This is a genomic window from Micromonospora sp. NPDC049175 (assembly GCF_043197345.1).
Taxonomy (GTDB): Bacteria; Actinomycetota; Actinomycetes; order Mycobacteriales; family Micromonosporaceae; genus Micromonospora.
In genome coordinates, this window is the sequence record NZ_JBICSY010000002.1 from 755,101 (window position 1) to 811,630 (window position 56,530).

The 56,530-nt window shown below is 72.7% G+C and carries 53 protein-coding genes and 1 riboswitch (1 of these 54 cut by a window edge); of the genes, 27 read left to right on the forward strand and 26 right to left on the reverse strand.

Going from position 1 to position 56,530, the window contains the following annotated elements; all coding sequences use genetic code 11:
* Positions 1-685: 685 nt before the first annotated feature.
* Positions 686-895 carry a PspC domain-containing protein gene (locus tag ACGFH8_RS10465; protein ID WP_088951236.1) on the reverse strand — a complete coding sequence of 70 codons (210 nt, stop codon included), beginning with the start codon at positions 893-895 and terminating at the stop codon, positions 686-688.
* A 753-nt stretch (positions 896-1,648) separates the two neighbouring features.
* Here ACGFH8_RS10465 and ACGFH8_RS10470 point away from each other — a divergent pair.
* From ACGFH8_RS10470 to ACGFH8_RS10515, 10 genes are all read left to right on the forward strand, one after another.
* Entirely contained in the window at positions 1,649-3,019 is a 1,371-nt protein-coding gene (locus ACGFH8_RS10470) for an L-serine ammonia-lyase (RefSeq protein ID WP_393365853.1), read from the forward strand.
* Positions 3,020-3,091: 72 nt separating this feature from the next.
* Complete coding sequence (locus ACGFH8_RS10475) at positions 3,092-3,919, forward strand: ABC transporter permease (protein WP_393365854.1); 828 nt, start codon at positions 3,092-3,094, stop codon at positions 3,917-3,919.
* 1 nt (position 3,920) lies between these two features.
* Positions 3,921-4,667, forward strand: coding sequence for an ABC transporter ATP-binding protein (locus ACGFH8_RS10480; RefSeq protein ID WP_357072614.1), 747 nt, complete (start codon positions 3,921-3,923; stop codon positions 4,665-4,667).
* Positions 4,664-6,721, forward strand: a complete 2,058-nt coding sequence (locus tag ACGFH8_RS10485) for a DUF5941 domain-containing protein (RefSeq protein WP_393365856.1) — start codon at positions 4,664-4,666, stop codon at positions 6,719-6,721. Before ACGFH8_RS10480 ends, ACGFH8_RS10485 begins: the two co-directional genes overlap by 4 nt.
* Before the next feature lie 15 nt (positions 6,722-6,736).
* Positions 6,737-8,947 carry a CDP-glycerol glycerophosphotransferase family protein gene (locus ACGFH8_RS10490; RefSeq protein WP_393365858.1) on the forward strand — a complete coding sequence of 737 codons (2,211 nt, stop codon included), beginning with the start codon at positions 6,737-6,739 and terminating at the stop codon, positions 8,945-8,947.
* A 123-nt stretch (positions 8,948-9,070) separates the two neighbouring features.
* The gene (locus ACGFH8_RS10495; RefSeq protein WP_393367064.1) at positions 9,071-10,369 is read left to right on the forward strand and encodes an ABC transporter ATP-binding protein; all 1,299 of its coding nucleotides are present in this window, start codon (positions 9,071-9,073) and stop codon (positions 10,367-10,369) included.
* A 93-nt stretch (positions 10,370-10,462) separates the two neighbouring features.
* Positions 10,463-11,443, forward strand: coding sequence for a hypothetical protein (locus ACGFH8_RS10500; RefSeq protein WP_393365860.1), 981 nt, complete (start codon positions 10,463-10,465; stop codon positions 11,441-11,443).
* A 63-nt stretch (positions 11,444-11,506) separates the two neighbouring features.
* Positions 11,507-11,971 (forward strand): DUF4442 domain-containing protein, encoded by a 465-nt coding sequence (locus tag ACGFH8_RS10505; RefSeq protein ID WP_393365862.1) that lies wholly within the window; start codon positions 11,507-11,509, stop codon positions 11,969-11,971.
* Positions 11,972-12,031: 60 nt separating this feature from the next.
* Complete coding sequence (locus tag ACGFH8_RS10510) at positions 12,032-12,838, forward strand: HAD family hydrolase (protein WP_393365864.1); 807 nt, start codon at positions 12,032-12,034, stop codon at positions 12,836-12,838.
* The gene (locus ACGFH8_RS10515) at positions 12,835-15,213 is read left to right on the forward strand and encodes a glycoside hydrolase family 65 protein (protein WP_393365866.1); all 2,379 of its coding nucleotides are present in this window, start codon (positions 12,835-12,837) and stop codon (positions 15,211-15,213) included. The genes ACGFH8_RS10510 and ACGFH8_RS10515 overlap by 4 nt, the downstream gene beginning before the upstream one ends.
* Before the next feature lie 48 nt (positions 15,214-15,261).
* Here ACGFH8_RS10515 and ACGFH8_RS10520 read toward each other — a convergent pair whose 3' ends face one another.
* Positions 15,262-15,456, reverse strand: a complete 195-nt coding sequence (locus ACGFH8_RS10520; protein WP_393365868.1) for a hypothetical protein — start codon at positions 15,454-15,456, stop codon at positions 15,262-15,264.
* A 193-nt stretch (positions 15,457-15,649) separates the two neighbouring features.
* Between ACGFH8_RS10520 and ACGFH8_RS10525 the strand changes: the two genes are divergently transcribed.
* Positions 15,650-16,300, forward strand: a complete 651-nt coding sequence (locus ACGFH8_RS10525) for a dienelactone hydrolase family protein (protein ID WP_393365870.1) — start codon at positions 15,650-15,652, stop codon at positions 16,298-16,300.
* A gap of 3 nt (positions 16,301-16,303) precedes the next feature.
* On the opposite strand, the gene ACGFH8_RS10530 is transcribed toward ACGFH8_RS10525, so the two are convergent.
* Together ACGFH8_RS10530 and ACGFH8_RS10535 are read right to left on the reverse strand one after the other, a co-directional pair.
* On the reverse strand, positions 16,304-17,407 hold the full coding sequence (locus tag ACGFH8_RS10530) for an AI-2E family transporter (RefSeq protein ID WP_393365872.1): 1,104 nt from the start codon (positions 17,405-17,407) through the stop codon (positions 16,304-16,306).
* Positions 17,408-17,545: 138 nt separating this feature from the next.
* Entirely contained in the window at positions 17,546-18,151 is a 606-nt protein-coding gene (locus tag ACGFH8_RS10535; RefSeq protein WP_393365873.1) for a hemerythrin domain-containing protein, read from the reverse strand.
* Between the two features lie 106 nt (positions 18,152-18,257).
* On the opposite strand from ACGFH8_RS10535, the gene ACGFH8_RS10540 reads away from it, so the two are divergent.
* A complete protein-coding gene (locus tag ACGFH8_RS10540; RefSeq protein WP_393365875.1) occupies positions 18,258-19,640 on the forward strand; it encodes an FUSC family protein in 1,383 nt (460 codons plus the stop codon).
* A 13-nt stretch (positions 19,641-19,653) separates the two neighbouring features.
* On the opposite strand, the gene ACGFH8_RS10545 is transcribed toward ACGFH8_RS10540, so the two are convergent.
* The 8 genes from ACGFH8_RS10545 to eccB form a co-directional block, all read right to left on the reverse strand.
* Positions 19,654-20,298 (reverse strand): C39 family peptidase, encoded by a 645-nt coding sequence (locus ACGFH8_RS10545; RefSeq protein WP_393365877.1) that lies wholly within the window; start codon positions 20,296-20,298, stop codon positions 19,654-19,656.
* 288 nt (positions 20,299-20,586) lie between these two features.
* Positions 20,587-20,994 carry a pyridoxamine 5'-phosphate oxidase family protein gene (locus tag ACGFH8_RS10550; protein WP_393365879.1) on the reverse strand — a complete coding sequence of 136 codons (408 nt, stop codon included), beginning with the start codon at positions 20,992-20,994 and terminating at the stop codon, positions 20,587-20,589.
* Positions 20,995-21,025: 31 nt separating this feature from the next.
* The gene (locus tag ACGFH8_RS10555) at positions 21,026-21,367 is read right to left on the reverse strand and encodes a hypothetical protein (protein ID WP_393365881.1); all 342 of its coding nucleotides are present in this window, start codon (positions 21,365-21,367) and stop codon (positions 21,026-21,028) included.
* 33 nt (positions 21,368-21,400) lie between these two features.
* Complete coding sequence (locus tag ACGFH8_RS10560; RefSeq protein ID WP_393365882.1) at positions 21,401-22,198, reverse strand: hypothetical protein; 798 nt, start codon at positions 22,196-22,198, stop codon at positions 21,401-21,403.
* Positions 22,199-22,352: 154 nt separating this feature from the next.
* Complete coding sequence (locus ACGFH8_RS10565) at positions 22,353-22,712, reverse strand: hypothetical protein (protein ID WP_393365884.1); 360 nt, start codon at positions 22,710-22,712, stop codon at positions 22,353-22,355.
* 176 nt (positions 22,713-22,888) lie between these two features.
* Positions 22,889-24,178, reverse strand: coding sequence for a WXG100 family type VII secretion target (locus tag ACGFH8_RS10570; RefSeq protein WP_393365886.1), 1,290 nt, complete (start codon positions 24,176-24,178; stop codon positions 22,889-22,891).
* Entirely contained in the window at positions 24,171-24,581 is a 411-nt protein-coding gene (locus ACGFH8_RS10575; RefSeq protein WP_393365887.1) for a hypothetical protein, read from the reverse strand. Before ACGFH8_RS10575 ends, ACGFH8_RS10570 begins: the two co-directional genes overlap by 8 nt.
* A 46-nt stretch (positions 24,582-24,627) precedes the next feature.
* Positions 24,628-26,166, reverse strand: a complete 1,539-nt coding sequence (eccB, locus tag ACGFH8_RS10580; RefSeq protein ID WP_393365889.1) for a type VII secretion protein EccB — start codon at positions 26,164-26,166, stop codon at positions 24,628-24,630.
* Positions 26,167-26,327: 161 nt separating this feature from the next.
* On the opposite strand from eccB, the gene ACGFH8_RS10585 reads away from it, so the two are divergent.
* Positions 26,328-27,512 (forward strand): type VII secretion protein EccE, encoded by a 1,185-nt coding sequence (locus tag ACGFH8_RS10585; protein ID WP_393365891.1) that lies wholly within the window; start codon positions 26,328-26,330, stop codon positions 27,510-27,512.
* A 22-nt stretch (positions 27,513-27,534) separates the two neighbouring features.
* Here ACGFH8_RS10585 and eccD read toward each other — a convergent pair whose 3' ends face one another.
* Complete coding sequence (gene eccD, locus ACGFH8_RS10590) at positions 27,535-29,001, reverse strand: type VII secretion integral membrane protein EccD (RefSeq protein ID WP_393365893.1); 1,467 nt, start codon at positions 28,999-29,001, stop codon at positions 27,535-27,537.
* A gap of 97 nt (positions 29,002-29,098) precedes the next feature.
* Here eccD and eccCa point away from each other — a divergent pair, with 97 nt between their 5' ends.
* The 4 genes from eccCa (at position 29,099) to ACGFH8_RS10610 (ending at position 34,143) form a co-directional block, all read left to right on the forward strand.
* The gene (eccCa, locus tag ACGFH8_RS10595) at positions 29,099-33,064 is read left to right on the forward strand and encodes a type VII secretion protein EccCa (protein WP_393365894.1); all 3,966 of its coding nucleotides are present in this window, start codon (positions 29,099-29,101) and stop codon (positions 33,062-33,064) included.
* Positions 33,065-33,089: 25 nt separating this feature from the next.
* The gene (locus ACGFH8_RS10600; RefSeq protein WP_393365896.1) at positions 33,090-33,365 is read left to right on the forward strand and encodes a hypothetical protein; all 276 of its coding nucleotides are present in this window, start codon (positions 33,090-33,092) and stop codon (positions 33,363-33,365) included.
* A gap of 165 nt (positions 33,366-33,530) precedes the next feature.
* Positions 33,531-33,839: a WXG100 family type VII secretion target gene (locus ACGFH8_RS10605; RefSeq protein WP_357758822.1), complete on the forward strand. Its 309-nt coding sequence runs from the start codon at positions 33,531-33,533 to the stop codon at positions 33,837-33,839.
* A 25-nt stretch (positions 33,840-33,864) separates the two neighbouring features.
* A complete protein-coding gene (locus ACGFH8_RS10610; RefSeq protein ID WP_393365898.1) occupies positions 33,865-34,143 on the forward strand; it encodes a WXG100 family type VII secretion target in 279 nt (92 codons plus the stop codon).
* 128 nt (positions 34,144-34,271) lie between these two features.
* Here ACGFH8_RS10610 and mycP read toward each other — a convergent pair whose 3' ends face one another.
* Both mycP and ACGFH8_RS10620 read right to left on the reverse strand, forming a co-directional pair.
* Complete coding sequence (gene mycP / locus ACGFH8_RS10615; RefSeq protein ID WP_393365900.1) at positions 34,272-35,513, reverse strand: type VII secretion-associated serine protease mycosin; 1,242 nt, start codon at positions 35,511-35,513, stop codon at positions 34,272-34,274.
* A 50-nt stretch (positions 35,514-35,563) separates the two neighbouring features.
* Positions 35,564-35,899, reverse strand: a complete 336-nt coding sequence (locus tag ACGFH8_RS10620; protein WP_393365901.1) for a helix-turn-helix transcriptional regulator — start codon at positions 35,897-35,899, stop codon at positions 35,564-35,566.
* 227 nt (positions 35,900-36,126) lie between these two features.
* On the opposite strand from ACGFH8_RS10620, the gene ACGFH8_RS10625 reads away from it, so the two are divergent.
* Positions 36,127-36,849, forward strand: coding sequence for a carbonic anhydrase (locus ACGFH8_RS10625; RefSeq protein WP_393365903.1), 723 nt, complete (start codon positions 36,127-36,129; stop codon positions 36,847-36,849).
* A 57-nt stretch (positions 36,850-36,906) separates the two neighbouring features.
* Here ACGFH8_RS10625 and ACGFH8_RS10630 read toward each other — a convergent pair whose 3' ends face one another.
* From ACGFH8_RS10630 to ACGFH8_RS10640, 3 genes are all read right to left on the reverse strand, one after another.
* Complete coding sequence (locus ACGFH8_RS10630) at positions 36,907-37,926, reverse strand: coiled-coil domain-containing protein (protein ID WP_393365904.1); 1,020 nt, start codon at positions 37,924-37,926, stop codon at positions 36,907-36,909.
* Positions 37,927-37,930: 4 nt separating this feature from the next.
* Positions 37,931-38,061: riboswitch (cyclic di-AMP (ydaO/yuaA leader) on the reverse strand.
* A 166-nt stretch (positions 38,062-38,227) separates the two neighbouring features.
* Positions 38,228-39,601, reverse strand: coding sequence for a YibE/F family protein (locus tag ACGFH8_RS10635; RefSeq protein ID WP_393365906.1), 1,374 nt, complete (start codon positions 39,599-39,601; stop codon positions 38,228-38,230).
* Between the two features lie 231 nt (positions 39,602-39,832).
* The gene (locus ACGFH8_RS10640) at positions 39,833-40,129 is read right to left on the reverse strand and encodes a metal-sensitive transcriptional regulator (protein WP_393365908.1); all 297 of its coding nucleotides are present in this window, start codon (positions 40,127-40,129) and stop codon (positions 39,833-39,835) included.
* A gap of 96 nt (positions 40,130-40,225) precedes the next feature.
* Between ACGFH8_RS10640 and ACGFH8_RS10645 the strand changes: the two genes are divergently transcribed.
* From ACGFH8_RS10645 to ACGFH8_RS10675, 7 genes are all read left to right on the forward strand, one after another.
* Positions 40,226-40,435 carry a heavy-metal-associated domain-containing protein gene (locus ACGFH8_RS10645; protein WP_393365910.1) on the forward strand — a complete coding sequence of 70 codons (210 nt, stop codon included), beginning with the start codon at positions 40,226-40,228 and terminating at the stop codon, positions 40,433-40,435.
* Between the two features lie 13 nt (positions 40,436-40,448).
* Positions 40,449-41,405 carry a hypothetical protein gene (locus ACGFH8_RS10650; protein ID WP_393365912.1) on the forward strand — a complete coding sequence of 319 codons (957 nt, stop codon included), beginning with the start codon at positions 40,449-40,451 and terminating at the stop codon, positions 41,403-41,405.
* A 14-nt stretch (positions 41,406-41,419) separates the two neighbouring features.
* Positions 41,420-43,672, forward strand: coding sequence for a heavy metal translocating P-type ATPase (locus tag ACGFH8_RS10655; RefSeq protein ID WP_393365914.1), 2,253 nt, complete (start codon positions 41,420-41,422; stop codon positions 43,670-43,672).
* Positions 43,673-43,746: 74 nt separating this feature from the next.
* Positions 43,747-43,920 (forward strand): CsbD family protein, encoded by a 174-nt coding sequence (locus tag ACGFH8_RS10660; protein ID WP_036410891.1) that lies wholly within the window; start codon positions 43,747-43,749, stop codon positions 43,918-43,920.
* Positions 43,921-44,085: 165 nt separating this feature from the next.
* Positions 44,086-44,418 (forward strand): ArsR/SmtB family transcription factor, encoded by a 333-nt coding sequence (locus tag ACGFH8_RS10665; RefSeq protein ID WP_393365915.1) that lies wholly within the window; start codon positions 44,086-44,088, stop codon positions 44,416-44,418.
* 11 nt (positions 44,419-44,429) lie between these two features.
* Positions 44,430-44,699, forward strand: a complete 270-nt coding sequence (locus ACGFH8_RS10670) for a hypothetical protein (protein ID WP_393365917.1) — start codon at positions 44,430-44,432, stop codon at positions 44,697-44,699.
* 120 nt (positions 44,700-44,819) lie between these two features.
* Positions 44,820-46,268 carry an alpha/beta hydrolase gene (locus tag ACGFH8_RS10675; protein WP_393365918.1) on the forward strand — a complete coding sequence of 483 codons (1,449 nt, stop codon included), beginning with the start codon at positions 44,820-44,822 and terminating at the stop codon, positions 46,266-46,268.
* A gap of 24 nt (positions 46,269-46,292) precedes the next feature.
* On the opposite strand, the gene ACGFH8_RS10680 is transcribed toward ACGFH8_RS10675, so the two are convergent.
* The 3 genes from ACGFH8_RS10680 to ACGFH8_RS10690 form a co-directional block, all read right to left on the reverse strand.
* The gene (locus ACGFH8_RS10680) at positions 46,293-47,570 is read right to left on the reverse strand and encodes an RNA polymerase sigma factor (RefSeq protein WP_393365919.1); all 1,278 of its coding nucleotides are present in this window, start codon (positions 47,568-47,570) and stop codon (positions 46,293-46,295) included.
* Entirely contained in the window at positions 47,567-47,923 is a 357-nt protein-coding gene (locus tag ACGFH8_RS10685) for a YciI family protein (RefSeq protein WP_393367066.1), read from the reverse strand. Before ACGFH8_RS10685 ends, ACGFH8_RS10680 begins: the two co-directional genes overlap by 4 nt.
* Before the next feature lie 147 nt (positions 47,924-48,070).
* Positions 48,071-49,333: a DUF2786 domain-containing protein gene (locus tag ACGFH8_RS10690; RefSeq protein WP_393365921.1), complete on the reverse strand. Its 1,263-nt coding sequence runs from the start codon at positions 49,331-49,333 to the stop codon at positions 48,071-48,073.
* A gap of 298 nt (positions 49,334-49,631) precedes the next feature.
* Between ACGFH8_RS10690 and ACGFH8_RS10695 the strand changes: the two genes are divergently transcribed.
* On the forward strand, positions 49,632-50,114 hold the full coding sequence (locus tag ACGFH8_RS10695; RefSeq protein WP_393365922.1) for a DUF2243 domain-containing protein: 483 nt from the start codon (positions 49,632-49,634) through the stop codon (positions 50,112-50,114).
* Positions 50,111-50,965 carry a cytochrome c oxidase assembly protein gene (locus tag ACGFH8_RS10700; RefSeq protein ID WP_393365923.1) on the forward strand — a complete coding sequence of 285 codons (855 nt, stop codon included), beginning with the start codon at positions 50,111-50,113 and terminating at the stop codon, positions 50,963-50,965. The genes ACGFH8_RS10695 and ACGFH8_RS10700 overlap by 4 nt, the downstream gene beginning before the upstream one ends.
* Here the strand turns inward: ACGFH8_RS10700 and ACGFH8_RS10705 are convergent, their stop codons facing one another.
* The 5 genes from ACGFH8_RS10705 to ACGFH8_RS10725 all read right to left on the reverse strand — a co-directional run.
* Positions 50,966-51,253, reverse strand: coding sequence for a hypothetical protein (locus ACGFH8_RS10705; protein ID WP_393365924.1), 288 nt, complete (start codon positions 51,251-51,253; stop codon positions 50,966-50,968). It lies immediately after the preceding gene.
* An 88-nt stretch (positions 51,254-51,341) separates the two neighbouring features.
* Positions 51,342-52,439, reverse strand: coding sequence for a CaiB/BaiF CoA transferase family protein (locus tag ACGFH8_RS10710; RefSeq protein WP_393365926.1), 1,098 nt, complete (start codon positions 52,437-52,439; stop codon positions 51,342-51,344).
* Between the two features lie 125 nt (positions 52,440-52,564).
* Entirely contained in the window at positions 52,565-54,721 is a 2,157-nt protein-coding gene (locus tag ACGFH8_RS10715; RefSeq protein ID WP_393365928.1) for a 3-hydroxyacyl-CoA dehydrogenase NAD-binding domain-containing protein, read from the reverse strand.
* A 14-nt stretch (positions 54,722-54,735) separates the two neighbouring features.
* Entirely contained in the window at positions 54,736-55,950 is a 1,215-nt protein-coding gene (locus ACGFH8_RS10720) for an acetyl-CoA C-acetyltransferase (RefSeq protein WP_393365930.1), read from the reverse strand.
* Positions 55,940-56,530, reverse strand: the 3' portion of a protein-coding gene (locus ACGFH8_RS10725; RefSeq protein ID WP_393365932.1) for an acyl-CoA dehydrogenase family protein. It continues 576 nt past the right edge of the window; the window shows 591 of its 1,167 coding nt (coding positions 577-1,167); its start codon lies beyond the right edge, outside the window — the gene reads right to left on this strand; its stop codon occupies positions 55,940-55,942. The genes ACGFH8_RS10720 and ACGFH8_RS10725 overlap by 11 nt, the downstream gene beginning before the upstream one ends.

Genomic DNA, 56,530 nt, shown 5'->3' on the forward strand with positions numbered 1-56,530 from the left:
TCCTCGCGCGCGGACCCTCGCGCGCTGCGCACTCCTCGCGCGACGCGGCCTTGGCGTGTGACGCGGCCTTGGCGTGTGACGCGGACCTTGCGTTCGTGGCGCGAGCGTGCGCGACGCGCGGCCCTTCGCGCGACGCGCACGCCATGATCCACTCGGCTTCATTGAAGTCGGGGTATCGCGACCCCCCGGACACCCCGGGTTCAGCAAACCCGAGTGGATCTAGAGGAACACGCCCCGCGCGGACGCCGCCCCGCTCGGGCCCGGCACTGCGCTGCCCCGCGCCGCTCGGACGTTGCGCCGCGCTGCCCTGCACTGCGCCGCGCTGCGCCGCCCTGCGCCGCCCTGCGCCGCCCTGCGCCGCGCTGCGCCGCGCTGCGCCGCCCTGCGCCGCGCTGCGCCACCCCGCGCTGCGCCGCGCTGCGCCACCCCGCGCTGCGCCGCGCTGCGCCACCCCGCGCTGCGCTGCCCCGCGCTGCCCCGCGCCGCGCCGTGCTGTCCCGCGCCGCGCCGCGCCGCTCGGTCGTTGCCCGTGTCGCCCGGTGCTCACCGGGCAAGATCTGCGCAACTTCGGGGATCGTGCTGCCTCTGACGCTGGTGAGGCAGCAACTTCGGTGAAGTTGCTGCCTCACGGTCAGGGGTTCTGGCCTCGACGGGGGCGCTGGTGGCGCGCGGCGAGAGGTGAGCGTCAGTGCTGGGTGGAGGCCAGGTAGCGGTCCTCATTCGGCATGAGAACCCAGAGGACCAGGTAGACGATCACCTGGGTGCCGGGCAGCAGCAGGGACAGTAGGAACAGCAGCCGGACCATCCCGGCGGACATGCCGAACCGCCGACCGAGGCCGGCGCAGACACCGGCGAGCATGCGCCCCTCGCGGGGCCGGACCAGTTTGCGACTCATCGTCGTACTCCCACTCTGCGGCGGTGCGCCGCGTCTGCAATCCACGGTAGAAGGGGGTGGCCACCTCGCCCTCCGTCCCGAGGATGAGCGGCGACCCGTGGACCCGTAGGTGCTTTACCCGGGCAGCCCCTCGCTGACGCCTCCCCGAGTCACCCGCCGCCTCCGCCGGCCACGGCGTCCGGAGAAGCAGACGGCGTCCGGAGAAGCAGACGAAGATCGCGCTCAATCCTGGTTGTAGTGGCATCCATACGGAGGGATACCACTAGATCCTGGATCGAGCACGATCTTGCGCGGCGGCGGCGCGGTGGGGGCGCGGGCGGCGGTGCGGGGCGGGGCGCGGGCGGCGGTGCAGTGCGGGGCGGGGCGGGGCGGGGCGCGGGCGGCGGTGCGGGGCGGGGTGCGGCGCGGCGACGTTCCGTGCGGGGTGCGGGGTACGGCGCGGCGACGTTCCGTGCGGGGTGCGGGGTGCGGGGTACGGCGCGGCGACGTTCCGTGCGGGGTGCGGGGTGCGGGGTACGGCGCGGCGACATTCCGTGCGGGGTGCGGGGTGCGGGTGGCGGGGAGATGGCGGTCAGGTGCACACTCCCGGCGGCCGGCTGGGCGTTGAGCTGGGCGGGTACGCTGGCAGATCGGCCCTCCACACCCCGGGCGGCCGGAACTCATACCCCGGTCGATCACGAGCAGGGCTGCCAGGTCGGCGGTGTTGGCGCGGCCGGGTCCCGTACGCCGGGACGACGGCGAGGAAGCGCAGCCATGATCAGTGTTTTCGACCTCTTCAGCGTCGGTATCGGGCCGTCCAGCTCGCACACGGTGGGGCCGATGCGGGCCGCGCGGACGTTCGTCGGCGGGCTCAAGGCCGACGGGCTGCTCTCCGACGTCGCACGGGTGCAGGCTGAGCTGTTCGGCTCGTTGGGTGCGACGGGGCACGGCCACGGCAGTGGTCCGGCGGTGTTGCTCGGGTTGGCGGGCGAGTCGCCGGAGACTGTCGACACGGACACCGTCGGTCCTCGGGTCGAGCGGATCCGGGCCGAGCGGCGGATCAGCATCCTGGCCACGCACGAGATCGACTTTGATCCGGATCGGGACCTGACGTTGCACAGGCGTCGTTCGCTGCCGTACCACCCGAACGGGATGACCTTCGCGGCGTACGACGGTGCCGGCGCCGAGGTGCGCAGCCGTACCTACTACTCCGTCGGTGGTGGGTTCGTGGTGGACGAGGCCGCGGCCGGCGCGGACCGGATCAAGCCGGACAGCACGCGGGTGCGGTACCCCTTCCTGACCGGGGCGCAGCTTCTCGACGTCACCAGTTCCACGGGCCTGTCGATCAGCGAGGTGATGCTTGCCAACGAGCGCTCCTGGCGCAGCGAGCCGGACATCCGGGCCGACCTGTTGGAGATCTGGCGGGTGATGCGGGAGTGCGTGCAGCGCGGCTGCGAGCGCGACGGCGTACTCCCGGGTGGGTTGAAGGTTCGGCGGCGGGCGGCGGAGCTGCGGCGTGGCCTGGAGGCGGACGCCGGGACGCCCGACCCGTTGCACGCGATGGACTGGGTGACGCTGTTCGCCCTCGCGGTGAACGAGGAGAACGCGGCCGGTGGCCGGGTGGTCACCGCGCCGACGAACGGTGCGGCCGGGATCATTCCGGCGGTCTTGCACTACTACACCCGGTTCGTCCCGGGCGCTGATGACGATGGCGTGGTGCGGTTCCTGTTGACGGCCGGCGCGATAGGCGTGCTGTTCAAGGAGAACGCGTCGATCTCCGGCGCGGAGGTCGGCTGCCAGGGTGAGGTGGGTTCGGCGTGCTCGATGGCGGCGGCCGGGCTGGCCGAGGCGCTCGGCGGCACCCCGGAGCAGGTGGAGAACGCGGCCGAGATCGGGATGGAGCACAACCTCGGGTTGACCTGTGACCCGGTGGGTGGCCTGGTGCAGATCCCCTGCATCGAGCGCAACGCGGTGGCTAGCATCAAGGCGATCACGGCCGCCCGGCTGGCGCTGCGCGGCGACGGTGTGCACAAGGTGTCGCTGGACAAGGTCATCAAGACCATGCGGGAGACGGGCGCCGACATGAAGGTCAAATACAAGGAGACGGCGCGTGGCGGACTGGCCGTCAACGTGATCGAGTGCTGAGTCCGGTCGATTCCGGGCATTCGTTCACCGACTGCTAACCTGTCGTCCGTTTCAGGAGGCGGGAGGCTCGCGGTGACCTCTGGCGTCGCGGCGTTGTGGTCGCACCGCAACTCGCTGCGCATCCTGGTCCGACGGGATCTGGCGGTCAAGTACCAGCAGTCGGTGCTTGGCTACTTCTGGTCGTTGATCGAGCCGCTCGGCATGGGTGCCATCTACTGGTTCGTGTTCGGGGTGCTCTACTCCCGGGACACCGGCCGGCATCTGGGCGAGGCGGCCGGGTCGTACCCGCTGTTCCTGATCACCGGGATCTTCGCCTGGATGTGGACCAGCTCGGCGCTGAGCGAGGCGACGAACGCGCTCACCGGCCAGTCCCGGTTGATCACCACGATGAACGTGCCGCGTCAGGTCTTCCCGATCGGGCGGGTCACCGGCCGGTTCGCCGAGTACGCCGCCGGCCTGCCGATCCTGATCGCCATCGCGGTGATCTACGCGGTGCACGGTCGGATCCACCCGGGCTGGTCGCTGCTCGCCCTGCCGCTCGCGGTCGTCGTCCAGGCCGTCCTGTTGACCGGGCTGGCCCTGCTGTTGTCCGCGTGGAACGTGCTGATGCGCGACGTGGAACGGTTCCTGCGGCTGATCATCCGGGTGCTTTTCTACGCCACGCCGATCATCTATCCGCTCAGCCTGGTCCGGGAGTCCGATCTGCCGGGCTGGCTGAAGGTGGTGTACGAGCTGAACCCGCTGGTCGGGATCTTCCAGCTGCACCACGCGATCTGGTACCCGGACGAGTTCCCGGACGCCCGGCTGCTCGCCACGACCGTCGTCGGCAGTGTGCTGGTGCTCGCCGCCGGCTGGTGGTCGTTCCGCCGGTTGGAACCCGCCGTGCTCAAGGAACTCTGACGTGGCCGCGCCGATCATCGAGGCCGACGGCCTGGGTATCCGCTTCGTCCGCAACCGGCGCCGGCAGTTGCGGCTGCGGGAGTTGTTCATCCACCGGGGCGGGCGCGGTGCCCTGCCCGGCCAGTTCTGGCCGCTGCGCGACGTGTCGTTCACCGTCGAGCCGGGCGAGACCGTCGGGGTGATCGGCCGCAACGGCACCGGCAAGAGCACCCTGCTGCGGCTGATCGCCGGGGTGCTCATCCCGGACGAGGGCAGCATCCGGGTGCACGGCGCGGTGGCGCCGTTGCTGGAGTTGTCGGCCGGTTTCTCCAACGACCTGACCGGGCGGGAGAACCTGCACCTGGTCGGTGGTCTGCACGGGCTGTCGGCGGGCTATCTGAGGCGGCACTTCGACGAGATCGTCGAGTTCGCCGGTGAGCAGGTGCAGGGTGCCATCGACACGTCGGTGCGGCACTACTCGTCGGGGATGAAGGTGCGGCTGGGCTTCGCGATCATCTCGCACCTGCCGCACCCGATCCTGCTGATGGACGAGGTGACCGCGGTCGGAGACGCGGAGTTCCGCAAGAAGTGCTACGCGACGATTGATCGTCTGCTCGGGGAGGGGCGCACGCTGGTGCTGGTGTCACACAACGAAAAGGACCTGACCCGGTTCTGCCGTCGGGGGTTGTACCTCGACGCGGGCCGGTTGACGCTCGACGGCACCATTGCCGAGGCGCTCGACGCGTACCACGCCGCGGTTCCGCGGTGACGCTCGCGATCGTGCTCGCCGCCGGGACACCCGCGGCGGGCCTGACCACGTCGACGGGCGAGCCGCTCACCGAGCGGCTGGCCGCCCAACTGCGCCGGGCCGGGGCGGACGAGGTGCGGTTCGCCGGTGACCTCGACGAGTTGGCCGCCCTGGCCGACGCCGCCAACGGCCCGCTGCTGATCACCGGCGCGGACCTGGTCGCCCACACGGCGGTGCTGCGGCACCTGGCCACCAGCCCGGTCGGGCCGACGGTGGCGCTGGTGCTGACCGACCCGCCGGTGCCCGGTCGGACCGCCGTGCGCGAGGAACGCGGTCAGGTGGTCGACGCCGGCCCGCTGGACGCCCTCGACGGCGACGCCACTGGCGTGTTCGGTGGCGCGCTGCGGGTCGGCGTGGACGACCTGCCGACGCTTGCCGCCGCCGCCCGGGCCGCCGCGGGCGGCACGCTCCCGGTCGCCGCCCCGATCGGTCCGGCCGGCGACGTCGCGCCGCTGCCGGCGACCGGGGGAGCCGGGTCCGGCGGGCCGGTAGCCGGCGGCCCCGGGTCCGCCGTGGACCGGCTCGTCGCGGGCCTCGCGGCGCTCGGCACCCTGATCTTCGCCCAGCGGGTACGCCTGCTCGTCGCGCACCGGGTCGCGGACGCGCCCGGCCTGGCGGCTGCCGAGGCGGCGGTGACCGCCGTCGACGAGGACCGGGCCGAGCTGCGGCTGTCGGTCAAGGAGAAGGACGACTTCTTCTCCACCTACTTCGTCAGCACCTGGTCGCCGTACCTGGTCCGGCTGTCGGCCCGGCTCCGGCTCACCCCGACCGGGGTCACGGCGATCTCGGTGCTGTTCGCGTTGGCCGCGGCGGTGCTGTTCGGGGTCGGTGGGCGACCCGCCCTGGTCGGCGGCGCGGTGCTGCTCTACCTCGGCTTCGTGCTGGACTGCGTGGACGGGCAGTTGGCCCGCTACACCAGGCACTTCAGCGCCTGGGGTGGCTGGCTGGACACGATGGCGGACCGGGCGAAGGAATACCTGGTCTACGCCGGCCTGGGCTTCGGGGTGAGCCACGCCGGGCTGGGCAACGGCTGGGCGCTCGCGATCGCGGCGATGACGTTGCAGACCGTCCGGCACATGACCGACACCTGGTACGGGGTGCTGCACGACGAGGCGGCCCGCCGGCCCCGGGCGGCAGCGAGTGCCAGCGGCGGGATCGGTGACCGGCTCAACGCGGCGTCGACCCGGGTGCAGGCGGACACCGGGTCGGTGTCGTACTGGCTGAAGCGGACCGTGGTCTTTCCGATCGGCGAGCGCTGGGCGTTGATCGCGCTGACCGTGGCGCTGTTCAATCCGCTTGTCAGCCTGATCGCGGTGCTGGTCTGGGGGGTGTTGGCGTTCGCGTACACCGGGGCTCTGCGGACCCTGCGCGCCCGCTGGATGTGGGTGCCGGTGCTGGACACGGTCGACGCCACCCTGCACCGCGACGACGGGCCGCTGGCCCGGCGGCTGCCGGTGGTCCGCCCGATGGGGCCGCTCACCCTGGCGGTGATCGCCGCGCTCGGCCCGGCGGTGCTGCTGGTCGTGGCGCTGCTGGGCGACGCGCCGGACGGGCTGCGCTGGGCGGTGCCGGTGGCGCTGCTGGTGCTGCTTGTCGGTGGGCTGGGTGCCGGGGCCGCGCACAACGGGCCGCTGGACTGGCTGGTGCCGGCGGCGCTGCGGGCGGCCGAGTACCTGTTCGCCATCGCGGTCGGCGTGGTCGGCGACGTGCCGGGTTGGCTGATCTTCGGGTACGTCTTCGTGCTCACCGTGCACCACTACGACCTGACGGCCCGGCTGGAGAAGCGGCAGGCGGCGCCACCGCTGCACGCGGCCACGCTGGGCTGGGACGGGCGGTCGGTGCTGCTGGCCCTCGCGGCGATTGCCGGCATCGCGGGTATCGGGCTGGCTACACTCGGTGCGTACCTTCTCGTGGTTTTCGTGGTGAGCGTCGTCCTGGCCTGGTTCGTCCGACCGGCCCGTAGCGCGCGGGCGCTTGTCGCGCCGGTGGGCGCCGGAGGTGCCGCGCCACGCTGACGGAGGGACGGCCGGATGACCCTGATCAGCTTCGTGGTGCCGGCCTTCCGGGTGCAGGGATACCTGCGCGAGTGCCTGGACTCCATCCTCGGTCAGCCGGAGACCGACATCGAGGTGATCGCCGTCGACGACTGTTCGCCGGATGCCAGCGGCGACATCATCGACGAGTACGCGGCCCGCGACCGGCGGGTCCGTGCGGTCCGGCTGCCGCAGAACGTCGGCCTCGGTCCGGCCCGCAACATCGGGCTGGACCGGGCCGTCGGCGAGTACGTGTGGTTCCTCGACGGCGACGACTGGCTGGCGCCGGAGTGCCTGCCGGAGGTCGCCGAGCGGTTGCGGGCGACCCGCCCGGACGTGCTGCTCGTCGACCACGTCCGCACCCACTGGAACGACACCGCCACCCGCAGCGCGATGGCCGAGGTGTTCCCCGAGTCGCCCGGCACGGACACCTTCCGGCTGCGAGAGCGGCCGGCGGCGATGCGCCTGCTGCACACCGCGTGGAACCGGTTGGTCCGCCGGGAGTTCCTGACCGACCTGGGGCTGCGCTTCGCGCCCGGCTGGTACGAGGACGTCTCGTTCAGCTACCCGGTGCTGATGGCGGCGGAGCGGATCGGCGTACTGGACCGGGTCTGCGTCAACTACCGGCAACGCCGCGCCGGCGCGATCACCCGGACCCGGGGGGACCGGCATTTCGAGGTCTTCCCCCAGTGGCACCGGGTCTTCCACCTGATGGACGCGTGGGGGTCGGCGACGGACGCCCTGCGACCGGCGGTCTTCGAGCGGATGATCTGGCACTACCTGACCGTGCTCGGCAACGGCCAGCGGATCGCCCCGGAGCTGCGGCCGGCGTTCTTCGCGCAGATCACCGCCGACTACGAACGCTGGTTGCCGCCCGGCGGCTATCCCGTGCCGGACGGGGTGGAGGGGATCAAGCACCGGCTCGTCGCGTCCGGCCGGTGGCACACCTTCAGCGCGTTGCGGGCCGCGAGCAGGGCCCGGGACGCCGCCCGCCGGCAGGTGCGCACCGCCCGGCGTCGGGTCGGGCCGGTCGCTCGGCGCGGCGCTCGGCTGACCCGCGACGGGTTGCTGCGCGAGTACTACCGGGCCGAGCTGCGGCGGCCGGTCGATCCGACACTGGCGGTGTACGCCGCCTACTGGTACCGGGGTTACTCCTGCAACCCGGCGGCGATCTACGAGGTGGCCCGCCGGTTGGCGCCGGGGGTGCGCGGAGTGTGGATCGTGCGTCGGGACCGGGTGGACGCCGTGCCGGCCGGGGTGGAGTACGTGGTCGCCGGCACCCCGGCGTACTACCGGGTGCTGGCCCGCGCCCGGTGGTTGGTCAACAACGTCAACTTCCCGGACTTCGTCCGGAAGCGAGCCGAGCAGGTGCACCTCCAGACCCACCACGGCACGCCGGTGAAGGTGATGGGGCTGGATCAGCAGCGCTACCCGATCGGCGCGGGACGGATGGACTTCGCCGGGCTGCTGCGCCGGGTGGACCGCTGGGACTACAGCGTCAGCGCGAACAGCTTCTCCACCCAGATGTGGGACCGGGCCTACCCGGCCTCGTACACGACGCTGGAGGTGGGCTACCCGCGCAACGACCGCCTGGTCACCGCAGGCCCGGACGAGGTGCGCCGACTGCGCGCGGAGTTCGGCCTGGGCCCCGACGAGCAGGTCGTGCTGTACGCCCCGACGCACCGCGAGCACCTGCCCGGCTACCGGCCGCCGTTCGACCCGGACCGGTTCGTGCGGGCGCTCGGTGACTCGGGCCGGCTGCTGATGCGCAGTCACTACTTCCACGACCGCGATCGGCGTCCCGGTCGGCCGGCGGACTGGGAGCGGGTCCGTGATGTCAGCGGCCACCAGCGGGTGGAGGATCTCTACCTGGTGGCGGACGTGCTGGTCACCGACTATTCGTCGGCGATGTTCGACTACGCGGTGCTGGACCGGCCGATCGTGCTGTACGCCCCGGACTGGGAGGCGTACCGGCTGGCCCGCGGTGTCTACTTCGACGTGACGGCCGAGCCGCCGGGCGCGGTGGCCGCCACCTTCGACGATCTGCTCGACCTGTTTCGGACCGGCGCGGTGCGGTCGGACGCGGCGGCCGAGGCCCGTGCGCGGTTTCGGGGCCGGTTCTGCACACTGGACGATGGGCACGCGGCGGAGCGGGTGGTGCGTCAGGTGTTCCTCGGTGAGCCGGGTGAGCGGTCCGCGCGTTGCTGATCGGACTTTTGTCGCTTAATAGCGGCGTCACCGTCTGAACATAGGACGTTTACCCGATGTCCTAAAGCAATGATCCTGGTCACAGTCTTCAGGGGTTCGGCCGACCAACTGGGGGGGACGACGGTGAGCACCGTCACGCTCAAGGATGTGACCAAGGTATTCAGGGATGGCACCATGGCCGTCGACAGCATCAATCTTGATGTTAACGACGGCGAGTTCATGGTGCTCCTCGGGCCGTCCGGTTGTGGAAAGTCCACCGTGCTGCGGATGATCGCCGGGTTGGAGGAGCCGACAAGCGGCGCGGTCCTGCTCGACGGAGAGCTGGCGAACGACCTGCCGCCCCGGGACCGCAAGATCGCCATGGTCTTCCAGGACTTCGCGCTCTACCCGCACATGACCGTCGGCGACAACATCGCCTTTCCCCTGCGGCTGGCCGGTGTGGAGCCGGAGCCGCGCGGCGAGCGGGTCGGTGACGTGGCCAGCGCGCTGGGCATCGGTGACGTGCTGGCCCGCAAGCCTGGCCAGCTCTCCGGCGGGCAGCGGCAGCGGGTCGCGATGGGCCGGGCGATCGTCCGTCGGCCCGGCCTGTTCCTCATGGACGAGCCCCTGTCGAACCTGGACAGCGGCCTGCGTGCCGAGCTGCGCGCGGAGATCTCCGGCCTGACCCGGGAGCTGGGCGTCACCACCGTCTACGTCACCCACGACCAGGCCGAGGCGCTCACCATGGCCGACCGGGTGGCCATCATGCGTAAGGGTGTCCTCCAGGACGTGGGCACACCCACCCAGGTGTACGGCCGGCCGGCGACGCTCTACGTGGCCGCCTTCCTGGGCAGCCCGCGGATGAACCTGCTGGAGGCGTCGGTCTACGTCCACCTCGACCGGTACGTCACGCTGAACCTCGGTGACCAGTCGCTCTACCTGCCCTGGAACGACATCCGCAGTCGGGCGGTGGCGCACTACCACGGTGAGCGGATCGTGGTCGGCATGCGGGCCGAGGCGCTCACCCCTGTCGCACCGGACAGCCCGGGCGACGTGCTGCGCGGGCGGATCCGCTACCTGGAGCACCACGGGCACGAGTCGCTGGCGTTCCTCGACATCGGCGCCACCGCGATCATGGTCGACGAGATGGGCGCTCCGCTCGACCCGCCGCCGGTGGGCCAGCGTGGCCTGCGGCGGTTCGGTTCGGTGATGCAGCGCCTCACCGGTAAGCCCGTGGAGCCGCAGGAGGCGCCGAGCAGCGGCGCCCAGACCAGCGTGCTTCCCGATCCGGGCCGGCACCACCGCCGCCCGGCGGAGCTGGCGGTGCGGCTGGCGCCGTACCCGGCGGTCAGCGCCGGTCACCCGCTCGCCGTCTCGGTGCGGATGGACGCGCTGCACTTCTTCGACGAGCGGGGCGCCCGGATCGACGTGGGTTGGCGCTGACGACTCGCCGGAGCAGGGTGGCGGCCGAGTCCCGGGTGCCCTACCGTCTGCCCACCCAGTCCACAGTGACAGACCATCGAAAGGGGTGCGCCCGTGTCGGGTGACCGTCCCAGCCCGCTCGTCATCGAGCGCATCCTGCGCGACCGCGAGGGCATCTGGCAGCAGATCGTGGCCGAGCGTGACCTGAACAAGCTGACCGGGCGGATGTTGGCCAGCTCCGCCATCGCGCTGGCCTGCTACGGGGCGGTGCTCGGCTTCTTCCACAGCCCGCTGATGGCGCTGACCTCGGCGCTGAAGCTGCCCCTGCTGTTCCTGGTCACGTTGACCATCTGCCTGCCCACGCTCTACCTGTTCAACCTGGTCTTCGGCGCGCGGCTCTCGGTGCGGCAGTCGTTGGCGCTGGTGATGGTGGCGATCACCGTCACCTCGATGCTCGCGGTGGCGTTCGCGCCGATCAGCCTCTTCTTCCTGATCACCGCGAACGACTACGGGTTCTTCAAGCTGCTCAACGTGGCGATCCTGGCCCTGTCGGCACTTGTCGGGTTGCGCTTCCTGACCAGCGGCATGCAGGTGCTCAACGACAACGGCCTGCTCGCGCCGTCGCCCGCCAACGCCCAGGTGAACGCGCCCGCCAACGCCCCGGCCCCGGCCGTGCCGGCCGCGGTGCCCGCCGCGTCGACGCCGGCAGCCGCTCCGGTCGCCGGCGCGAGTGCCGAGCCGGCGGCCGCACCGACCGCGGTCGCGGTGGCGGAACCCACCCCGAACGGCGCGACCGCCGCGCCGGCGCACGTGCCGGCCCAGTGGAGTGGCCAGCCCGCGGGTGCCGCGAGCACGTTGCCGCCCGGCTACCCGCCCTCGTGGAATGACCGCTCGCTCCGACGCGGCGAGCCGACGCAGCGGCCGGCGAGCATGACACTGCTCTACATCTGGATCCTGCTCTTCGGTTTCGTGGGCACCCAACTGGCGTGGACGCTGCGTCCGTTCTTCGGCGACCCGGGTCAGGACTTCGCGTTCTTCCGCAGCATCGACGGCAACTTCTACGCGGAGATCCTGCGGACGATCGCGAATCTCTGACGGCCTGGCGAAAGCGGAAAAGTCCTGGTTGCCGGCCACGTTACCGGCTAGTAACGTCAGCTCATGACAATCGACTCCCGCCAGGTGGCGGCCGGCATGCTCGAAGCGGTGCCCTTCGCCCGTACCCTCGGCTTCGAATTTGTCGAGGTGGCGCCCGAGGCGGCGGGCGGGGTCCGGGCAGTCGTCCGGATGCCCGACTCGCCGGCCACCCACAACCACGTCGGCGGCCCGCACGCCGGCGCCATCTTCACCCTCGGCGAGACGGCCTCCGGCGCGGTCGTGCTGGCGGCCTTCGGGCACCTGCTCGACCGGGCCGTGCCGCTCGCCGTCCGCGCCGAGATCGCCTACCGCAAGCTCGCCATGGGCCCGGTGCGGGCCACCGCCCGGCTCGGCCGGCCGGCCCTCGACGTGATCGAGGAGTTCGAGTCCGGCCGGCGGCCGGAGTTCGGCGTCGACGTGGAGATCACGACCGAGGACGGCACGCCGACCTCGGCCCTGACGGTGATCTGGACGCTGCGACCCAACTGAAACCGTGTCGAGGAGGCCGAAACGGGTTTGCCGGCCCAGCGGGGTGGATAGATTCGTACCGTGCTGGGCCTACCCGCTCACGTGACCGCCTGTCTCTTCGATCTGGACGGTGTGCTGACGCAGACCGCCCGTGTGCACAACGCCGCCTGGACGCAGACGTTCGACGAGTTCCTCCGGCAGCGTGCCACCGCCTCCGGCGAACCGTTCCAACCCTTCGATCCCGGGCCGGACTACAACCGCTACGTCGACGGCCGACCCCGCGCCGACGGCGTCCGGTCGTTCCTCGCCTCCCGCGGCATCGTGCTGCCCGAGGGCACCCCGGACGACCCACCGGACGCCGACACCGTCAACGGCGTCGGCAACCGCAAGAACGTGCTGCTGCTCAAACACCTGCACGACGTCGGCGTCGAGGTCTACCCCGGATCGGTGCACTACCTGCAAGCGGCAGCCGCCGCCGGGCTGCGCCGGGCGGTGGTGACCGCGAGCGCCAACGGAGGCGAGGTGGTCGCCGCGGCAGGGCTCGCGCCGCTGCTGGAGGCCCGCGTCGACGGGCTGGTGGCGCGTGCCGAAGGGCTGCGCGGAAAGCCGGAACCGGACACGTTCCTCGCCGGGGCCAGGCTGCTCGGCGTGGACCCGACGCGGGCCGCCGTCTTCGAGGACGCGCTCTCCGGCGTGGCCGCCGGCCGTGCTGGCGGCTTCGGTTACGTGGTCGGCGTCGACCGGGTCGGGCAGGCCGACGAGTTGCTCGCGCGCGGCGCCGACATCGTGGTACGTGACCTGGCCGAGCTGCTCGACGCCGCCGAGTCGGCGGGGCCACCCCGCACCGCCGCCGCGCACCAACCGAGCACCCAACGGGACCGCGCGTGATCCGGGAGCGGGCCTATCCGGTCGAGCCGTGGCACGTCCGCGAGACCCGGCTCGACATGGACGTGCTGGCCCAGTCGGAGTCGGTCTTCGCGCTCTCCAACGGGCACGTCGGGCTTCGCGGCAACCTCGACGAGGGCGAGCCGCACGGGCTGCCCGGCACCTACCTCAACTCGTTCTACGAGCTGCGCCCGCTGCCGTACGCCGAGGCCGGCTACGGCTTCCCCGAGTCCGGGCAGACGATCGTCAACGTCACGAACGGCAAGCTGATGCGGCTGCTCGTCGACGACGAACCACTCGACGTGCGATACGGGGAGCTGCTGGCCCACGAGCGCATCCTCGACATGCGGGCCGGCACCCTGCACCGGGAGCTGCACTGGCGCTCACCCGCCGGCCGGGAGGTAAAAGTCCGCAGCACCCGCCTGGTCTCGTTCACGCAGCGGTCGGTCGCCGCGATCAGCTACGAGGTGGAGGCCGTCGACGGCCCGCTCCGGCTGATCGTGCAGTCCGAGCTGGTGGCCAACGAGTCGCTGCCCGCGCAGAGCAAGGACCCTCGGGTCGCCGCGGTGCTGGAGTCACCCCTTCAGGCCGAGGAGGAGCTGACCACCCCGGACGGGGGGCAGCTGATCCACCGCACCAAGGTCTCCGGGCTGCGGGTCGCCGCCGCGATGGAGCACGAGGTGCACGGCCCGGACCACACCACGATCGAGTCCGAGGGCTACCAGGACTGGGTACGCACCACGATCGCCTGCGTGCTCAAGCCCGGCGAGAAGCTACGGGTGATCAAGTATCTGACGTACAGCTGGTCGAGTCGGCGATCGCTGCCCGCGCTGCGCGACCAGGTCGGCGCGGCGCTCGCCGGCGCCCGACTGGACGGCTGGGACGGCCTGCACCGGGAGCAGCGCACCTACCTCGACGCGTTCTGGGACGCCTCCGACGTGCTCGTCGAGGGTGACCCCGAGGTGCAGCAGGCGGTGCGGTTCGGTCTCTTCCACGTGCTCCAGGCCGGGGCGCGGGCCGAGCAACGGCCGATCTCGGCGAAGGGGCTGACCGGCCCCGGCTACGACGGGCACGCCTTCTGGGACACCGAGATGTTCGTGCTCCCGGTGCTCACCTACACCCAGCCGAGCGCGGTGCGCAGCGCGTTGCAGTGGCGGCACAGCACGCTGGACTCCGCGCGGGAGCGCGCCGAGACGCTCAACCTCAGGGGTGCCGCGTTCCCCTGGCGGACCATCGAGGGACCGGAATCCTCCGGCTACTGGCCGGCTGGCACGGCTGCCTTCCACATCGCCGCCGACATCGCCGACGCCGCGCGCCGCTACGTGATGGTCACCGAGGACACCCAGTTCGAGCGGGAGATCGGGCTGGAGCTGCTGGTGGAGACCGCCCGGCTGTGGCGCTCGATCGGCCACCACGACCGGCACGGCCAGTTCCACATCGACGGTGTCACCGGCCCGGACGAGTACACCGCCGTGAAGAACGACAACATCTACACCAACCTGATGGCGCAACGAAACCTGCTCGCGGCCGCCGACGTCGTGATGCGCTACCGGGACGAGGCGTTCCACCTCGGGGTCACCGACGAGGAGGCGGCGAGCTGGCGGGACGCCGCCACCTCCATGCACATTCCCTACGACGAGGAACTCGACGTGCACCAGCAGGTCGAGGGCTTCACCCGGCTGCAGGAGTGGGACTTCGCGCACACCCCGGCGGAAAAATACCCGCTGCTGCTGCACTACCCGTACTTCGAGCTGTACCGCAAGCAGGTGGTCAAGCAGGCGGACCTGGTCCTCGCCATGCACTGGCGGGGGGACGCGTTCACCCCCGAGCAGAAGGTCCGCAACTTCCTCTACTACGAGCGCCGTACCGTCCGCGACTCGTCGCTGTCGGCCTGCACGCAGGCGGTGCTCGCCGCCGAGGTGGGCCACCCGGAACTCGCGCACACCTACCTGCGCGAGGCCGCCCTGATGGACCTGCACGACCTCAACGAGAACACTCGTGACGGCGTGCACATGGCGTCGTTGGCCGGCGCCTGGCTCGCCCTGGTCAGTGGGCTCGGCGGGCTCCGGGACCACGACGGCGAGTTGTCCTTCGCGCCCCGGCTCTCCAGCCGACTCAGCCGGCTGGAGTTCTCGCTGCAGTGGCGGGGGCTGGCGCTGCGGGTGGATGTCCGCCCGCACCAGACGACGTACTCGCTGCGGCACGGCGGTCCGGACGACGTGGTGGAGTTGCGCCACCACGACCAGGTGCTGCGGGTGACCTGCGACGAACCGGTGACGGTGCCGGTGCCGCCGGCCGAGCCGGCCGGCCCGCCGCCCGAGCAGCCACCGGGCAGGTCACCGCTGCTGCGGTTGCCCGAACGCGCGAACGTGACGTGACGGTCGGGGCGGGACTGCTCCCGCCCCGACCAGCACCACCACGTCACGTCAGACGGGTTCGCCTGTCGACGGCCGTCCGATCGCGTCCCGGGGTGCCGCCGCCTTCGGGTCGTCGGGCAGCCGGGCCGAGGCGGCCTGGTCCCCGAAATCCTGATCCCCGACGTCCCGATTGCGCTCGGCGTCCTGTTCCCGCTGGGTCCGCTCGGTCAGCTGTTGCTGCTGGGAAATCTGCTGCTTGGCCATGGCGATCCTCGCGATCCGTCGGGGCGCGGTTGCGCCGACACGGGCTGCGGTCGCTCGTCGCGTACCCGGCGCCCTAGCGGGCAAACGCGGCCCGGCCGCGTGCCCACGGCCCGGACCGACGCGGCCGCCGACGGGCGTGCCGCGCGGCGGGCGGGGTACCCGGAGCACCGGCGAGCACCGCGGAGGTGGGGACATGGACGAGCAGCGCGGCACGGTGACCATCCCGGTCGGGGACGTTGCGCTCCCCGCCGACCTGATGCTGCCCGCTCAGCCGGTCGGTGTGGTGCTCTTCGCGCACGGCAGTGGCAGCTCCCGGCACAGCCCGCGCAACGTGGCGGTGGCCCGTACGCTTCACGACCGCGGGCTCGCGACGGTGCTTGTGGACCTGCTCAGCCCCGCCGAGGACGAGGTGGACGCCCGCACCGCCGAGCTGCGGTTCGACATCGGACTGCTGGCCAGCCGGCTGGCCGGGATCGTCGACTGGTTGGCGGTCGAGCGGCCCGCCGGTGACGTTCCGATCGGTCTGTTCGGTGCCAGCACGGGTGCCGCCGCCGCCCTGGTCGCGGCGGCGTCCCGCGCGGATCGGGTGGGCGCCGTGGTCAGTCGGGGCGGCCGGCCGGACCTGGCCGGCGCGGCGCTGGCCCAGGTGCGTACCCCGACGTTGTTGCTCGTGGGCGGCCTGGACGAGGAAGTGATCACGCTGAACGAGCGGGCGCTCGCGGAGTTGGGGGAGGTCGGTGAGCTGCGGGTGATCCCGGGCGCCACCCACCTCTTCGAGGAGCCCGGCACCCTGGAGCAGGTCGCCGAGCAGGCCGGCGCCTGGTTCACCACGAAGCTGCGCTGACCATCACCCTCCGGACGTGAGGGCCGAGGCGGCGCGACGCTGTTGGACGGTGTCGATGACGCGCCAGAGGACGGCGGTGATCGGGACGCTGACGAACGCGCCAGCTATCCCCGCGATCAGCGTGCCGGCGGTGACCGCCACCAGGATCACCGCCGGGTGCAGCCGGACCTGTCGCTTCATGACCAGTGGCTCCAGCAGGTTGCCCTCGATCTGCTGCACGGCGATCACGGCGGCCAGGGTGAGCAGGGCGGTGGTGGGGCCGTTCGCGGCCAGTGCCACCAACACGGCGACCGCGCCGGCCACCGTCGCCCCGATGATCGGTACGAAACCGCCGAGGAAGGTGATCAGCGCCAGCGGCAGGGCGAGCGGCACCCGCAGCACCACGAGCGCCAACCCGATGCCCAGCGCGTCGATGGCGGCGATGAGCATGGTGCCCCGGCTGTACGCGCCCAACGTCTGCCAACCGGCCCGGCCGGCCTCGGCCAGCACCGGCTGGTTCGCGCCGGACACCCGCGACAGCACCCAGTGCCACATCGACCGGCCGTCCTTGAGCAGGAAGAAGAGCAGCACCAGGGCGAGCAGCGCGGAGCCGAACACCTCGGTGGCGGTCCGGGCGCCGGCCACCGGGTCCGGCGAGCTGCCGCTGAGGCCCTCCCGGGCTTGGTCGACCAGCCGGTCCAGTTGCGCGTCGCTGACCGGCAGCGTGGACGTCACGAAGTCCCGGCTGCGCTCGACCCCCTCCGTCAACTGTTGGCTGAGCTGGTCGAACTGGCTGGCCGTCAGATTCCACACCAGGGCGCCGACACCGACCAGGATGCCGAGCAGCAGCAGTACGGTGCACAGCGCGGCCAGCGCCGCCGGCAGGCGCAGCCGACGAAGCAACAGCAACACCGGGTCAAGCAGCGCGGTGAGGAAGATGGTGGCGGCCAGCGCGATGGCCAGTGGCGCCAGCAGCACGGCGATCTTGCCCAGGAGGTAGAGACCGGCGATGACCACCACCAGGCAGGCGCTCCACGACACGGCGGTCCGGACCAGCCAGGGCAGGGCCGCCCAGGTCTGGCGCGGCCCGGGGCCGCCTGTTGTCGCCTCGGGTCCGTCTGCGGCCATGTCGGTCCTCCTCGATCTCGGCGAGGTCGGTACCCAGCCGGTGGAGCGCTGACACCCGTACCGCTGCGTTGGTCGCTGCCCGCGCGGATCGTACGCCGGCCGGCGTCCACCGGGTGGGCGTTCGCGGATCGCCCGGCGTCAGTGTTGTTGCCTCCCGGGTAGCTCGTCCATCGAGCTGGGCCGGCCGCTCAGCGCGTCGCGGATCCGGTCGACCAGACCGATGCCGGGGGCGAGCAGTCGGTTCGCCGGCGGATGGTCAGGTGCGCCCGGGTGGGGCCGGGTCGGACCGATCCTCTTGACCGTCGCCACCCGGTCGGCCGCCTCGATCAACTCCTCCCGGGCGGTCGCGGCGCGCAGGCGAGGAAAGAGTTCGTTCTCCTCCTCCCGTACGTGGTGTCGAATCGTGCTGGTCAGGTGGGCGAGGAGTTCGTCGAAGCGGGGGTCGGACGGGTCGACGGACTCCAGGTCCTTCATGGTCCGCTCGACGTCGGCGTGCTCGGTGATCTCCTGGTCGGCGATCTCCGCACCGTCGGGCAGCGCCTTACGGGCGATCGGGTAGACGTACGCCTCCTCGGCCACCGTGTGGCGGACAAGCTCGGCGATCACCACGTCGACGAGGTGGCGGCGGTGCTCGGGGGTGCCCTGCCGGGTCTCCAACTCGACGAAGAGCGCCTCGACCTCGCGGTGGTCGGCGACCAGGATGTCGACGACGTCATGGTCGTCGGTGGTCTCTCGGTTACGCATCTGACGGCCCCTTACCGGTTGCGGATCGGTGGGAGGTGTGTGGCCCTGGTACCCCCACGGGGCTGCACAAACCCATGGGTGACGATGGGTACCGGTGGTGCCCGCGGTGCCCGTGGTGGACGACCGGCACGGTTGCCCGGCCGTCGTCGGGGTAACCGCCGCCATGGCCGACGACCGCCCACCCGCCGACCGCGAGCAGACGCGGCTCGACGACGCCGCCGAGCGGAGCGGCCGGGCGGTCCGGCGGGTGCGCCACCGCAGCGGGCAGGCCGGACGGATCCGGGCCCGGCAGTGGGAGGTCACTTTGGTGATCTCACTCCAGGCCGGGCTGGCCGCCGCGATCGCCGCGCTGCTCGCCAAGAATCTGCTCGGCCCCGGATCGCACGTCTTCGCTCCCGCCGCCGCCGTCGGTACGATCGCCACCGCCATCGGACAGCGGGCCCGGCGCACCTTCGCGCTGCTGGCCGGTGTGGCCCTGGGCATCGTCATCGGCGACACGTTGCGTTTCCTGCTCGGCTCCGGCCCGTGGCAGACCGGCGTGGTGGTCGCGCTGGCCATCGCCGCCGCGCTGCTGGTGGCCGGCAAGGGCGGCCCGCTCGTCGGGCAGGCCGGCGGTACCGCCGTGCTGATCGCCACGCTGGCCCCGATGGAACGAGGGCTGGAGGTGCCCCGGATCTTCGACGCGCTCGTCGGTGGGGTGGTTGGCCTGGTGGTGGTCGCGCTGCTGTTGCCGATCAACCCGATGCGGGTGCTGGACCGGGCCGCGGCGCCGATCTACGCGACCCTCTGCGCGCAACTCGGCGACCTGGCGACCGCGTTGCGGGCGCGCGACGGCGACGGGACGATGCGCGTCCTGGAGAAGCTGCGTGGCACCGACGACGACCTGGGCCGGCTCCACGACGCGCTCAGTGGCGCGGAGGAGGTGGTGACGATCGCTCCGGCCCGCTGGCACCGCCGCGAGCAGTACCACAGGTACGCCCGCAGCGCCGATCACCTGGAGCGGCTGCTGCTGGACACCCGCGCACTGGCTCGGTGGGCGTCGACAGCACTGCAGTACGACGAGCCGATCCCGCCCGAGCTGCCGGACGCGATGGGCCGGTTGGGTCAGGCGGTGGCGGAGATGCGGACGGAGAGCCGGACCGGTGACGACCCCCGGCGTACCCGCCGGTTGGTCGAGCAGTGCGCCGAGCTGGCCGGGCGAGCCTCCGCGAGCGGGGTCAAGTCGTTCGGCGAGTCGCTCGTCACCGGGTTGCGGACGTCGGCAAGCGACCTGCTCCGGGCGTCCGGTTGTGAGCCCGACGACGCCAATCGGATCGTGCGCCGGGCGGCGGGCGTCGGCATAGCCCAGGTCCACCCGCCGGTCCGGCGACACCTGCGGCGGATCCGTCCGACCCGGGCCGCCCGGGTCCGCCGTCGTGCGCACCTGGCCGCCCGGATGCGCGACGACGGCCGGGCCGGTCGCCCCGCGAGGAAGCGACCGGCCCGGTGACCTGCTCGGATTGTCAGGCGGAGTAGCCGCGCTCCGCGATCCAGTTGGCGACCTTCGGCAGGCTCACCCAGTACTCGCCGAGCGCCGGGTCGGCCGGGTCGGCGACCCGGATGGTGTCGCCACCGTCGCGGTAGCCGACGAGGGTCAGGTAGTGGCCGCCCTCGTACGAGTGCGGGTTGCCGTCGGTGTCCACGGTCGTGCCCTTGATGTTGGCCACCACCGGTCGACCGGCGTCAACCGCGGCGCGTACGTCCCGGCGGAGCTGCTCGACCTGGTCCGGGCGGGCCACCGAGTCACGAATCTCGGTGGTCCGGTACTTACCGCCGGTCAGCTGGTTCAGGACCCGGGTGGTGTCCAGCGCCGAGGGGGTGCCCGCCTCGGTGGTGCCGAGCAGGTTTGCCACCGCGTCCTGGTCGAGCGCCTTGCCCTGGGCGGACAACGCGATCCGCGTCGCGGCCGGGCCGCAGTAGAAGAAGTTCGGCTGAGCCTGGTAGTCGACGTCGAGGATCCGCTCGGCGGACCTGTCGGTCTGGCTCGACGAGGTCGGTGCGGCAGGTGCCGGTGCGGCCTGGGCGGCTACCGCCGGGCCGAGGGCGCAACCGCCGGCGACAAGCATGCCGACGACGGACAGCCCGCTCTTCTGGATGATCGGGTTCATTGTCGAGTCTCCGTTCGGGGGTTGTGCGCCTCCGACCGTCGGAGGGCAGCAGCACCGGGAATGGCGCTCGGCTCAGCACGGGGCGACGACCAGCGGCCGGTCTCGGCCCTGGGCGTACCGGGTAGGTAACGGCTCCGCGGTGGCGGGCATTCCGCCGGCCCGCGGGCGTGTGTCAAAGCCCCTGGTCGACCCGCGGCGGCCCAGACGACGACCGGGCCGCGCCCTGGGTGCGGGTGTCGCCGAAGAGGTGCAACCGCTGCCGGCGGGGTGGGATTCCGGCGCGCTACGTCACAGGCTGCCGAGCAGCCCGGTCACGGTGATCTCGATGACGACGCGTTCCGGATTCGGACGTGGGGTCCGATACCGCTCGGCGTAGCGGCGCTCCGCCTCCGCCACGGCGGCCCGATCCGACCGCAGCACCGCGCGGCCCTCGATTGTCAGCCAGCGGCGGCCGTCCACGTGGCAGACCGCCACCGCCGCGCCCGCCGCGCCGGCGGCGGCCACCTGGCGGGCCTTACGGGAGCTGCCGGAGGTGATGACCCGGGCCAGCCCGGCCGCCGGATCGAGGGTCACCCCGACCGGTACGACGTGCGGGGTCCCGTCCGCACGAATCGTGGTCAGGGTCGCGAGGTGACGTTCCGCGCAGAAGGCGACAACACGCTCGTCGCGCACGTCCAACCGATGATCGCCCGCCATGCTCGTCCCCTGTCCACCGAACCGACCCCGATCATGGCACCTGACGGCGTGCCCGCTCCCGATCGGTCGACGATTCCGGCTGGGCGGGCAGTTGGTGGCCGGCGGCCCGACGCTTGTGCACAAGCCGGGTGAGGTAGATCAGCGCGGCGGCCAGGACACCCATGTCGTCCAGGTAGATCGGATCCGGAAGGATGTCGATCGGGAAGATCGTGTAGACGAGCGCGCCGTAGAAGGCGACCTTGCCGCCCGCCCCGAGGCCGGTCAACATCCGTCGCGTACGCACCACACGCACCGCCAGCACCACGGCGCCGACAAGCGTGGCGATCGCCAGGATGCCGCCGACCACCACGAGGACCCACGCCTGTCGGGACATGCCGTCACGCTAACCCACCGGAAGCCGTACGGCTCAGAACGCGGGCACCGCCGCGCGGCCGCGAGCGGTGACCTTGTTCTCCCGGGTCTGCTCGACCAGCGGCTTGGCAACCTCGCTGAGCGGCAGCACCGACGCCGACTCCGCGACCCGCCGCCCGGTCGCGGCGTGGGCCTCCTCGCGCAGACTGCGGGCCGCCGCGACGGCCAACTCGGCCGCCCGCCAGGCAACCTGCTCCTGGTCGCGGGCCGCGGCGTGCCGGGCCGCCAGGTTGTCCCGGATCGCCCGCCGCAGCACCAGTTCCTGCGCGACCGGGTGCAGCCGCGGGTCCCAGCCGTCGCGGTGCGCGAAGACGTCGCTGAGCTGCTCCACCGACAACTCCCGCCGCCAGTACGCGTCCAGCGCGGCACGGTGCAGGTAGCGCTCGCGGTCCGCGTACTCGGCGGGAGTCCGGACGGTCTGCGGCAGTGGCATGGCGGCTGCCGCGTCGAGGCGTCGGACGGCGGCCTCGGCGGCCTCGTACGCCTGCCAGGCCGCCTCGACCTCCTCCTGCGCGGCCACCCACTCCGTCCGGCGGCGCGAAGCGGTGGTGGTCGCCCGCGTCGCGGCCACCGCGACCTCCTGCGCGTAGCGGCTCTGCTCCCGCTCCTCGTGCGCCTGTTCGAGTTGGCTCGGCATGGCCGCGCGGCGGATCCGGGCGCCCGGGTCGAGGCGGAGCCGGCCGGGCCGCAGCAGCAGGGCGGAGACGGCGACGGCGACGAGCACGAGCAGGCTCAGCCAGATGACGGCGGCCCGGGAGAGGTCGGGCAGGGCGGCGGAGAGGATGGTTCGCATGATCAGCACCTCGCGGTCGAAGGCGGGTATCGACGGATGGCAGGAGGAGCCCGACGGCGGCGGTCGGCCGGGCGCCGGGGTCATCCCGTCGAGGGCGACTCAGCGGCTGCGACGGACAACCCGGGACCGGGCCCCGGGGATCACCGGGCCAGGATCAGCGGGTGGGTGGGCCGCGTCGCGCGACAGCGCCACGGCCGGGATCGACGGCGGGAGCCCGACCTGGGCCCTCCGCGATCGGCCCGGCAAGCGTGGCCGTGTCCGTCGTGCCGGCCGGCCGGGCGGCAGCGGGCTCGGCCGCCCGCTCGGTGACCGGCGTGGCATCGGGACGGACACTTGCCACCCGGCTGCTCACGGCGCTGGGCCGTAGCTGCGTCGAGGCGGGCGGTGGGGAGGCGGCGAGGGCGCCGCCCAGGCCGACCGCGAGCACCAGCGCGGTGATCGCCAGTCGGGTCAGCTCACGCAGTGACCGCAGCACAGCCCAACGGGCCGGGCGGACAAACACTGCGGACGACACCCGACAAACCTATCGCCTGCCCCGCCGTGCCGCAGCACGGCGACGGCCCGGTGCGGCGTGACCGCCACCACCATGCGCACTGTGGACGACGGGGAACGACACCCGGAAAAGGCGGTGCCCCCGGTCGGATCGGATCCGGTCGGGGGCACCGCGCGTTGGCCTGCGGCGGGTCGTGGTCAGTTGCCGGTGCCGAGCACCGGCGGCGCGGCGTGCTCGCCGTCGTGCCACACCATCTCGTCCTCGGTCAACCAGGTCAGCCGCTCGTCGGAGTCGTCGTCCTCCGGCCGACCCCGCCCACCGAGCACGCCGGCGCTGTTGCGGCCGGAACCCACACCACCCGTCGCGGCCCGACCGCCGTTGCCGCCACGCTGGCCGTCCACGCTGCGCCCGATGCCGCTGGCAGACCGACCTTCGGCCGGGGGCGCACCACCTGACGGCCGAGCCGAGGAGGTGGGGGTGCCGCTCGAACCGGCGAGCGCGGCGGTGCGCAGGACCCCACCGGCCGGTGCTCCACCTGGCGCCCCGTAGAGCAGCCCGGGGCCGGCGCTCGCCGCGGTGGCCACCGGAGCCGCGCCGGACAGGCCGGCCAGCCCGGCGGCGGCGCCACCGGTGAGCAGCGCGCCGCTGACCAGCGGATCCGCACCGGCGAGGACGGTGCCGCCCCGGTCGACGTCGCTGCCGGCGCCGAGCGGGCCGGCGGTCACGGCGGGCGTGCCACCGATGCCCGCGCCACCCCGGTCGGAGACCGAGCCGTCACCGAGGACAGGTGGTGGGTCGGCGCGCTCAAGCTTCGAGATGGTCGCGCCGCCGGTGTGCGCGGAGACGTTGCTGCTGCCGGGCCCGGCGCTCGCCTTGGCGACGGCCGAAACGCTCTGCGGCGTCGTCGGCTCCGTGTTGATCCGGTTGGGGGTGTCCGGGTCGGGCAGCGGCGGATCGACCACCCGGTCGTACGCGGAGATCTCGTAGCCGCTGGCCAGCTCGGCCACCAGGTTGACCATCCGCTGGTGGGCCTTCTCCTGTTCCTGCTTGTCCTGCTGGTGACCCACGAAGCCCATGACCATCGCGCCGGGCAGACCGAAGGTGGTGGCACCCTTGATCGTGCCGGAGATCGCCTTGTCGTTGTCGTCGGTCTCCTCGGGGCTCTCCGCCTGCTTGTGGGCAGTGCGCAGATGGTCGGCCATCATGGTCAGCCCCTGCTTGATGCCCGACATCCCGTCGCTCAGGGCGTCGGAGTGGGCGACGATCAGGCTGAGCCGCCGGTGGAACTCCCGACCCGCCGACCCCGTCCAGGTGTTGCCGAGCTTCTCCAGGTCGCCGCTCAACTCCCGGCCGAGCCCGTCGAGAATCCCCTTGAGCTCGGCCCACTGGGCGGCAACGCCCTCGATCTGCTCCGGCTTGCCGGCCATCACGCCGTCGTACAACTGCTGGTGGCTGCTGTCCTGGTAGCGCGCGGTGTACTCAGACACGGCCGTTCTCCTTCGGCTGCAACGCCCGATCGACCCCGGTCAGCGCCGCGGACACGTCGGTGGCGTTGGCGGCGTTACGCGCCTCGGCGGTGCGGTAGTTGGTCAGAATCGTGCCCGTGGCCTGCTGCGCGGCAAGCACCGCCTGCCGGATCCGCTCGGCCTGATCCACATAGGACTGGTGCACCTCGCTGTAGCGACGCGCCTTGTCGGTGGCGTCGAAGAACGAGCCCAACGCCGGCGGGCGGCACTGCATCTCGTTGTTGAGCTTGCGCAGCACCGACTCGACCTGGCTCAACCGCGAAGCGAGGTGATCGTGAAAGTCCTCGAGGGACAACAGGTCGACTTCCGTACGCCCGGCCATGGCAACATCCCCGTCGTTCTGGTTGACAACCGTCAGCGGCATTCAGGTTAGTCCACCGCCGCACTTCGGTGCGACCCGTCACGGCTGCTCAGCCGTTGCCCCCGGTCGATCCCGCCGGCGTCCCGCCGCCCGCTCCACCGACCGGCGGGCCGGACGGTGGCGGTACGACTGCCGGCGGTACGACTGCCGGCGGTGCGGCCGCTGGCGGTGCGGCCGGAGCCGGGGCGTCGGGTGCGAAGACCGCCATCGCGTTCTCCTGGGTGAGGGTGGGCCCGGTCGGGATCAGCGCGAGCAGCGAGCCGGGCACCGCCAGCGGGGTGACCCCTCCGTACCCGAGTACGTCGAGTGTCGCCGCCGAGCCGAGTGGATACCGGATGCCCTGCGGGGTGATCAGGTAGATCGTCGACCCGGCGGCGCCGGATCCACTGGTCCCGGCGCCGGGCGAGGCCTGCGCGATGACGCCCTTGCCGCCGGGCAGCAGCACCGTCTCGGCCGTGCGGACGGCGTCCCGCCTGGTCTGGGGCGCCGGCACCGGGCCGCCCGCGGTCAACTCGGCCGGCGCCCGGTCGAAGACCTCCAGGGTGGTGGTCGGCTGGCCGCCCGCGCTGCCCGCCCGGTACGTCGCGCAGAGCGTGGTCTGACCGGGCCTGGCCTGGTAGACGGCCGGCAGCGCGGTCGGTAGCCCCTCCTCGTCCACCCGCTGCTCGACGTAGAGCTCGCCAGCCTGATCCGGGGTGATGTCGGTGATCTGGCCGCCGCCGCGCACCATCAGCAGCGCGGTGATCTCACTGATCGGGGCGAGACCCTCCCGGGTCAGTACGTAGTGCTGCCCGGCGGCGCTGAACACCTGACCGACGATGGCGGGCCGACCGGCCACCGTCCGCACGCTGCTCTCGCCCTCGCCGGGCAGCGCCGGTTTGCGCAGCGGCGGCCCGGCCGGCACGGCGTTGAGCAGTTGCTGACCCACCCGTAGCGGAGTCGCGCGGGACATCTTCAGCGCCGTGATCGTCGGATCCCCGTCGAGCACCTGGAGGCGGGAGTTGTTGGTGAGCAGATACCGCTGATCGTCCATCACGACGAGCACCGCGCGGTCGCCCAGCGGCACGCCGCCGGGCAACGCCCGGTCGATCACCAACCGGGTGCTGGAACGCGCGGGGTCGACCGGGTCGGGCACGTCGCAGACCGACCAGGGCAGGCCGGTCAGCGACTTGCGGCCCGGCAGGGCGTCCGGCGCACCGACGATGCCGAGGGTGAGCCCGCGGGGCTGGTCCCGCAGTGCCGCCTGGGACATCGTCCGGGCCGCCGCGTCCGGCTGGTTGAGCACCAGGCGGGCCGAGGTGTAGTTGAGCGTCGGATGCAGCTGCCCGTTCATGAACACGTACGTCGCGCCGGTCTCGCGTTCGATGACGAGCGTCTGGTCCTTCAGTGGCACCGTGTTGCCGGTCAACTGGCCGTAGGCACCGACCCCACCGAGCACGACGGCCGCGGCGACGACACTGCCGAAGACGGCCATGCCGAGCCGTCGCATCGGCAGGTTCGTGGTCTCCGGGTCGCCCGACAGCAGCGCGGAGACGATCCGGCGGGTGACGAAGCGGTACGCCTGCACCTGATCGCGGCGGGTCCGCATGACTTACCTCCGGCGGGGTGGATCCGCGACGATCAGGTCGGGGTGCCGTCGCGGGCTTCCCTACGATAAGGGGCCGACGGAGGTTCCTTGGGACCACCGCTCGTGGTCGGCACCGGACCGACCCGGTGCAGAGCCGTACCGTGCAGGAGGGACAGTCAGCGATGACGCAGGTTCAGGCGCGACCCGCCCGAGCGGCCACGGACCCGACCGAGGTGACGGCGCGGCCGACGCCGCCGACGGACCGCCCCGGTCGTGGCCGGCTCGGCCCGGTGCTTGTCGGGCAGCTCGTCGTGCTGGAGCTGTGCGTGCTCGGCGTCTGGGCCGCGTCGGCCGGGCCCAGCTGGCTGCTCGCCGTGGCGGCCGGCGGCGGGGCGCTGCTCGTCGGCGCCACCTTCGCCCGGCACGGAGGCCTCTGGTGGTTCGAGTACCTGCTGTTGCGCGGGCGGCTGCGGCGGCGCGGTGAGCGCGCGTCCGCGGTGGTGGGTGGCGGCACCGCCGGCGACCCGCGGTTGGCGGCGCTCGCCCCCGAGTTGAGCGTGATCGAGTTGACCGACCGCGGCACCCGGCTCGGCATCGGGCGTGACGACGAGGGCTGGTTCGCGGCCGTCGCGTTGCAGCCCGCCAGCGGCGCGACGGCCGGCTCGGTGCCCGCGTCCACGGTGGACCGGGTGGTGCAGGTGCTCGCGGACTTCAGCGCCCCGGTCTCGCGTACCCAGGTGGTCGCGCACACCCTGGTGTGGTACCCGACGCCCGGTGCGCCGCCGGCGGCGCACCGGACCGTCTGGGTGGCGCTGCGGCTGACCGTCGGCGACGCCCGGGCAGAGGCGGTGAGCCGGGGCGGTGGGCTCGCGGGTGTGCACCGGACGGTGGCCGCCGGGGTCGGTCGGTTGGGCAAGGCGCTGACCTCGGCGGGGCTGGCCCATCGGCCGCTCAACCGGGACGAGCTGCGCGCGGCCGTCGTCTCGGCCGCCGGACTCGACCTGGGACCGGAGGCGCCGGCGGAGACCTGGCGCGAGCTGCGCGGCGGTGGCTGGACCCATCGTTGCCTGGCGCTGCGCGGCCGTTCGGACGTGCCGCTCGGCCCGCTCGTGGACGCGATCACCGCGACCTCCGCGCCGTCGCACACGGTGGCCGTGACGGTCTCGGTGGACGGTCGGGTGGCGTCACCGCTGTTGCGGGTCGCCGCGATGGACAACCACGTCGAGGCGCTGGTCAAGGTGGTCCGCGACATCGCACAGCGGACGGGTACGTCCGCCCGACCCATGGACGGCCAGCACGGACCTGCCGTCTACGCCACCGCGCCCGTCGCGTCGGCGCTGGGTGTCTCCACCCGGCATCCGCGTTGACAGGTGTGGCCGGCGCCGCCGGTCACGGCCGGAGGTTGACGATCCAGCCGTAGAGCCCGCAGACCCAGAACGCGAGCGGGACCAGCGAGATGATCAGCATGATCTCGGCGATGTCGAGCAGCCGGCCCCAGACCGGCGAGATGCGCTTACCGGCGACGGTCAGCCCGTAGATCAGGCTGACCACGGCGGCCAGCACCAGCCCGCCCAGGATCAGGCCGAGCTGAACCGGCAGCGACCCGCCCGCGAACGTGGCGGCCGCTGCCAGGCCCAACCCCACGGTGCCGGCCAGCAGCACGGGGGTGCGCTGGGCGCGGCCCAGCAGCGGTCGGGCCCGCAGCAACGACAGCAGGGCCAGCACCAGGCACAGCAGCACCGCCGCCCCGCGTCCGTCCAGGGCGAGCACGAACTGTGCGCCCAACACCAGCACCGAGACGGTCCACAGCAGACCCGTCATGAACTGGTCGGCGCGTTCGCTGCGCTGGAGCACCTGCCGGCCGTCGACCGACTCGCTGTCGGTCTTCAGGTCCTCCGGACCGGTCGGGATCGAGGGCACCGGCAGTCGCGCCAGCCGGTAGGCCGCCATCGGGAGTGCCGGCACCACACCGAACGCGACGGCCGCCACCGCCGCCGCGGCGGCCGGAGCGTCGAGGCCGAGGACCAGGCAGAGCAACGCGCCCAGCCCGGTGGCGGCACCCACTCCGATCGCCGCGAAGAAGAGCGGATAACGGTCACCGACCGCCAGCACGGCGACCGCGCCCGCGACCACCGCGGCGGTCGCCGCGAGCAGCACGTGCGGGCTGGCCAACTCGGTGAGCGGCCGGTCGCCGGCGAGCAGCAGCAGACCACCGACGGCGGCATGCCCGAGGGCGACCATGGCCAGCACCGCGCCGGTGCGGCTGTCGGCGGCGGCCCGGGACAGCACCGCCGCGCCGACCAGCAGCGCCACCGCCACCAGCAGGGCGGCCATCGCGCCGGGCAGGTGTGGCGGGCCGGCGAAGAGGGCGGCGAGCGCGCCGGCGCCGAGCGCCGACGCCGCGATCACCACCGCGAAGGACCGGGTCGCGCCGGTCTGCCAGGCGCCGGGGCGTTGGTTGGTAGCGGTGGCGACGGCATCCACCACGTCGTCGAAGACGATCTCCGGCGCGGCCGCGGACCGGGGGTTGAAGTAGAGCACCTCACCGTCGCGGACGCTGAGCTGCGCGGTGGTACGGCCACCGTCCAGCGGCGCTCCGCCCAACCTGGACAGTGCCCAGCCGCCGTGTCGCGCGCCCTCGTCGGCCATGTCCTCGCCGGCGTAGCGCAGCAGGGTGGGGAGCAGGTCGGCCAACGGGACGTCCGACGGCAGCGCCAGATCCATCCGGGTACGCGGGGCCACGATGGTGATCCGGCTCAGACCACCGGTCGCCGTCTTCGTCGCCACAGTGGCCTCCAGGTGTGCGTCGGGTGCTCGGCTGGCCGCGATGGCGCGCTCCGGGTCCACCGCGCCCACGGCAGATTACCTACGATGGCGGGCACGTACGATGCCCACCCGCGGGCTCCGGTCCGCGGCGGCACGTCATCAGGCCGCTTCTGGGGAGGAGACAGCCGTGAGCACGGTGGTGTTCCGCCGGCTCCCGCGTCAGCCGGGACCGGCTCTACCGCGTGGTGAGGTGCTGCTGGAGTCTCCTCCCGAGCTGCCCGAGCCGACACCCCGCGGGATGGGGCAACTGCTCATGATCCTGCCGATGTTCTGCGGGGTCGGTGCGATGGCGTTCCTCTACGCCGGCAAGGGCGGCGGCATGATGACGTACGTCGCCGGTGGCCTCTTCGGTGTCTCGATGCTCGGCATGGCGATCGGTTCGCTTGCCAACAACGGTGGCAAGGACAAGGCCGAGCTGAACGCCGACCGGCGCGACTACATGCGCTACCTGGCCCAGATGCGCAAGCGCACCAGGCGGGCCGCCGAGCAGCAGCGGGCGGCGATGACCTGGCGGCACCCGGAGCCCGACGCGCTCTGGTCGATCGCGGCGTCCCGGCGGCTGTGGGAGCGACGGACCACCGAGGACGACTTCGGCGAGACCCGGATCGCGCTCGGCCCGCAGCGACTGGCCGTGGAGATCGTCCCGCCGGAGACGAAGCCGGTGGAGGACCTGGAGCCGATGAGCGCCATCGCGCTCCGCCGGTTCGTCCGCGCCCACTCCACAGTCCCCGAGTTGCCGACCGCGTTGTCGGTGCGCGCGTTCAGCCGGGTGGCGCTGCGCGGCGACCGGACGCCGGTGCTCGACCTGACCCGGGCGGCGCTCGGGCAGCTGGCCACCTTCCACGCCCCGGACGACCTGGTGGTCGCCGTGGTCGCCGCCCCGGACCGGCAGCCGTCCTGGGACTGGGTGAAGTGGCTGCCGCACGCCCACCACAGCGGGCGTACGGACGCCGCGGGCGCCCGCCGGCTGGTCTTCGCCAGTCTGGCCGAGGCCGAGGCGTCGCTCACCGCCGAGCTGGCCGGGCGGCCTCGGTTCGCGCCCGAGGCCAAGCCGCTGACCACCGCCCCGCACCTGGTCGTGGTGATCGACGGTGGCGAGATCTCGCCGACCTGCCAACTGGTCGGCCCGGGGCTGCTCGGCACCACTGTGATCGACCTGTCCGGGACGGTGCCCCGCGACGCCGGTCGCTGGCTGCTCTGCCTCGACGTGGCCGACGGAAGCTCGCTCGACCTGGTCCGGGGCACCTCGTCGTCGCCGCTGGGTCGTCCCGACCGCCTCAGTGCCGAGGCGGCCGAGGGGCTGGCGCGGCAGATCGCCCCCTATCGCCTCTCCCAGCAGCAGGCCAGCACCGATGAGCCGCTGGCGCGCAGCACGGAGCTGCCGGACCTGCTCGGCGTGGGCGACGCGGCGACGGTGGACGTGCAGCACACCTGGCGTCCACGCGGTCACCGCGACCGGTTGCGGATCCCGCTCGGCGTCGGCCCGGACGGCAACGTGGTCGAACTCGACTTCAAGGAGTCCGCGCACGAGGGCATGGGCCCGCACGGCCTGGTGATCGGTGCCACCGGCTCCGGCAAGAGCGAGCTGCTCCGGACGGTGGTGGCCGCCCTGGCGGTGACCCACTCGTCGGAGGAGCTGAACTTCGTCCTGGTGGACTTCAAGGGCGGCGCGACGTTCGCCTCCCTGGAGGCGTTGCCGCACACCAGCGCGGTGATCACCAACCTGGCCGACGAGTTGCCGCTCGTCGACCGCATGCGCGACGCGCTCGCCGGCGAGATGGTGCGCCGGCAGGAGTTGCTGCGGGCGGCGGGCAACTACGTCTCCCGCTTCGAGTACGAGAAGGCTCGGGCGGCCGGTGAGCCGCTGGCCCCGATGCCCAGCCTGTTGATCATCTGTGACGAGTTCAGCGAGTTGCTCGCCGCCAAGCCCGACTTCATCGACCTGTTCGTGATGATCGGCCGGTTGGGTCGGTCGCTGGGCGTGCACCTGCTGCTGGCCAGTCAGCGGCTCGAAGAGGGCAAGCTGCGTGGTCTGGACACGCACCTGTCGTACCGGATCGGTCTGCGGACGTTCTCGGCCGTGGAGAGCCGGATCGTGCTCGGCGTGCCGGACGCGTACGAGCTGCCGAACGCGCCGGGCCACGGCTACCTGAAGACCGACACCAGCACCATGCTGCGGTTCCGGGCCGCCTACGTGTCCGGGGCCTATCGGGCGCCGGGGCAGCAGGCCGCCGCGTCGCAGGCGTTGGTGCAGCGCCGGATCGTGCCGTACGGCCTGGACTTCATCGCGGCACAGGTCCCGCAGCTGCCGGTGGACACCGCTCCGGAGCCCGAGCAGCCGGCCGACGGCAAGGCCGTGGCGATGCTCGACGTGCTGATCGGGCAGCTCAAGGGTCGGGGCCGCCCGGCCCACCAGGTGTGGCTTCCGCCGCTGGCCGAGCCGCCGAGCCTGGGTGAGTTGCTCGGCCCGCTGGCCGTCGACCCGACCTACGGGCTGTGCACCGCGTCCTGGCCGGGGCGTGGGCGCCTGACCGTGCCGGTCGGGGTGGTGGACCGCCCGTACGAGCAGCGCCGCGACCCGATGATGGTCGAGCTGGCGGGGGCCGGCGGCAACGTGGTCATCGTCGGCCGGTCGCTGAGTGGCAAGAGCACGATGCTCCGTACGCTGCTCGCCTCACTGGCGCTCACCCACACGCCACGTGAAGCGCAGTTCTTCTGCCTGGACTTCGGCGGAGGCGCGCTGCGCAGCCTGGAGCGTCTGCCGCACATGGCCGGGGTGGCTGGTCGGCGGGACGTCGAGGCGGTACGCCGGACGGTGGCCGAGGTGGTCGCCGTGCTCGACGAGCGGGAGGCGCGCTTCGCCCAGCACGGCATCGACTCGGTGGCCAGTTACCGTCGTCGTCGGGCCGCCGGTGAGTTCGCCGACGACCCGTTCGGCGACGTGTTCCTGGTGGTGGATGGTTGGAACACGGTGCGCCAGGAGTACGAGGAGCTGGAGCAGACGATCACCACGCTGGCCAACCGGGGTCTCGGCTTCGGCGTGCACGTGGTGCTCACCGCCGTGCGGTGGGCGGAGATCCGGATCAACATGCGCGACCTGCTCGGCACCAAGCTGGAGCTGCGGCTCGGCGACGCGTCCGAGTCCGAGATCGACCGCCGCGCCGCGACGAACGTGCCGGAGAAGTCGCCAGGTCGTGGCCTGACCCGGGACAAGCTCCATTTCCTCACCGCCATCTCGCGGCTCGACGGTCGTCGCGACATCGACGACCTGAGCGAGGCGTCGCTGGCCCTGGCCGGGCACGTGGCCGCGAACTGGCCGGGTCGTCCGGCACCGAAGGTGCGGCTGCTGCCGCGTCGGTTGCCGGTGGCCGAGCTGGCCCGGATCATCGACCGGTCGGCGCCGGGTCTGCCGATCGGTGTCAACGAGTCGGCGCTCGCGCCGGTCTACCTGGATCTGGCCAACGAGCCGCACCTGACGGTCTTCGGCGACGCCGAGTGCGGCAAGACCAACCTGCTGCGGCTGATCGCCCGGGGCATCACCGAGCGCTACACGCCCGCCCAGGCGCGGCTGGTGATCGCCGACTACCGGCGTGGCCTGCTGGGCGTGGTGGAGGGCGACCACCTGCTCGACTACGCCCCGTCCAACCAGGCGTTCGCCCAGGGTCTCGCGTCGATCCGCAGCGCGTTGTCCAACCGGTTGCCCGGCCCGGACGTGACCACCGCGCAGCTGCGCGATCGCAGCTGGTGGAAGGGCCCGGACCTCTACATCCTGGTGGACGACTACGACCTGGTGGCCTCCGGTGGGAGCAACCCGCTCAGCGCCCTACAGGAGTTGTTGCCGCAGGCCCGCGACATCGGTCTGCACCTGATCGTCACGCGTCGCGTGGGCGGTGTGTCCAGGGCGCTCTACGAGCCGGTGTTGCAGCGGTTGCGCGAGCTGGACTCGCCGGGCCTGCTGATGTCGGGCAACCGGGAGGAGGGCACCGTGTTCGGCACCCTGCGACCGAGCCCGCAACCGCCGGGCCGGGGCACCCTCGTCCGCCGACGCGACGGCCAACAGCTGATCCAGACCGCCTGGGCCGAGCCGTCCTGATGGGACGGTGGGGACCGGAGAGGGGATGACGATGCCGCAGGCGATGCTCTACCTGTTCGTCTACTTCCTGCTGACCATCCCGGTCTTCCTCGGCCTGGCGTTCGTGGGCCAGGTCCGCGGATCGGTGCGGGCACGGCGAGCATCGGAGTTGGTGCTGGTCACAGGCATCGCCGCGCTGGTCCCGGTGGTGCTGCACCGCGCGCTCGACGTGCCGGCGCTCTGGCCGGCGGTGGCGCTGCTGGTGGTCCTCCTCGTGATCGGCGTGGTGCTGCGGGTCCGCTCGTACTCGCGGTCTGCCTGACCCGATCCACGGGGATCCATCGGATGGCATCGGCCAGGGCTGCGAGGGCTGGACGTATTCCGCTACGGTCTCCACAGGAGTGTCCGTCGGTGGGGTGTTGCTGCCTTGCCGCGGGGGAGGGGTGCGGCAAAGCCGCCACCACAACATGACGGAAGGGTGTGAAGCATGGCGTTCGAGGTCGAAGCTGCGACTCTGCATACCGCCGCGAGTGACGTGCGGTCCACGCGCAGCGAGGTTGACGGCGAGCTGAAGAAGCTCTGGAACGTGGTCGACGACCTGGCTATCGCGTGGAAGGGCCAGGCGTCCACGGGCTTCCAGTCGCTGATGACGCGCTGGAGTGAGGACACGAGCAAGCTGCTGACGGCGATGGACAACATCGCCGACCTGCTCGACAAGTCGGGCACGACGCACGAGGTCAACGACCAGGATCAGCAGCAGATGCTGGACAAGTTCCACTCTGCTCTCAACCCGTGATCCGCAGCCAGCAGAGGAGGAAATCGTGACGATCAAGGTTGACTACGCGGTCCTCGAGAGCAGCAACCAGCAGATGCAGGCCATCTCGAAGACGCTCGAGGAAAAGCTCGACACGCTGCGGGCGATGCTGACCAAGCTCCACTGGGACGGCGAGGACCGGGTTGCCTACGAGCAGCACCAGGCGAAGTGGGATGCGGCGGTCCAGGACATCAACCGCATCCTGAACGAGATCGGCGGTGCCGTCGGCATCGCCCGGGAAAACTACCTCAGCACCGAGATGAGCAACTCCAAGGTGTGGAGCTGAGGCATTCACCGATGCGGCTCCGGTCCGGTTCACCCGGGCCGGAGCCGCGTTGTGTTTAAGGGCCTGCGTCAAAGCCCTCGGCTCGACTGAGGGCCTTCGTCAAAGCCCCTGGGCGCGCGGAGCGACGGTCAGCCGGCGGCCGGCGCGTCGGGGCGTCGGCCCGGGCGCCAGCCGCGTCGGCGGCCCCGGGCCACGATCGGTCGCGCGATCAGCAGCAGCACGGTGAGCAGCCCGCCGACCGCCGCGGCCCAGATCGCGGCGACGCGCTGCCAGCGCAGTGGGTCGTCGTGCGCGACGGGCGCCGGGAGGGCGGCGGCCGGCGGGTTCGCCCGGGTGCCCAGCAGGCCCGACACCGCCCGGTACGGGTTGACCACGCCGTAGCCGATGTCGCCGTTGTGGCCCTCGGGTGGGTTGTCCGCGGTGCGTTCCAGCCGTTCGGCGACCTGCTGCGGGGTGAGACCCGGGTAGGCGGCCCGGATCAGCGCGGCCACTCCCGAGACGTACGCGGCGGCATAGCTGGTCCCGCCGGTCGGCTCGCCGCGGTAGCCGGACCCCTGTGGCGCCGGCCCGATGATGTTCAGCCCCGGTGCGGCGATGTCGACGTAGTCGCCGCTGATCGAGCTGCCCACGTGACCGCCCTGCTCGTCGACGCCGCCGACCGCGATCACGCCGGGGTACGCGGCGGGGTAGCCCGGCCGGTCCTGCTGGTCCTCCGTCCGGTTGCCGGCGGCGGCGACGAGCACCACCTGCTTGGCCAACGCACGGTCGACGGCCGCCGTCAGCTCGGGGAGGGGGACGGTCGTGAGGGACAGGTTGATCACGCCGGCGCCCTGTTCGACGGCCCAGTCGATCGCCGCGGCGATCTGCACGGGAAGTTGGGGGTCCCTGGTGTCCTTGAGGTTCGGCAGGACCCGGATCGGCAGGATGCGGGCGGCCGGAGCGACGCCGCTGAACGGGACGCCGGTGCCCTCTCGGCCGGCGATGATGCCGGCGATCATCGTGCCGTGCCCGACCAGGTCGCACTGGCCCTGGTGGGCGGGCAGGTTGTTGAAGTCGCGACCCGGGAGCACCTGGCCCGCGAGCAGCGGATGGGTGGCGGAGACGCCGGAGTCGATCACCGCGACCGTCACTCCGGCGCCCCGGGACAACGGCCACGCGGCGGACGGCTCCAGCCGGCGCAGCGCCCACGGCATCGCCGTCAGGGCCTCCTCGCTGGCCGGGCCGCAGGCCGGCGGTGCCGCTCGCGCCGGTGTGGGCGCCACCAGGGCGGTGCCGAGCAGAGCAACGAGCGCTCCACTGAGGACACCGCGAGCGGCACGGCCGCTGCGGCGGAACGGGTGGGTCGCGCTCAACGGCGGGCATTCGCGCACCCGCAGAGATTACCGCTGCGTCCCGTGGCGCAGCGGCCCGGCGAGGTGGGTCAGGCCTCGGTGCCGACCTCCGGAGCGGGCGTCTCGGCGAACAGCGCGAGCAGGGCGCCGACCTGGCGGTCGGCCTCGGCGGGGTGCCGGAACCGGCCGGCCGGGTTGAGGGTGTACTCGTTGCGCCGTCCGACCCGGGTGCGGTGCAGGTAACCACCGGCTTCCAGGTCGGCGACGATCGCCTGCGCGGCCCGTTCGGTCACCCCGACCTCGGCCGCGACGTCGCGGAGCCGGGCGGTGGGGTCGCGGGCGATGGCCAGCAGCACGTGCCCGTGGTTGGTGAGGAACGTCCAGTTCCGCCCGCCGCCGGTATCGCCCGTCGCAGTGCCCGCCATCGTGTGACCGCCTCTCCGGACGTCCGTCCTGCCCTCGGGAGTCTCGCCCGCCGTGCGCTCGGTGCGCCACCCAGGGGTCGGACCCGACGTCAACGTATGAAATCTAAATCACGCATACCTTGACGCGTCTTGGGGTGCGTGTGACCGTGGAGCCCGGGCCAGCGCCGCCGCCGGCCCGGCTGAAAAGCCCTCTGACCAGGTCAGACGCGTGAAGACGAGGTGCGGGGATGAGTCGTCCTGGAACTCCCGGCGGGCAGCCGGGTCCGCAGCGGACCGCCGACCGGGCGTCCGCGCCCAGTGAGCCGGCCCGGGCGTACGCCGAGCTGACCACCGGAAACCGGCGCTTCGTCAGCGGCGCCCCACGCCACCCCAACCAGGACGCCGGGCACCGGGCCGCCGTGGCCGACGGACAGCACCCGTTCGCGGTGATCGTCGGCTGCTCCGACTCCCGTCTGGCCGCCGAGATCATCTTTGACCGGGGGCTCGGTGACCTGTTCGTGGTCCGCACGGCCGGGCACACCGCCGGTCCGGAGGTGCTCGGCAGCGTGGAGTACGCGGTGACGGTCCTCGGCACCCCGCTCGTGGTGGTGCTCGGCCACGACTCGTGCGGGGCGGTACAGGCGGCGCGGGAGTCATCCGCGACGGGCACCCAGCCTCCCGGGCACCTGGGCGCGGTGGTCGATGCCGTGCTGCCCAGTCTGCGTCGGGCCGAGGCCGAGGGCGTGCACGACATCGACGGCATCGTCGACATCCACATCGCGCAGACCGTCGAGACGCTGCTCCGGCAGTCGCCCGTGCTGGCCGACGAGGTGGCGCAGGGGCGGTGCGCGGTGGTGGGCGTGTCGTACCGCCTCGCCGCCGGAGTCGTACGCCCGGTGGCGGCCGTCCCGGCCGGCTTCGCGTCGCTCGACGTGCCGACCGGGTCGGCCGACCCGGCCACGGCCGCCTGACACGTCGAGGGCCGCCCCGCGTGGTGCGGAGCGGCCCTCGACGAAGGATCCGGTGGGTCAGAGCAGTGACATGTGCACGTGGTCGGTGTGGTTCGACGGCCCGCTGTACGACTTCCAGCCGCTCGCCGGGAACCAGATCTGCCGGTTCCAGATCACGTAGTAGATGCCGAGCCGGTCGGCGTTACGGATGAGGAAGGCGGCGACGTTGTTGCCGTACATCCGGGTGTCGTTGTTGTGCCACGGGGCGAAGCCGCTCTTCTGCAGCGACCAGTCACAGGCGCGGCCCTTCGGGTGCTCCCACGGCCCGCCGGAGCGGTAGCAGCCGACGAACCGGTTGAAGCCGGCCGCCTTGACCTCCTTGTACGCGTGCAGGGTGCGTGGCGTGATGCAGCCGGACGTGGTCGGGTCCTTCTCGCTGCAGGACTGTGCCTTCCAGTCACCGTCGGCGGTGCGGCCCGGCCCGATCTTGGCGACCTTCGAGGTGGCGTCCACCAGGCCGCCGGTGAAGCCCTTGCCGCCGACCAGGGAGAGCGCCTTGTCGGCCTCGGTCTTCCGCTTGGCCATCACGGCGGTCTGCTTCTGCTGCTCGCGGACCTCGGTGTCGAGGAGCAGCTTGGCCTGCTCGGCGCGGGACTTCACCGTGTTGACCTCGGCGAGCTTGTTCTCGTTCACCATGTTGATCTCGTCGAGCATCGCGGCACGTTGGACGAACGTGTCCGGAGCGTCGCTTTCGAGCAGCATCGCGAGCGCGCCGATCCGACCGGTCCGGTACGACTGGGCGGCGATCTCCCCGACCTGTGGCGCCAGCGCGTCCAGGTCGGCCTTGGCCCGGTCCACCTCAAGCGCCAACTCGAGCTGCCGCTTCTTGGACTTGTCCAGTCTGGACTTGGCGGCGGAGTAGTCGCGGTTGGCCTGCTCGATGACGTCGTTGAGCAGCTGGGGCTCGCCGTCCTCCTCGTGCCCGGACGGCGTGGGGGTCGTCGGGGCGGCGTGGGCCGGGAGGGGCCCGGCGAGCACGGTCAGTGCGGCGATCACGGCCACCACGGGTGTCATCCAGCGGCGTAGGGGTGCCGTCACAATGTTCCCTTCCGTCGACCGCCGACCGGGTTAGCTGACGGGTTCGGGGCGGAAGTGGCCCCTACCGCTGACGCGGATTCACCCCACACACCTGGGTCCCCGGCTCGCCGGTTGGCGATTGGGCGGTGGCACCGCAGGCGCCGCTTCGCGCCTTCATCGGTAACCGGCAGCGAGGTTACCCGAGAGTCGACTGGGTGAGCTACGCCTGGATGCCGACCAAAAGTGTCATTTCGCCATAGCGGTGGGTAACCAGTGACGCGGTTCTCAGGTGGGGGACCCGATCTGGTCACGCTGAGGAGTGTCACCATGCCGTATCCGTGCTCCTGTTCGTCTCCGGCCACCCGTCGGTGGCGGTGGATGGGGGCCGGGTCCGCGTCTGGTCCGGCTCGTCGGGTTGCCGCGATCGCGGCGCGTTGAGGGCGGCCAGCGCCTCCGCCCGGTCGTCCGCCCGGGGGCGCGGCCGGGTGGCATCGACGGGCGGCGTGGTGTCGGCGCGCCCGGCCGCGGTCACGATCGCGGCCAGTCCGGTGGTCAGCGGCACGGCGGCGATCAGCCCGAGTGTCGCGACCGCGCTGCGGACGATCTCCTGCGCGAGGAACTCGCTGGTGAGAAGCTGCCCGATCGGCCGCGCGTCGGCGGTGAGCAGGAGCAGCAGGGGCAGCGACGCGCCCGCGTACGCCAGCACGATCGTGTTGACGGTGGAGGCGATGTGCGCCCGGCCGACACGTGTCGCCGCACGGTAGAGCTGCCTGCGGGTCAGCCCGGGATTGGCGTTCGCCAGCTCGGTGACGGTGGCCGCCTGGGTGACCGTCACGTCGTCGAGCACCCCGAGCGACCCGATGATGATCCCGGCGAGCAGCAGGCCGTGCAGGTCCACGTCACCCTGGAACATCGACAGAGTCGTCGCGTCCTCGCTGCCGAAGCCGGTGAGGTGCGTTGCCCCGGTGGCGATGGTGGCGAGCGCGCCGGTCAGCACCAGGCTGCCCAGGGTGCCGAGCACCGCGACCGAGGTCTGCGCGGTGACGCCGTGGGTCAGATAGAGCACCACGAACATGATCAGGGCGGCGCCGACCACCGCCACCAGGAGAGGTGACCGGCCGGCGCCGATGCCCGGCAGCACGAAGGTGAGCAGGATGGCGAAGCTGGCCGCCAACCCGGCGAGCGCGGCCAGCCCCCGCCACCGGCCGAACGCGACGATCGCGGCGGCGAAGACCACCGCCAACCACACAAGTGGGGTGCCGCGCTGGTGCTCGGCGATGTTCCAGTTACTGAGCGTGGGATCGGTCGGGTCGGTCAACTCGACGAGGACGACCTCGTCGCCGACGTCGACCCGTGGCGCGCCCGGGCCGTCGGGCACCGGTGTGCTCACCTGTTGGCCGGCGGCCGGTCCGTCGTCCACCCGGACGTCGACGGTGCCGCACGGCCCGTTGCCGACCCTGGGTGTGCCCTCCGGGCTCGACGGCAGCGGCGGGCACGGTTCGGTCACCACCCTTGTCACCGTGCCGGCGTAGCGCGGCACGTCCGCTCCGCCGTCGGTCCGCGGTGCTCCTCCGCGCGGCCAGAGCAGCGCCGCGGCGACGACTGTGGCGACGAAGAGGGGCACCACGGTCATGACGAGGATCCGTCGCACCCGGGGCGGGGCGGACGGAGCGGGGCGGGCGTGGTCGGAACCCAAGTCGAGACTCCCAACGATCCGGTGCGGGATACGTGCCGGCGGGCCGCGCGGTTCAGTGTCGTCACCGAAAGGCGGCGCGGGGCGCGGCGGATCGCGAACCGACGACCACGCGATCACGGACGGTCAGTGCCCGGCCCTGGTTGCCCGGAAGTCGGCCCCTCGCCGCGGTGCCGGCACCCGGGCGTGTCGTCAGCCGCGCTGCGTCAGCCGCGCTGTATCTGCCGCGCTGCGTCAGCCGCGCTTCATCAGCCGGCCGACCGCCGCCATCATCTCGGTGGCCATCTCGTCGGCCCGTCCCTCGGCCGCACCCTCGTGCATGCAGTGCCGGGCGTGCCCGTCGAGCAGCCCCAGCGCCACCTTGTCGAGCGCGGCCTGGATCGCGGAGATCTGGGTGAGCACGTCGATGCAGTAGCGGTCGTCGTCGACCATCTTCTCGACGCCGCGGACCTGCCCCTCGACTCGGCGGAGCCGCGCGAGCAGCTGGTCCTTGCTGGCGGTGTACCCGCGGATCGGGGTGGGTGCGCTCATGCCGACCAGGATAGCCTACCCCCTGGGGGTATGGTACGGTGCACTTCCGAGGGGGATACCCCCACCGGGTACCGGTACGCAGAGGGAGACGATCCGATGGTCAACACGACGTTCCAGGTGCAGGGCATGACCTGCGGGCACTGTGTCAGCGCGGTAAGCGCCGAGGTCGGCGCCATCGCGGGCGTACGTGACGTCCAGGTCGATCTCGCGACCGGGCAGGTCACCGTGAACAGTGAGCAGCCCCTCGACGTGCAGGTCGTCCGGGCCGCCGTCGACGAGGCCGGCTACGACGTCGTCGACGCGTGAGCGGGGGGCCGACATGCGTACCGTGACGAGAGTGGCCGGGTTCGCTGTCGGCCTCGCGGCGATCTTCGGCGCGACGTACGGGGTCGGCCGGGTGGTCGACCGCGCCCCGGTGGCCGAGGGCCGGCACGACGGCCACGCCGACCCGGCGACGGGAGGGCACGGCGAGCCGGCCGACCGGATTCCCGGTGGACTGCTCGTCTCCGACCGCGGCTACACCCTCGACCCGGTCGACGCCCCGGCCGACGAGTTCGCCTTCCGGATCACCGGTCCGGACGGCCAGCCGGTGACCCGGTACGACGTGGCGCACGACAGGAGGATGCACCTGATCGTGGTCCGCCGCGACCTCTCCGGTTTCCGGCACGTGCACCCCGACCTGGGGGCGGACGGCACCTGGCGGGTCGGCACGCCGCTGGCCGGCCCGGGGCAGTGGCGGGCGTTCGCCGACTTCACACCGACCGGGGGTGAGTCGCTGACGCTCGGCGTGGACGTGACGGTCCCCGGTGAGCTGACCGACCGACCGCTGCCCGCCCCGGCGACCAGCACCACCGTCGACGGCTACACGGTCACCCTGACCGGCTCGCCGCAGTCCGGCCGCACCGCCCCGCTCACCTTCACCGTCAGCCGGGACGGCCGGCCGGTCACCGACCTGGAGCCCTACCTGGGCGCGTACGGGCACCTGGTGGCGCTGCGCCGGGGCGACCTCGCGTACCTGCACGTGCATCCGGACGGGACGCCGGGCGACGGGCGGACCCGGCCCGGCCCGGCCGTCAGCTTCCTCGCCGAGGTGCCCTCGACCGGCGCCTACCGGCTCTACCTCGACTTCCAGCACGGCGGGACGGTGCACACCGCCGAGTTCACAGTCGTCGCCGGCACCCCGCCGACCGGGAACAACCCGAGCGGACCCGCACCGAGCGGACCCGCGCCCAGCGGCGGCGCCGACCACGGCACCCCCGGGCACGGGCACAACTGACGGGACCCCAAACCATGACCACCACCAGCAGACCGCTGCCCGAGGCGCCCAACCGGATCGAGTTGGCGATCGGCGGGATGACCTGCGCCGCCTGCGCCGCCCGGATCGAGAAGAAGCTCAACCGGATGGACGGCGTGAGCGCCGCCGTCAACTACGCCACCGAGAAGGCAACCGTCCGGTACGCCGACGGCGTCACGCCGGACGACCTGATCGAGACCGTGCGCAAGACCGGGTACACGGCGGCGCTGCCGACCCCACAGCCGGTCGAGGAGCCGACCGACCCGTTGCGCGGCCCGCGTACCCGGCTCTGGGTCTCGGTGGTGCTCAGCGTGCCCGTGGTCCTGCTGGCCATGGTCCCGGCCTGGCAGTTCGACTACTGGCAGTGGCTGTCGCTGACCCTGGCCGCGCCGGTGGTGGTCTGGGGTGGGCTGCCGTTCCACCGGGCCGCCTGGACCAACCTGCGGCACGGCGCGGCGACGATGGACACGCTGGTCTCGCTCGGCACCCTGGCCGCGTTCGGCTGGTCGCTCTGGGCGCTCTTCCTCGGTGACGCCGGCATGCCCGGGATGACGCACCCGTTCCGCTTCGACATCACCCGCACCGACGGGGCCGGCAACATCTACCTGGAGGCGGCCGCCGGGGTGACGGTGTTCATCCTGGCCGGCCGCTACTTCGAGGCCCGATCCAAGCGGACCGCCGGCGCGGCCCTGCGCGCCCTGCTCGACCTCGGCGCCAAGGAGGTGGCGGTGCTGCGCGACGGGGTGGAGACCCTGATCCCGGTGGATCGGCTCGCCGTCGGTGACCGGTTCGTGGTGCGCCCCGGAGAGAAGATCGCCACCGACGGGGTGGTCGACGAGGGCACGTCCGCCGTCGACGCCAGCATGCTCACCGGCGAGTCGGTGCCGGTCGAGGTCGGCCCCGGCGACGGCGTGGTCGGCGCGACAATCAACGCGGGCGGACGGCTGATCGTCAGCGCCACGCGGGTCGGCGCGGACACCCAACTCGCCCGCATGGCCGACCTGGTCGAGCAGGCGCAGAGCGGCAAGGCCGCCGTCCAGCGGCTCGCGGACCGGATCTCCGGTGTCTTCGTGCCGATCGTCATCGCCCTCGCCGTCGGCACGCTCGGCTGGTGGCTCGGCACCGGAGCCGGCCCGACCGCCGCGTTCACCGCCGCCGTCGCCGTGCTGATCATCGCCTGCCCCTGCGCGCTCGGCCTGGCCACCCCTACCGCGCTGCTCGTGGGCACCGGCCGGGGAGCGCAACTCGGTGTGCTGATCAAGGGGCCGGAGGCGCTGGAGTCGACCCGCCGGGTGGACACCGTCGTGCTGGACAAGACGGGCACCGTGACGACCGGCCGGATGACCCTGGTGGACGTGGTGCCGACGAGCGGCACGGATCGGGGCGAGCTGCTCCGGCTCGCGGGGGCGGTGGAGGCCGCCTCCGAGCACCCGATCGCCCGCGCGGTCGCGGCGGGCGCCGCCGAGGCGGGGTCGCTGCCCCCGGTGACGGGCTTCGGCAACCTCGAAGGGCTGGGCGTGACCGGCGCCGTCGACGGAAGGGTCGTGCTCGTCGGTCGGGTGCGGCTGCTGCGGGAGCGGGAGATCGACGTACCGCCGGAGGTCGAGTGGGCCGTCCGCGACGCGGAGGCCGCCGGCCGTACGGCGATCGTCGCGGCCTGGGACGGGCGGGTCCGGGGTGTGCTCGCGGTCGCCGATGTGGTCCGGCCGACCAGCCGGGCGGCGGTGGCCCGGCTGCGGGCGCTGGGGCTCACCCCGGTCCTGCTCACCGGGGACAACGCCACGGTGGCCCGCGCGATCGCCGCAGAGGTGGGCATCGACGAGGTGATCGCCGAGGTGCTGCCGGCCGGCAAGGTCGACGTGGTCAAGCGGCTCCAGGCGCAGGGGCGGTCGGTGGCGATGGTCGGTGATGGGGTCAACGACGCCCCGGCGCTGGCCCAGGCCGACCTGGGGTTGGCCATGGGCACCGGCACCGACGTGGCGATCGAGGCGTCCGATCTCACCCTCGTCCGGGGCGACCTGGACGCTGCGGTGGACGCCATCCGGTTGTCCCGGCGCACGCTCGGCATCATCCGGGGCAACCTGTTCTGGGCGTTCGGTTACAACGTGGCGGCTCTGCCGTTGGCCGCCGCCGGGCTGCTCAATCCGATGATCGCCGGCGCCACGATGGCGTTCTCCTCGGTCTTCGTGGTGGCCAACAGTCTGCGGTTGCGCCGGTTCCGTCCGGCCGCGGCCGATCGCAGACTGTGACGGCGGTAATGGTTGGACCGGCGACGGCGGGGGTACTGGTGGTGGTGTAGCGACGCTTGCAATGGAGGTTGGCAATGGGATTCGACGATAAGATCAACAACGCCACCGAGGACGCGACCGGCAAGCTGAAGGAAGGCGCCGGTCGGGCCACCGACAACGAGCAGCTCGAGGCCGAGGGTCGCGCTGACCAGTCCACGGCCAAGCTCAAGCAGGCCGGCGAGAAGATCAAGGACGCCTTCAAGAGCTGACGTACGACGTAACCCGCACGCCGGGCCGGTGATCATTCACCGGCCCGGCGTGTCTGTGTGTCCGGCCCCGTGCCGTGACCCTGAGAACCCCCTGATTCCGCCCTCGGCCCGTATCGCCGCGTCGGCACACCTGCTAACTTCCTTTTGCATGTGCGAGGGCCGGTTGTGAGCAGTGCTCCGTCGCCAACCGGCGACGACCTGGTGCGGGTGCTGGCCTCGTTGGCCAACCCGCACCGGCTGCGGATCGTCGCCGCGCTGGCCCGCGAACGTGCCTACGTCAGCGGGCTGGCCCGGCAACTGGGCATCAGCCGAGCGCTGTTGCAGGTCCACCTACGGAAGCTGGCGGCGGCCGGTCTGGTCACCGCGAGCCTGGAGTTGTCGGAGGACGGTAAGGCCATGAACTACTACGAGGTGCAGCCGTTCGTGCTCACCCTCACCCCCGAGATCATCGCGGCGGCGGCCGAGACGCTGACCGTGCCCACCTCGGTCGACCAGTAGGGAGCGAACCGATGAGCGAACACGACTGGACCGAGGTGGTCGGCGCGATCGGCATCTTCGCCTTCCTGGTCAGCGTGGCCACGGTGACCATCGTGCAGCTCGCCAAGACCCGGCGGGCCCGGTTCGAGGCGTCCCGCGCGGACGACTACCGCCGGCTCGCCGAGACCGCCGCACAGGCGCAGGCGGAGAACGCCCGACTGCTCGCGGCCATGGACGGCCGGCTGGGCGGCATGGAGACCCGGATGACGAAGCTCGAACGCGTCCTGCTCGAGGTCGACTGACCACGGCCGAAGACCCCGGGCCGTCGAGCGGCTACTCGACGACCCGGGCGGAAGCAGCATCACCTCGCCCACTGGGCGAGTTTCACCGGCAACGCTCCTTCGAGGAGAGGACAGCACTTCATGCTGCGTGTACGCAAATCCGCAGTCGGCTGGGCGGTCGCCCTGGCCCTCGCGGCCGCCGGCCTGACCCCGGCGAGTCCGGCCGCCGCCCACCCCACGATCGACTGGCATCCCTGTGCCGCCGACGACTCCGCCGAGTGCGGCACCCTGTCACTGCCTGTCGACTGGGACCGGCCCCGGGGGGAGCGCTTCGACCTCGCGCTGGCCCGCCGGGTCGCCACACCTGCCACCCGCGAGGGTGCGCTGGTCTTCGGCCCCGGCGGGCCGGGCGACAGTGGCGTCGACCGGGTGGTCAACGGCAGCTCCCGGTTCAGCGCCGACCTGCGCCGCCGGTTCGACATCGTCAGCTTCGACCCCCGTGGCACCGGCGGCAGCAACCCGGTGGTCTGCTCGCGCGCCCTGCTCGCCCAGCAGCCGCAACTGATCGCCGACCAGGCCCAGTTCGACGCCACGCTGGCCGGCAACGCGCTGCTGCGGGCCGACTGCCGGGCGCGCACTGGGCCGCTCTACGACCACGTGGACACGATCAGCGCCGCCCGGGACCTGGACGCGATCCGCGCCGCGCTCGGCGAGCGCCAGCTCACCTTCCACGGCAGCTCGTACGGCACCCTGCTCGGTGAGCAGTACGCCGAACTGTTCCCGCACCGGGTCCGGGCCATGGTGCTGGAGGCCGCGGTGGACCACAGCGTCGGCACCCGCGCGTTCCTGGACACCCAGGCCGTCACCTCGGAGGACGCGTTCGACGAGTTCGTCGCCTGGTGCGACAGGTCCGCCGCCTGCGCCCTGCACGGGCGGGACTTTCGGGCACTCTGGGAGAGGCTGCGCGCCCGGGCCGAGGCCGGCACGCTCACCGACCCGGAACGGCCAGGCGTCGTGCTGACCCCGTTCGAGTTGAGCCGGCTCACCCACAGGTATTTCTACGACACCTGGCGCTGGCCGGGGCTCGCCGAGTGGTTGGGCGAGATGGAAGCTCCCGCCACCGTGCGAAGCGCCGGCCCGTCCACGGGCGACGCCGTGGCGCCGTACCCCTTCGCGGTCTTCTGCCAGGACTGGAGCCTGCCGGTCCGTGACTACCGGGAGTACGACGGACACCTGCGCCGGGTGGCCCGGCTCGCGCCCGACCTGCGGTATCCGACGGCGGTGTTCGCCCTCGCGACCTGCCTGGGCGCCCCGACGCCGGTCGCCAACCCGCAGCACCGGCTGCGGGTGCGTACCGACGTGCCGCTGCTGGTCGCCGCCACCGTGCACGACCCGGCCAGCGGGTACAACTGGGCCACGAACGTGGCGCGGCAGTTGGGTCGGCACGGCGTGCTGCTCACCTACGAAGGCTGGGGGCACGGCAGCTACACCACCAGCCCGTGTGTCGAGCGGGCCGTCGACGCCTACCTGATCGACCAGGTAGTGCCGGCCCGGGGCGCCACCTGCCCAGCCGTCGACCCCGACGTGTGACCGTGCCGCCGCCGGCCGCCGGGGTCAGACCTGCCCGGCGGCCGGCGGCTGTCGCACTCCCGCCAGCCGGGCGGCCCGCAGCTCCAGGTACCGCTGCTCGGGCCGGCTCGTGGTGCCCCGGGCCGCCGCCAGGTACGCCTCCCGCGCCGCGCCGGCCTCCCCGGCCAACTCCAACAGGTGCGCCCGGACAGCGGTGAGCCGGTGGTGCCCGGCGGTGCGCTCGTCGGCGTCCAGGGACGTGAGCAGGGCGAGCCCGGCCCGGGGCCCGTCCACCATGGCAACCGCCACCGCCTGGTTGAGGGTGACAAGCGGGTTCGGCGCGACCCGGGCCAGCAGCCGGTAGAGCGCGACGATCTGCCGCCAGTCCGTCTCCGCCGCCGTCGGCGCCTCGGCGTGCACCGCGGCGATCGCCGCCTGAAGTTGGTACGGGCCGGGCGGCGACCAGGTCAACGCGTCGGTGATCAGCGCGATCCCCTCCGCGCTGGCGGCCGCGTCCCACCGGCCGCGGTCCTGCTCGGCGAGCGGCACCAGCTCCCCGTCCGGGCCGAGCCGGGCCGCCCGGTGCGCGTCCGTGAGCAGCATCAACGCCAGCAGCCCGCTCACCTCGCCGTCGTCGGGCAGCAGCCCGTGCAGGATGCGCGCCAGCCGGATCGCCTCGCCGGTCAGCTCCGCCCGGTGCAGGTCCGGGCCACTGGACGCCGTGTAACCCTCGTTGAAGATCAGGTAGAGCACCCGGAGCACCGTGCGCAGCCGCTCGTCCCGTTCGGCCGGACCGGGCATGGTGAACCGGGCGCCGGCGGCCTCGATCCGCTGCTTGGCCCGGCGGATCCGTTGACTCATCGTCGCCTCCGGCAGCAGGTGCGCCCGGGCGATCTGGGCGGTGCTGAGACCGCCGACCGCGCGCAGGGTGAGCGCCACCTGCGCCGACCCGGTGAGCGCCGGGTGGCAGCAGAGGAACAGCAGGGTGAGAGTGTCGTCGGCGTCCGCCACCGCGGGCTCCGCGTCGGCCGCCGGAGCCACCCCGGCGTACGCCGGCTCGCGCAGCGTCACCGCCAACTCGCGGTCCCGGCGGGCGTTCTCGCTGCGCCACTCGTCGGTGAGCCGCCGAGTGGCCACGGTGAGCAGCCACGCGCGCGGACTGTCCGGTACGCCCTGCGTGGGCCACTGTGTCGCGGCGGCGAGCAGTGCCTCCTGGACCGCGTCCTCGCACCTGTCGAACTGGCCGTGCCGGCGGACCAGCAGGCCGAGGACCTGCGGCGCGACCGTGCGCAGCAGATCCTCGACCGTCCGGTCGTCGGTCACATCTCCGCTCCGGCCTCGTCCATGATCGGGCGAACCTCCATGGCGCCGCCGAAGCGCACGTCCGGCCAGCGGGCGGCGATCTCGGCGGCCCGCTGCGGGCTGTCGCAGTCGACCGCCAGGTAGCCGGCGAACTGCTCCTTGCTCTCCATGAACGGCCCGTCGATGACCTCGGCCCGGCCGTCGACGGCCCGGACCGTCACCGTCTGCGACGGGTTGGCCAGCGCCTGGCCGCCAATCAACTCACCGGTCTCGGTCAACTCCTTCATGATCTCGTCGACCTCGCCGAACAGGGCGGTGCGGTCCTGCTCGGAAAGCTCCTCGGTGAAGCCGGGCCGGTTCCAGATCAGCAGCATGTACTTCACGGCGACGCTCCTCAGGCTCTGGTCGCACCCCGGTCGGGGCGCGACTCACCACAGGGTCGGAGCCGACAACCCGTTCCCTACGGCGTACCGAAGAAAATCGTAGAAATCGTCGCCGGTGGGGGCCCCACGCCGGGCTGCTCAGCGCCGATCGGGTCGGCCCGGCACCTGGCGGGGCTTGCGTCCGCCGCCGACGTCGAGCGACGCCCGGTCGGCGGCCGAGGTGCCCGACGACCAGCCCTCGGCGTCGCGCACGCTGAGTCGGTGCCGGGTCACGCCGGGAAAGAGCGTGTCCAGTCGCTCCCGGACCGCCTCGCCCCGGGCGGCGAGCACCGGCAACAGGCGCTCCGCCCCGGCCGTCTCGGCCGCTGCCTGGTCCGCCGCGTCGGTGGCCGCCTCGGTGGCCGCGCGCAACCGCTCACCGATCCGCAGCGCGAACGCGTTGAGGAACGACTCGTCCCACACCTTCGTCCGCCGCCCCGATCCGGGCCGACGCTCGGCCCGCCCGCGCAGCATGGCCGCGGTGGCCTGCACCAGCAGCGAGGTGTAGAGCAACTCCACCGCCACCAGGTCGGCCGGCCAGCCCAGCACTGTGGCGAAGCCCAGATCGTCGGACCAGACCGCCTCGCACCTGTTCGCCGCCGCCACCTCCTGCACCAGCAGTGCCTTCGCGCCCGCGTACGGGGTGTCGGTGCTCAGGCGTACCCCGCCGGGCACGTCGCCGCGCTCCGACCCGGCGGCCAGCAGCGCCTCGTCGATGCTGTGTCGGGCGATCAGCTCCTGCGCCTTACCGGTCAGCGCCTCCGCCTCGGCCGGGAAGGTCGTCGACTCGGCCTTGGCCAGCAGCGCCCGGACCCGATCCAGCATCGGCGACCCGCTGCGCGCCGGACCGGCCGACCGGGCGGTCGCCGCACCGCTCGACCCGGGTGGCGGGCGCAGCACCGCGATCGGCGGCAGGCTCTCCACGAGCGCGAGGACGTCCACGGCCGTACGGAGCGCGTCGACCCGATCCAGCGACTCTCGGGCGGACCAGCCGGCCAGCACGTTCTCGGCGTTCGCCCGCCCCTCGGTGGTGACCTCGCGGAGCTGCTCGTCGAACCAGGCCGGGACCGGATCCGGCTGCTCGCGCCGTTGGACGGCCATCGCGTCGCGGACCAGTCGCGCCGCGCGGGCGTCGAGTCGCCGCGCGGTGATCCGGTCCAGGTCGACGGGCTGCCAGCCGCGCGGCCAGAGCCGCGTCAGGCCGCGGACCAGGCGGCGCAGCAACGCCGCGTCCACCGCCGTGGTGCCGTCCGCCGCGCCGGTGCCGACGATCAGTTGGTCCAGCTGCCGTTCGGCCTGCCGTACGTCGGCGCCGCGCACCGCCGCGAGTGCGTTGGCGACGAGTTCGTCCGCGTCCGGCACGGGCACCTCCTTCTCGGGTTCCGCTGCCGGCGAGGCTTCCCGACCCGCCTCAGCTCCATGATCATGCCCCGCGAGGCCCCGAAGGCACGAAACGGGGATGTTGCCGCCGCCGCACCCGCCGGGCCGTGCTTGATCAACACGGGTTCCTTGAAAGCGCGGCATCCCGCCGGGCTGGACACCCCGATTTCACCGAACTCGTGTGGACCTTGGCGGGGCGCATCGCCACGCCGGCCTTGGTGGCGGTGATTCGTCAGGGTTAGGGGTATTTTTGCCTTGACTGGCGGATGCGAGGTGCGTGGTGGTCGGTTCGAGCCTGCCGGGTGGGCGCACCGCCGACGTGCCGGACGAGCGCTCCTCCGCGCTCGCCGGCGTCCTGATCGGCATCGCGATCATGGCCGCGGTGGACGAGATCGTCTTCCACCAACTGCTGGCCTGGCACCACTTCTACGACCTGTCGACCCCGTCGGTGGCGCTGCTCTCGGACGGGCTGCTGCACGCCGCCGAGGTGATCGCCCTGGTCGGTGGGTTCTTCTGGTTCGCCGACCTCCGCCGCCGACACGCCCTGTCGACAGGGCTCGCGTGGGGTGGCTTCCTGCTCGGCGCCGGCGGGTTCCAGCTCTTCGACGGGCTGATCGACCACAAGGTCCTTCGGCTGCACCAGATCCGCTACGGCGTACACCTCGTGCCGTACGACGTGGTGTGGAACGTGGCCGGCGCGGCACTGCTGCTGGCCGGCGCCCTGCTGATCTGGCGTGCCGGGTCGCGCGACAGCCCTCGATGACGGCGCCGCTGCCCGGTCCGCCCGCCTGGTCCGTGCCGCCGTTCGCGCACGGTGGGCCCGCGACGGACGGCTCGTCCTGGCTGCCGCTGTTGCCCGTCGCGCTGCTGGCCGGCGGCTACCTGCTGGCCGCCGCGCGCGACCGGAGGGGTTGGGGTCATCGGCGGACCGCCGCCTGGCTGGTCGGCTGTGCCCTGCTGGCGATCGCCGTCGGGCCGCTGGCCCAGGTCCCCGACGATCCGCGCGGGCATATGGCGCAGCACCTGCTGCTCGGCATGCTGGCCCCGCTGGGGCTGGTGCTCGCCGCCCCGGTGACGCTGCTGCTGCGGGTCGCGCCGCCGCCGGTACGCCGGGCGGTCGGGCGGCTGTTGCGCGCCCGCCCGCTGCGCCTGCTCGCGCACCCGGTGACCGCCGCGCTGCTCAGCACGGGTGGGCTGGCGCTGGTGCTGCTCACCCCGCTCTACGCGGCGGCCGAGCGGCAGCCCGTGCTGCACCACGCCCTGCACCTGCACTACCTGGCCGCCGGCTACCTCTTCGCCTGGTCCCTCGCCGGGCCGGACCCGGCGCCGCGCCGCCCGGGGCTGGCGGTACGGGTCGGCGCGCTCCTGGGCGCGGCGGCCGGCCACGCCGTGCTGGCCAAGTACCTGTACGCACAGGCCGGCACCCTCCCGCCCGGCCTCGACAACCCGGATCCGGAGGCGTTCCGCTCCGCCGCCCAGCTCATGTACTACGGCGGCGACCTGGCGGAACTCCTGCTCGCCACGGCCCTCTTCGCGAGGTGGTACAACCGCCGCCGCCCGGTGACCAGGAGGGTTGCGTCGACGGAGAGCGGTGCCGTGACGCACAGCTCCTGATCAGCGCGGCCGGGGTGCGGAGATGCCCGATCGAAGGGCGGTGGCGAGGTGCTGGAGGAACGTGCGGATGCTCTCCTCGCTGTGCCGGGTCTCGATCTCGTCGTTGAGCGGGACCTCGGAGCGCAGCGCCTCGTCCAGCGCGTCAAGCGTCGCGGTCCGGTCGCCCGGGTAGCGCCCGTCGACCACGCCACGGGCGACCCAGGCCACCACCGAGTCGTCGAGCACCTGCTCGAACTGGATCCCGTAGAGGATTCCGTTGATGTGGCCCTTCCACAGGTCAGTGGCCATGCTCGTCGACTCCCTAAGAAATGGCTGCCGTCCCGGCCGGGATCGGCTCTGCCGAGCGTGCCACCACTATCCCGGACGTGCAGACCCGTCAGGTCCGTCGCGGCCAGGTGGCGAGAATCTCCGCCGCCGGCAGGACGTCCCGCTCCGGGTCCGGGGCGGGGGCCGGTCGGGCGGTGGGCGTCCGGTCGAAGCGGGGCGCCGGGGCCGGTTGGATCTCGCCGCCGACCTCGACGAAGGTGCCCCGCGCGGCGTTGTGCGGGTGTGTGTGCGCCTCGCCGGGGGCGAGCACCGGCGCGACGCAGGCGTCCAGGTCGCTGAAGACCGCCGTCCACTCGTCCCGGGTCCGCTCGGCGAACCGCGCCGTGAAGCGCCGACGCAACACCTCCCAGCCGCTCGGGTCGTACTGCGCCGGCAGGTCCGGGTCGTCGGCCAGGTCGAGGCCGCTGAGGAGTACGGCGTAGAAGGCCGGTTCCATCGCGCCGACGGCCATGAATCCACCGTCGGCAGTGGCGTACGTGTCGTAGAACGGCGCTCCCCCGTCGAACATGTTGTGCCCGCGCGGCGCGGACCACAGGCCACTGCCGAGCAGCCCGTGCAGGAACGACGTGAGCAGCGCCGACCCGTCCACCATCGCCGCGTCGACCACCTGGCCGACGCCGGAGCGTTCCCGTTCCAGCAGCGCCGCCAACACACCGACGGCGAGCAGCATGCCGCCCCCGCCGAAGTCGGCGAGCAGGTTCGTCGGCGCGTAGGGGCGCTCGCCGGCCCGGCCCAGCGGCTCCAACGCCCCCGCCACCGCGATGTAGTCGATGTCGTGCCCGGCCCGCGACGCCAGCGGGCCGTCCTGGCCCCAGCCGGTCATCCGCGCGTACACCAGCCCGGGGTTGCGGGCCTGGCACACCTCCGGGCCGAAGCCGAGCCGCTCGGCGACCCCCGGCCGGTACGCCTCGACGAGCACGTCCGCCCGTTCGGCGAGGCGCAGCAGGTCGGCCACGCCGGCCGGGGACTTCAGGTCCAGCGCGGTCACCCGTCGGCCGCGCTGCAACGGCCCGCCGGTCGGCGCGGCCAACCGCCCCGCACCCGGGGCGCCCGGCCGGTCCACCCGCACCACGTCCGCGCCGAGGTCGGCGAGCACCATGCAGCCGAACGGCGCCGGCGCGAGGCTTGCCAACTCGACCACCCGCACCCCGGCGAGTGGCCCACCCCGCGTCGGCCCGCTGCGCGCTGATCCGGCAGGCTCGCCGCCGCTGCCAGGCCCGCCGTCACTGCCAGGCTCGTCGGCGGGCGACTCGGACGGAGCTGCGGGCCCCGTCACGCGACGCCCGCCGGTTCGCCGGAACGGGCGGCCAGCCGGTCGACCAGGTCGGTCGGGGGTGTGAACCGGTCGCCGTACCGGTCGGCCAGCTCGGCGGCCCGGGTCGCGAAGCCGGCGGGACCGCCCGCGTACTGCCGGACGTAGCGGATGACCCCGCCGGTCCAGGCGGGAAAGCCGATGCCGAAGATCGAGCCGATGTTGGCGTCGGTCTCGGTGCGCAGCACCCCCTCGTCGAGGCAGCGCAGCGCGTCCAGCGCCTCGGCGAAGAGCATCCGTTCCTGGAGGTCGGTGAACGGCACCGCCCGTCCGGCGTCGGTGACCAGGTCGGCGAGGCCGGTCCACAGCCGGCCCCGGGTGCCGTCGTCGTAGGAGTAGAAGCCGCCCCCGGCGGTACGCCCCGCCCGGTCGTACGCGTCGACGAGCTCGTCGACGAGCCGGTGCGCGGGCAGCGGCAGGTACTCCTCGGTGGCGGCCTCGAACTGGCGGCGGATCCGCTGGATCAGGGTGAGACTGACCTCGTCGGCCAGCGCCAGGGGCCCGGTCGGGTAGCCGGCCTGCAACGCGGCCTGCTCCACCGACGCGGCCGGTACGCCCTCGGCGACCATGCCGACCGCCTCGTCCAGGAACCGACCGATCACCCGGCTGGTGAAGAAACCCCGGCCGTCGTTGACCACGATGGGGGTCTTGCCGATCCGCCGACCCAGGTCGAACGCCCGCGCCAGGGTGGTGTCGCTGGTCCGCTCGCCGACCACGATCTCCAGCAGCGGCATCCGGTCCACCGGGGAGAAGAAGTGCATGCCGATGACGTCGGCCGGCCGGTCCACGCCCTCGGCCAGGCCGCTGATCGGCAGGGTGGAGGTGTTGGAGGCGAGCAGCGCACCCGGCGCCACCACCGGCAGCACCTCGGCGAAGACCGCCCTCTTCAACGCCGGGTCCTCGAAGACCGCCTCGATCACCGCGTCGCAGCCGGCGAGGGCGTCCACCTGGTCGGTGGTGGTGATGCGGCCCAGCACCGCTCGGGCGTCCGCCTCCGTCGCGCGGCCCCTGCGTACCGCGCGGGCCAGCAACCGTTCGGCGTGCTCCCGCGCCCGGCCGGCGGCCTCCGGCCTGACGTCCCTGACCACCACGTCCAACCCGGCGCTGGCGCAGGCGTACGCGATGCCCGCGCCCATCATGCCGGCACCGAGCACCGCCACCCGGCGCACCGGCGGGGCGTCCACGTCGGTCGGCCGGGCCGCGCCGCCGTTGACGGCCTTCAGGTCGAAGAAGAAGGCGCCGATCATGTTCTTGGCGACCTGCCCGGTGAGCAGGCCGATCAGGTGCCGGGTCTCCACTGTGAACGCGGTCGCCAGGTCGACCTGCGCCCCCTCGACGGCGGTCGCCAGGATCGCCTCGGGCGCGGGCAGCCGGGCACCCTTGAGCTGCTTGCGCAGGGTGGCCGGGAAGGCCGGCAACTGGGCGGCCAGCGAGCGGCTGGCCGGGGTGCCGCCGGGCATCCGGTAGTCCGGCCGGTCCCACGGCTGGCTCGGGTGCGGGTTGGCGGCGATCCAGGCGCGGGCCCGGTCCAGCAGCGCCGCCGGGGTGGCGGCCACCTCGTCGACAAGCCCCGCGGCCAGGGCGTCGGCGGGGCGCATCCGGCGACCGGTGAGCAGCACGGTGGTCAGTGCCGCGGCCAGGCCGAGCATTCGTACCGTCCGGGTGACACCGCCGGCCCCGGGCAGCAGGCCCAGGGTCACCTCGGGCAGCCCGAGCCGGCTGTCCGGCGCGTCCAGCGCGATCCGGTGGTGACAGGCGAGGGCGATCTCCAGGCCACCGCCGAGCGCCGAGCCGTTGATCGCGGCGACCACCGGTCGGCCCAGCGTCTCCAACCGGCGCAGGTCCCGCTTGATGGTGCCGAGCAACTCGGCCAGCTCGGGGGCGTCGGCTCGGGTCGCGCGGACCATCTCCGGCAGGTCCCCGCCCGCGAAGAAGGTGGACTTGGCGCTGGTCACGATCACGCCGACGAGATCGGGTTCCGCCTCCAACCGGTCGAGCGCGGCGCTCATGGACGCGGCGTACGCCCGGTTCATGGTGTTCGCGGACTGGTCGGGGTCGTCCAGGGTGAGCGTGACGATGCCGGCGGCGTCGCGGTCGTACCGGATGGTGTTTGTCATTGTCGTCCCCCGGGTCAGCAGCGCTCGAGAACCGTGGCGACGCCCATGCCGCCGCCGATGCAGAGGGTCACCACGGCGCGGCGCAGGTCGCGGCGCTCCAACTCGTCCAACGCCGTGCCGAGCAACATCGCCCCGGTCGCGCCGAGTGGGTGGCCGAGCGCGATCGCGCCGCCGTTGACGTTCACGCGGTCCGGGTCGAGGCCCAGGTCGCGGACGTACGTGAGGACCACCGCCGCGAACGCCTCGTTGATCTCGAACAGGTCGATGTCGTCGACTGTCAGCCCGGCGACGGCGAGCGCCTTGCGGGTGGCCGGGATCGGGCCGGTGAGCATCAGCGTCGGGTCGGCGCCGCTGACCGCCGCGCTGACGATCCGGGCGCGCGGGGTGAGGCCGAGGTCCCGGCCCACCGACTCCGAGCCGATCAGCACAAGTGCCGCGCCGTCCACGATGCCGGACGAGTTGCCGGCGTGGTGGACGTGCTCGATGGCCTCCAGCCAGTGGAACTTCTGCAACGCGACCGCGTCGAAACCGGCCGCCTCGCCAATCGTGGCGAACGACGGGGTGAGCCGGGCCAGCGCCTCCCGGGTGGTCTCCGGGCGCGGGTGCTCGTCGGCCGTGAGGATGTCCAGCCCGTTGCCGTCGCGTACCGGGACCACCGAGCGGGCGAAGTGCCCGCCGGCCCACGCCTTGGCGGCCCGCTCCTGCGACCGCAGCGCATAACCGTCCACGTCGTCGCGGGTGAACCCCTCCAGGGTGGCGATCAGGTCGGCGCTGACGCCCTGCGGCACGAACGACGTGGCAAGCGCGGTCTGCGGGTCGGTGGCCCAGGCCGCGCCGTCGGCGCCCATCGGCACCCGGGACATCGACTCCACCCCGCCGGCGAGCAGCAGGTGCTCCCAGCCGGAGCGGATCCGCGCGGCGGCCGAGTTGACCGCCTCCAGTCCGGAGGCGCAGAACCGGTTGAGCTGCACCCCGCCCACCTGGTCGGGCAGCCCGGCCAGCAGCGCGGCGGCGCGGGCCAGGTCGCCGCCCTGCTCGCCGACCGGGGTCACGATGCCGAGCAGCAGGTCCTCCAGCCGGCCCACGTCCAGGCCGGGGTTGCGCTCGCGCAGCGCGTCGATCAGGCCGACCACCAGCGAGATCGGCTTGACCCCGTGCAGCGCGCCGGTGTCCCGGCCGCGTCCGCGCGGGGTGCGGACCGCGTCGTAGACGTACGCCTCAGAGGGCACGGGCGATCAACTCCTTCATGATCTCGTTGGTGCCGCCGTAGATCTTCTGGACGCGGGCGTCGGCGTACATCTGGGCGATCGGATACTCCGTCGTGTAGCCGTAGCCGCCGAAGATCTGGAGACACCTGTCGACGACCTCGCACTGCCCGTCGGTGAGCCACGACTTCGCCATCGCCGCGGTCGCCACGTCCAGGTCGCCGCGCGTGTGCCGGACGATGCAGTCGTCCAGGAAGACCCGGCTGACCCGGGCGCGGGTGGCGCACTCGGCGAGCACCATCCGGGTGTTCTGGTGGCCCATCAGCGTCTTGCCGAAGGCGGTGCGCTGCTTGGCGTACGCGACTGTCAACTCGACGGCCCGTTCCATGGCCGCGACCGCGCCGACGCCGATGACCAGCCGTTCCTGCGGAAGCTGCTGCATGAGCTGGATGAAGCCCAACCCCTCGGCGTCGCCGAGCAGGTTGGCCGCCGGCACCCGCAACTCGTCGAAGAACAACTCGGCGGTGTCGTTGGCGTGCAGCCCGATCTTGGACAGTAGCCGGCCCCGACGGAAGCCCTCCGGATCGCCGCCGACCTCGCAGAC

Excerpts from the sequence above, each read along its gene's own strand:
- ACGFH8_RS10465 (WP_088951236.1), bottom strand. The coding sequence starts at position 895 with ATGAGTCGCAAACTGGTCCGGCCCCGCGAGGGGCGCATGCTCGCCGGT.
- ACGFH8_RS10470 (WP_393365853.1), top strand. The coding sequence starts at position 1,649 with ATGATCAGTGTTTTCGACCTCTTCAGCGTCGGTATCGGGCCGTCCAGC.
- ACGFH8_RS10490 (WP_393365858.1), top strand. The coding sequence starts at position 6,737 with ATGACCCTGATCAGCTTCGTGGTGCCGGCCTTCCGGGTGCAGGGATAC.
- ACGFH8_RS10505 (WP_393365862.1), top strand. The coding sequence starts at position 11,507 with ATGACAATCGACTCCCGCCAGGTGGCGGCCGGCATGCTCGAAGCGGTG.
- ACGFH8_RS10520 (WP_393365868.1), bottom strand. The coding sequence starts at position 15,456 with ATGGCCAAGCAGCAGATTTCCCAGCAGCAACAGCTGACCGAGCGGACC.
- ACGFH8_RS10525 (WP_393365870.1), top strand. The coding sequence starts at position 15,650 with ATGGACGAGCAGCGCGGCACGGTGACCATCCCGGTCGGGGACGTTGCG.
- ACGFH8_RS10530 (WP_393365872.1), bottom strand. The coding sequence starts at position 17,407 with ATGGCCGCAGACGGACCCGAGGCGACAACAGGCGGCCCCGGGCCGCGC.
- ACGFH8_RS10535 (WP_393365873.1), bottom strand. The coding sequence starts at position 18,151 with ATGCGTAACCGAGAGACCACCGACGACCATGACGTCGTCGACATCCTG.
- ACGFH8_RS10545 (WP_393365877.1), bottom strand. The coding sequence starts at position 20,298 with ATGAACCCGATCATCCAGAAGAGCGGGCTGTCCGTCGTCGGCATGCTT.
- ACGFH8_RS10550 (WP_393365879.1), bottom strand. The coding sequence starts at position 20,994 with ATGGCGGGCGATCATCGGTTGGACGTGCGCGACGAGCGTGTTGTCGCC.
- ACGFH8_RS10555 (WP_393365881.1), bottom strand. The coding sequence starts at position 21,367 with ATGTCCCGACAGGCGTGGGTCCTCGTGGTGGTCGGCGGCATCCTGGCG.
- ACGFH8_RS10560 (WP_393365882.1), bottom strand. The coding sequence starts at position 22,198 with ATGCGAACCATCCTCTCCGCCGCCCTGCCCGACCTCTCCCGGGCCGCC.
- ACGFH8_RS10575 (WP_393365887.1), bottom strand. The coding sequence starts at position 24,581 with ATGCCGCTGACGGTTGTCAACCAGAACGACGGGGATGTTGCCATGGCC.
- eccB (WP_393365889.1), bottom strand. The coding sequence starts at position 26,166 with ATGCGGACCCGCCGCGATCAGGTGCAGGCGTACCGCTTCGTCACCCGC.
- ACGFH8_RS10585 (WP_393365891.1), top strand. The coding sequence starts at position 26,328 with ATGACGCAGGTTCAGGCGCGACCCGCCCGAGCGGCCACGGACCCGACC.
- ACGFH8_RS10600 (WP_393365896.1), top strand. The coding sequence starts at position 33,090 with ATGACGATGCCGCAGGCGATGCTCTACCTGTTCGTCTACTTCCTGCTG.
- ACGFH8_RS10605 (WP_357758822.1), top strand. The coding sequence starts at position 33,531 with ATGGCGTTCGAGGTCGAAGCTGCGACTCTGCATACCGCCGCGAGTGAC.
- ACGFH8_RS10620 (WP_393365901.1), bottom strand. The coding sequence starts at position 35,899 with ATGGCGGGCACTGCGACGGGCGATACCGGCGGCGGGCGGAACTGGACG.
- ACGFH8_RS10625 (WP_393365903.1), top strand. The coding sequence starts at position 36,127 with ATGAGTCGTCCTGGAACTCCCGGCGGGCAGCCGGGTCCGCAGCGGACC.
- ACGFH8_RS10640 (WP_393365908.1), bottom strand. The coding sequence starts at position 40,129 with ATGAGCGCACCCACCCCGATCCGCGGGTACACCGCCAGCAAGGACCAG.
- ACGFH8_RS10645 (WP_393365910.1), top strand. The coding sequence starts at position 40,226 with ATGGTCAACACGACGTTCCAGGTGCAGGGCATGACCTGCGGGCACTGT.
- ACGFH8_RS10650 (WP_393365912.1), top strand. The coding sequence starts at position 40,449 with ATGCGTACCGTGACGAGAGTGGCCGGGTTCGCTGTCGGCCTCGCGGCG.
- ACGFH8_RS10655 (WP_393365914.1), top strand. The coding sequence starts at position 41,420 with ATGACCACCACCAGCAGACCGCTGCCCGAGGCGCCCAACCGGATCGAG.
- ACGFH8_RS10660 (WP_036410891.1), top strand. The coding sequence starts at position 43,747 with ATGGGATTCGACGATAAGATCAACAACGCCACCGAGGACGCGACCGGC.
- ACGFH8_RS10670 (WP_393365917.1), top strand. The coding sequence starts at position 44,430 with ATGAGCGAACACGACTGGACCGAGGTGGTCGGCGCGATCGGCATCTTC.
- ACGFH8_RS10675 (WP_393365918.1), top strand. The coding sequence starts at position 44,820 with ATGCTGCGTGTACGCAAATCCGCAGTCGGCTGGGCGGTCGCCCTGGCC.
- ACGFH8_RS10685 (WP_393367066.1), bottom strand. The coding sequence starts at position 47,923 with ATGCTGCTGATCTGGAACCGGCCCGGCTTCACCGAGGAGCTTTCCGAG.
- ACGFH8_RS10700 (WP_393365923.1), top strand. The coding sequence starts at position 50,111 with ATGACGGCGCCGCTGCCCGGTCCGCCCGCCTGGTCCGTGCCGCCGTTC.
- ACGFH8_RS10705 (WP_393365924.1), bottom strand. The coding sequence starts at position 51,253 with ATGGCCACTGACCTGTGGAAGGGCCACATCAACGGAATCCTCTACGGG.
- ACGFH8_RS10715 (WP_393365928.1), bottom strand. The coding sequence starts at position 54,721 with ATGACAAACACCATCCGGTACGACCGCGACGCCGCCGGCATCGTCACG.